The sequence below is a fragment of the Rhodococcus sp. BH4 genome, from assembly GCF_002079265.1.
In the GTDB taxonomy this organism is placed as follows: Bacteria; Actinomycetota; Actinomycetes; order Mycobacteriales; family Mycobacteriaceae; genus Rhodococcus_F; species Rhodococcus_F qingshengii.
Genome location: NZ_CP014941.1, coordinates 4080001 through 4137671 on the forward strand (window position 1 = coordinate 4080001; position 57671 = coordinate 4137671).

General features: G+C 62.8%; 52 protein-coding genes and 2 tRNA genes (1 of these 54 running past the window's edge). 16 read left to right on the forward strand and 38 right to left on the reverse strand.

Features of this window, described 5'->3' with window-relative positions:
* Window positions 1–428 precede the first annotated feature (428 nt).
* A complete protein-coding gene (murA, locus tag A0W34_RS18735; RefSeq protein ID WP_007726224.1) occupies window positions 429–1688 on the reverse strand; it encodes a UDP-N-acetylglucosamine 1-carboxyvinyltransferase in 1260 nt (419 codons plus the stop codon).
* A gap of 54 nt (window positions 1689–1742) precedes the next feature.
* On the opposite strand from murA, the gene A0W34_RS18740 reads away from it, so the two are divergent.
* Window positions 1743–2315, forward strand: a complete 573-nt coding sequence (locus A0W34_RS18740) for a cob(I)yrinic acid a,c-diamide adenosyltransferase (protein ID WP_081558075.1) — start codon at window positions 1743–1745, stop codon at window positions 2313–2315.
* A gap of 10 nt (window positions 2316–2325) precedes the next feature.
* On the opposite strand, the gene A0W34_RS18745 is transcribed toward A0W34_RS18740, so the two are convergent.
* From A0W34_RS18745 to argS, 22 genes are all read right to left on the reverse strand, one after another.
* Window positions 2326–2748: a DUF2550 domain-containing protein gene (locus A0W34_RS18745; protein ID WP_029255703.1), complete on the reverse strand. Its 423-nt coding sequence runs from the start codon at window positions 2746–2748 to the stop codon at window positions 2326–2328.
* Window positions 2749–2797: 49 nt separating this feature from the next.
* Entirely contained in the window at window positions 2798–3166 is a 369-nt protein-coding gene (locus tag A0W34_RS18750) for a F0F1 ATP synthase subunit epsilon (RefSeq protein ID WP_081558076.1), read from the reverse strand.
* A gap of 6 nt (window positions 3167–3172) precedes the next feature.
* Window positions 3173–4624 carry a F0F1 ATP synthase subunit beta gene (gene atpD, locus A0W34_RS18755; protein WP_003941349.1) on the reverse strand — a complete coding sequence of 484 codons (1452 nt, stop codon included), beginning with the start codon at window positions 4622–4624 and terminating at the stop codon, window positions 3173–3175.
* Between the two features lie 3 nt (window positions 4625–4627).
* Entirely contained in the window at window positions 4628–5611 is a 984-nt protein-coding gene (locus tag A0W34_RS18760) for a F0F1 ATP synthase subunit gamma (protein ID WP_003941320.1), read from the reverse strand.
* 48 nt (window positions 5612–5659) lie between these two features.
* The gene (gene atpA, locus A0W34_RS18765; RefSeq protein WP_007726218.1) at window positions 5660–7303 is read right to left on the reverse strand and encodes a F0F1 ATP synthase subunit alpha; all 1644 of its coding nucleotides are present in this window, start codon (window positions 7301–7303) and stop codon (window positions 5660–5662) included.
* Window positions 7304–7365: 62 nt separating this feature from the next.
* A complete protein-coding gene (locus A0W34_RS18770; protein WP_003941304.1) occupies window positions 7366–8190 on the reverse strand; it encodes a F0F1 ATP synthase subunit delta in 825 nt (274 codons plus the stop codon).
* A 5-nt stretch (window positions 8191–8195) separates the two neighbouring features.
* Window positions 8196–8753: a F0F1 ATP synthase subunit B gene (locus A0W34_RS18775; RefSeq protein ID WP_019749173.1), complete on the reverse strand. Its 558-nt coding sequence runs from the start codon at window positions 8751–8753 to the stop codon at window positions 8196–8198.
* 7 nt (window positions 8754–8760) lie between these two features.
* The gene (locus A0W34_RS18780; protein WP_003941327.1) at window positions 8761–9003 is read right to left on the reverse strand and encodes an ATP synthase F0 subunit C; all 243 of its coding nucleotides are present in this window, start codon (window positions 9001–9003) and stop codon (window positions 8761–8763) included.
* 82 nt (window positions 9004–9085) lie between these two features.
* On the reverse strand, window positions 9086–9913 hold the full coding sequence (gene atpB, locus A0W34_RS18785; RefSeq protein ID WP_030537337.1) for a F0F1 ATP synthase subunit A: 828 nt from the start codon (window positions 9911–9913) through the stop codon (window positions 9086–9088).
* 280 nt (window positions 9914–10193) lie between these two features.
* Window positions 10194–10664 carry a glycine zipper family protein gene (locus tag A0W34_RS18790; protein WP_019749175.1) on the reverse strand — a complete coding sequence of 157 codons (471 nt, stop codon included), beginning with the start codon at window positions 10662–10664 and terminating at the stop codon, window positions 10194–10196.
* Window positions 10665–10696: 32 nt separating this feature from the next.
* Window positions 10697–11884 (reverse strand): glycosyltransferase family 4 protein, encoded by a 1188-nt coding sequence (locus A0W34_RS18795; RefSeq protein ID WP_003941359.1) that lies wholly within the window; start codon window positions 11882–11884, stop codon window positions 10697–10699.
* Window positions 11881–13206 carry a serine hydroxymethyltransferase gene (gene glyA, locus A0W34_RS18800; RefSeq protein WP_030537334.1) on the reverse strand — a complete coding sequence of 442 codons (1326 nt, stop codon included), beginning with the start codon at window positions 13204–13206 and terminating at the stop codon, window positions 11881–11883. The genes A0W34_RS18795 and glyA overlap by 4 nt, the downstream gene beginning before the upstream one ends.
* A 2-nt stretch (window positions 13207–13208) precedes the next feature.
* Window positions 13209–13871: an L-threonylcarbamoyladenylate synthase gene (locus A0W34_RS18805; RefSeq protein WP_003941345.1), complete on the reverse strand. Its 663-nt coding sequence runs from the start codon at window positions 13869–13871 to the stop codon at window positions 13209–13211.
* Complete coding sequence (gene prmC / locus A0W34_RS18810) at window positions 13868–14800, reverse strand: peptide chain release factor N(5)-glutamine methyltransferase (protein ID WP_030537333.1); 933 nt, start codon at window positions 14798–14800, stop codon at window positions 13868–13870. The genes A0W34_RS18805 and prmC overlap by 4 nt, the downstream gene beginning before the upstream one ends.
* 77 nt (window positions 14801–14877) lie before the next feature.
* The gene (prfA, locus tag A0W34_RS18815) at window positions 14878–15957 is read right to left on the reverse strand and encodes a peptide chain release factor 1 (protein ID WP_003941341.1); all 1080 of its coding nucleotides are present in this window, start codon (window positions 15955–15957) and stop codon (window positions 14878–14880) included.
* A gap of 146 nt (window positions 15958–16103) precedes the next feature.
* Window positions 16104–16340, reverse strand: coding sequence for a 50S ribosomal protein L31 (gene rpmE, locus A0W34_RS18820; RefSeq protein WP_003941310.1), 237 nt, complete (start codon window positions 16338–16340; stop codon window positions 16104–16106).
* A gap of 226 nt (window positions 16341–16566) precedes the next feature.
* Window positions 16567–18696: a transcription termination factor Rho gene (rho, locus tag A0W34_RS18825; RefSeq protein ID WP_081558077.1), complete on the reverse strand. Its 2130-nt coding sequence runs from the start codon at window positions 18694–18696 to the stop codon at window positions 16567–16569.
* 503 nt (window positions 18697–19199) lie between these two features.
* A complete protein-coding gene (thrB, locus tag A0W34_RS18830; protein WP_007726194.1) occupies window positions 19200–20144 on the reverse strand; it encodes a homoserine kinase in 945 nt (314 codons plus the stop codon).
* 44 nt (window positions 20145–20188) lie between these two features.
* On the reverse strand, window positions 20189–21271 hold the full coding sequence (thrC, locus tag A0W34_RS18835) for a threonine synthase (protein WP_003941280.1): 1083 nt from the start codon (window positions 21269–21271) through the stop codon (window positions 20189–20191).
* Window positions 21268–22581, reverse strand: coding sequence for a homoserine dehydrogenase (locus A0W34_RS18840; protein WP_007726192.1), 1314 nt, complete (start codon window positions 22579–22581; stop codon window positions 21268–21270). The genes thrC and A0W34_RS18840 overlap by 4 nt, the downstream gene beginning before the upstream one ends.
* Window positions 22578–23999: a diaminopimelate decarboxylase gene (gene lysA / locus A0W34_RS18845; RefSeq protein ID WP_003941384.1), complete on the reverse strand. Its 1422-nt coding sequence runs from the start codon at window positions 23997–23999 to the stop codon at window positions 22578–22580. The genes A0W34_RS18840 and lysA overlap by 4 nt, the downstream gene beginning before the upstream one ends.
* Window positions 23996–25648, reverse strand: coding sequence for an arginine--tRNA ligase (gene argS / locus A0W34_RS18850; RefSeq protein WP_081558078.1), 1653 nt, complete (start codon window positions 25646–25648; stop codon window positions 23996–23998). Before argS ends, lysA begins: the two co-directional genes overlap by 4 nt.
* A gap of 216 nt (window positions 25649–25864) precedes the next feature.
* Between argS and A0W34_RS18855 the strand changes: the two genes are divergently transcribed.
* Window positions 25865–26692 carry a DUF3105 domain-containing protein gene (locus tag A0W34_RS18855; RefSeq protein ID WP_003941378.1) on the forward strand — a complete coding sequence of 276 codons (828 nt, stop codon included), beginning with the start codon at window positions 25865–25867 and terminating at the stop codon, window positions 26690–26692.
* Entirely contained in the window at window positions 26685–27404 is a 720-nt protein-coding gene (locus tag A0W34_RS18860) for a DUF305 domain-containing protein (RefSeq protein ID WP_047270160.1), read from the forward strand. The genes A0W34_RS18855 and A0W34_RS18860 overlap by 8 nt, the downstream gene beginning before the upstream one ends.
* Window positions 27405–27459: 55 nt before the next feature.
* Here the strand turns inward: A0W34_RS18860 and A0W34_RS18865 are convergent, their stop codons facing one another.
* Window positions 27460–29829, reverse strand: a complete 2370-nt coding sequence (locus A0W34_RS18865; protein ID WP_081558079.1) for a phosphoketolase family protein — start codon at window positions 29827–29829, stop codon at window positions 27460–27462.
* Window positions 29830–30072: 243 nt separating this feature from the next.
* Between A0W34_RS18865 and A0W34_RS18870 the strand changes: the two genes are divergently transcribed.
* From A0W34_RS18870 to A0W34_RS18885, 4 genes are all read left to right on the forward strand, one after another.
* Window positions 30073–30148, forward strand: a tRNA-Arg gene (locus A0W34_RS18870).
* An 89-nt stretch (window positions 30149–30237) separates the two neighbouring features.
* The gene (locus tag A0W34_RS18875) at window positions 30238–31164 is read left to right on the forward strand and encodes a LysR substrate-binding domain-containing protein (protein ID WP_042445544.1); all 927 of its coding nucleotides are present in this window, start codon (window positions 30238–30240) and stop codon (window positions 31162–31164) included.
* A gap of 128 nt (window positions 31165–31292) precedes the next feature.
* Window positions 31293–32621, forward strand: coding sequence for an MFS transporter (locus tag A0W34_RS18880; protein WP_007726181.1), 1329 nt, complete (start codon window positions 31293–31295; stop codon window positions 32619–32621).
* Window positions 32622–32623: 2 nt separating this feature from the next.
* Window positions 32624–34501 (forward strand): FAD-dependent monooxygenase, encoded by a 1878-nt coding sequence (locus A0W34_RS18885; RefSeq protein WP_081558831.1) that lies wholly within the window; start codon window positions 32624–32626, stop codon window positions 34499–34501.
* A 73-nt stretch (window positions 34502–34574) separates the two neighbouring features.
* On the opposite strand, the gene A0W34_RS18890 is transcribed toward A0W34_RS18885, so the two are convergent.
* Window positions 34575–36104, reverse strand: coding sequence for an MFS transporter (locus tag A0W34_RS18890; protein WP_081558080.1), 1530 nt, complete (start codon window positions 36102–36104; stop codon window positions 34575–34577).
* 85 nt (window positions 36105–36189) lie between these two features.
* Between A0W34_RS18890 and A0W34_RS18895 the strand changes: the two genes are divergently transcribed.
* Together A0W34_RS18895 and A0W34_RS18900 are read left to right on the forward strand one after the other, a co-directional pair.
* Window positions 36190–36567, forward strand: a complete 378-nt coding sequence (locus A0W34_RS18895; RefSeq protein WP_003941367.1) for a MarR family winged helix-turn-helix transcriptional regulator — start codon at window positions 36190–36192, stop codon at window positions 36565–36567.
* 233 nt (window positions 36568–36800) lie between these two features.
* On the forward strand, window positions 36801–37952 hold the full coding sequence (locus tag A0W34_RS18900; RefSeq protein ID WP_007726175.1) for a N(5)-(carboxyethyl)ornithine synthase: 1152 nt from the start codon (window positions 36801–36803) through the stop codon (window positions 37950–37952).
* A 9-nt stretch (window positions 37953–37961) separates the two neighbouring features.
* Here the strand turns inward: A0W34_RS18900 and A0W34_RS18905 are convergent, their stop codons facing one another.
* The 5 genes from A0W34_RS18905 to A0W34_RS18925 form a co-directional block, all read right to left on the reverse strand.
* On the reverse strand, window positions 37962–38333 hold the full coding sequence (locus A0W34_RS18905) for a nuclear transport factor 2 family protein (protein WP_081558081.1): 372 nt from the start codon (window positions 38331–38333) through the stop codon (window positions 37962–37964).
* On the reverse strand, window positions 38330–39484 hold the full coding sequence (locus tag A0W34_RS18910) for a 3'(2'),5'-bisphosphate nucleotidase CysQ (protein WP_081558082.1): 1155 nt from the start codon (window positions 39482–39484) through the stop codon (window positions 38330–38332). The genes A0W34_RS18905 and A0W34_RS18910 overlap by 4 nt, the downstream gene beginning before the upstream one ends.
* Complete coding sequence (gene cysC, locus A0W34_RS18915; RefSeq protein WP_081558083.1) at window positions 39481–41325, reverse strand: adenylyl-sulfate kinase; 1845 nt, start codon at window positions 41323–41325, stop codon at window positions 39481–39483. The genes A0W34_RS18910 and cysC overlap by 4 nt, the downstream gene beginning before the upstream one ends.
* Window positions 41325–42251 (reverse strand): sulfate adenylyltransferase subunit CysD, encoded by a 927-nt coding sequence (gene cysD / locus A0W34_RS18920; RefSeq protein ID WP_081558084.1) that lies wholly within the window; start codon window positions 42249–42251, stop codon window positions 41325–41327. Before cysD ends, cysC begins: the two co-directional genes overlap by 1 nt.
* Before the next feature lie 143 nt (window positions 42252–42394).
* Entirely contained in the window at window positions 42395–43330 is a 936-nt protein-coding gene (locus A0W34_RS18925; protein ID WP_047270168.1) for a helix-turn-helix domain-containing protein, read from the reverse strand.
* Window positions 43331–43446: 116 nt separating this feature from the next.
* On the opposite strand from A0W34_RS18925, the gene A0W34_RS18930 reads away from it, so the two are divergent.
* The 3 genes from A0W34_RS18930 to A0W34_RS18940 are packed head-to-tail and all read left to right on the forward strand — an operon-like array spanning window position 43447 to window position 46545.
* Window positions 43447–44613, forward strand: a complete 1167-nt coding sequence (locus A0W34_RS18930; RefSeq protein WP_064075259.1) for a hypothetical protein — start codon at window positions 43447–43449, stop codon at window positions 44611–44613.
* Window positions 44614–44615: 2 nt separating this feature from the next.
* A complete protein-coding gene (locus tag A0W34_RS18935) occupies window positions 44616–45398 on the forward strand; it encodes an SDR family oxidoreductase (RefSeq protein WP_007726165.1) in 783 nt (260 codons plus the stop codon).
* 7 nt (window positions 45399–45405) lie between these two features.
* Window positions 45406–46545, forward strand: coding sequence for a sulfotransferase family protein (locus tag A0W34_RS18940; RefSeq protein ID WP_081558085.1), 1140 nt, complete (start codon window positions 45406–45408; stop codon window positions 46543–46545).
* A 72-nt stretch (window positions 46546–46617) separates the two neighbouring features.
* Here the strand turns inward: A0W34_RS18940 and A0W34_RS18945 are convergent, their stop codons facing one another.
* Entirely contained in the window at window positions 46618–47463 is an 846-nt protein-coding gene (locus tag A0W34_RS18945; protein WP_081558086.1) for an alpha/beta fold hydrolase, read from the reverse strand.
* Window positions 47460–49250 (reverse strand): N-acyl-D-amino-acid deacylase family protein, encoded by a 1791-nt coding sequence (locus A0W34_RS18950; RefSeq protein WP_081558087.1) that lies wholly within the window; start codon window positions 49248–49250, stop codon window positions 47460–47462. The genes A0W34_RS18945 and A0W34_RS18950 overlap by 4 nt, the downstream gene beginning before the upstream one ends.
* A 97-nt stretch (window positions 49251–49347) precedes the next feature.
* Between A0W34_RS18950 and A0W34_RS18955 the strand changes: the two genes are divergently transcribed.
* Together A0W34_RS18955 and A0W34_RS33665 are read left to right on the forward strand one after the other, a co-directional pair.
* Window positions 49348–49995, forward strand: a complete 648-nt coding sequence (locus A0W34_RS18955) for a TetR/AcrR family transcriptional regulator (RefSeq protein WP_081558088.1) — start codon at window positions 49348–49350, stop codon at window positions 49993–49995.
* 394 nt (window positions 49996–50389) lie between these two features.
* Window positions 50390–50515 (forward strand): hypothetical protein, encoded by a 126-nt coding sequence (locus A0W34_RS33665; protein WP_003941303.1) that lies wholly within the window; start codon window positions 50390–50392, stop codon window positions 50513–50515.
* A gap of 82 nt (window positions 50516–50597) precedes the next feature.
* Here A0W34_RS33665 and dcm read toward each other — a convergent pair whose 3' ends face one another.
* Together dcm and A0W34_RS18965 are read right to left on the reverse strand one after the other, a co-directional pair.
* Window positions 50598–51893: a DNA cytosine methyltransferase gene (dcm, locus tag A0W34_RS18960; RefSeq protein ID WP_081558089.1), complete on the reverse strand. Its 1296-nt coding sequence runs from the start codon at window positions 51891–51893 to the stop codon at window positions 50598–50600.
* Between the two features lie 159 nt (window positions 51894–52052).
* Window positions 52053–52123 (reverse strand) — tRNA-Cys (locus A0W34_RS18965).
* 233 nt (window positions 52124–52356) lie between these two features.
* On the opposite strand from A0W34_RS18965, the gene A0W34_RS18970 reads away from it, so the two are divergent.
* On the forward strand, window positions 52357–53625 hold the full coding sequence (locus A0W34_RS18970) for a multidrug effflux MFS transporter (RefSeq protein ID WP_100084653.1): 1269 nt from the start codon (window positions 52357–52359) through the stop codon (window positions 53623–53625).
* Here the strand turns inward: A0W34_RS18970 and mraY are convergent.
* A complete protein-coding gene (gene mraY / locus A0W34_RS18975) occupies window positions 53622–54698 on the reverse strand; it encodes a phospho-N-acetylmuramoyl-pentapeptide-transferase (RefSeq protein ID WP_003941316.1) in 1077 nt (358 codons plus the stop codon). The genes A0W34_RS18970 and mraY overlap by 4 nt on opposite strands.
* Before the next feature lie 85 nt (window positions 54699–54783).
* Here mraY and A0W34_RS18980 point away from each other — a divergent pair, with 85 nt between their 5' ends.
* Window positions 54784–55317, forward strand: a complete 534-nt coding sequence (locus tag A0W34_RS18980; protein ID WP_020970065.1) for a MarR family winged helix-turn-helix transcriptional regulator — start codon at window positions 54784–54786, stop codon at window positions 55315–55317.
* A 93-nt stretch (window positions 55318–55410) separates the two neighbouring features.
* On the opposite strand, the gene A0W34_RS18985 is transcribed toward A0W34_RS18980, so the two are convergent.
* The 3 genes in view from A0W34_RS18985 to A0W34_RS18995 are tightly spaced (at most 23 nt apart) and all read right to left on the reverse strand, a layout consistent with a single transcriptional unit that may run on beyond the window.
* A complete protein-coding gene (locus A0W34_RS18985) occupies window positions 55411–56187 on the reverse strand; it encodes an enoyl-CoA hydratase (RefSeq protein ID WP_081558090.1) in 777 nt (258 codons plus the stop codon).
* Window positions 56187–57080, reverse strand: coding sequence for a 3-hydroxyisobutyrate dehydrogenase (gene mmsB, locus A0W34_RS18990; RefSeq protein WP_003941308.1), 894 nt, complete (start codon window positions 57078–57080; stop codon window positions 56187–56189). The genes A0W34_RS18985 and mmsB overlap by 1 nt, the downstream gene beginning before the upstream one ends.
* A gap of 23 nt (window positions 57081–57103) precedes the next feature.
* Window positions 57104–57671, reverse strand: partial view of an enoyl-CoA hydratase/isomerase family protein gene (locus tag A0W34_RS18995; RefSeq protein WP_042923165.1) — the 3' portion only. The gene runs 491 nt beyond the window's last position; only the last 568 of its 1059 coding nucleotides appear in the window; its start codon lies beyond the right edge, outside the window; the stop codon is at window positions 57104–57106.

Consider the following 57671-nt stretch of genomic DNA (forward strand, 5'->3'; position numbering starts at 1 on the left):
GATGTGAAGTACCAAAAAAATTTTGGCACTGACATTCATCGACACACTGTTGAGTTCTCAAAGAACACGCACACACCATCACCACGACCCTATGGCCGCCGCTCCGGGGCAACTTTTCCAGCCTATCCCATCGTGATCATCGGCGCAAACCGCTGAACATTCGGGGAAGAACTGGAGGTGAAGCACAACCATACATGATGGAAACTACTTCAGATTTTGGTCAGGCACTTCGTACAACCTCGTGTCACTCGCCGTAAAGGCGGGAGTCGGTGTCCGTGTCGCTCTGACTTGGAATAAGTTACGCGAACCTTCAATCAATTCACAAATCGCCTGGTCACTACAGCGATTGGCCGGCTAAGGCCAGGTCAGACTGTTGCGCCTATCTGTCAATCGCGAATAGACCCGAGTGTGACGCCGAGCACCGATACCTAGTCGGAGCCCACCCGCTCGATCACTCCCCCGAGTCCACGGAGATTCTCGACGAATCGCGGGTACCCACGGTCGATGTGGAAGATGTCGTGAACTTCGGTGGTTCCGTCCGCAACCAACCCCGCAAGCACGAGCCCGGCGCCGGCCCGAATATCCGAAGACCACACCGGTGCACTCGACAACACCGGAACTCCGCGGATCACCGCATGGTGACCGTCAGTTCGGGCGTCGGCGCCGAGTCGGATCATTTCCTCGACAAATCGGAAACGCGATTCGAATACGTTCTCGGTGATCATCGACGTGCCCTCGGCAACCGCCGCCAAACCGATTGCCATCGGCTGCAGGTCGGTGGGGAATCCGGGGTAAGGCAAGGTTGCGAAATTGACCGCCTTAGGCCGTTCGCGCTGGATGACACGGAAGCCGTCGACCTCGGGAGTCACCTCCGCGCCGGCTGTCCGAAGCTTGTCGAGGACCAACCCGAGATGCTTGTGGTTCACCCCGCGAACTCGGACGTCACCCCTGGTCATGGATGCCGCGACACCCCACGTTGCAGCGACGATCCGATCGCCGATGACACGGTGCGTAGTCGGTTCCAACTTGCGGACGCCTTGAATGGTGAGCGTCGAACTTCCGCCGCCAGATACCTTGGCGCCCATCTCGTTGAGCATGTTGCACAGATCCACGATCTCGGGCTCACGTGCAGCGTTGTCGATCACTGTCTCACCACGGGCGAGGACCGCTGCCATCAAGATGTTCTCGGTTGCACCCACAGACGGGAAGACCAGGCGGATGTTCGCTCCATGCAGGTCGTCTGCCTCGGCAACTACACATCCGTGTTCGATCTCGCTGCGCGCACCCAACAGGCGGAGCCCGGATTGGTGCATGTCGAGGGGCCGAGAACCGATGGCGTCACCTCCAGGCAAGGCAACAACAGCGCGTCGACAACGCGCGACCAGCGGACCGAGAACACACACTGACGCTCGGAACTGTTTCACCGCATCGAAGTCAGCGTGATACTTCGGCTCGGCCGGCGTCGTGATCCGCACTTCGGAATCTTCGAGTTCGACTTCGCAGCCCAGACCTCGCAGAACGTCCGCCATCAGCGGTACGTCGAGAATGTCCGGGCAGTTGGTCACGACAGTGGTGCCTTCGGCCAACAGCGCCGCGGCCATCAGCTTCAGCACACTGTTCTTGGCCCCTCCCACCAGTACTTCACCTTCGAGGCGGTTACCCCCGGTCACAAGAAAGTGCTCACTCACGGTTCACAGCCTAGAGCCACAACCTCGTCGGCACCGCGCCGGTACCGTAGCCCTATGTCTGTTCACCTGACGAAGATCTACACCCGGACCGGCGACGACGGGACCACGGGCCTCAGTGATTTTTCCCGCGTGTCCAAGAACGATCCGCGTCTGATCGCCTACGCGGATTGCGACGAAACCAATGCAGCGATCGGCGTGGCCGTTGCTCTCGGCACTCCCCCGGAGCATCTCCTCGCAATGCTGCGCCAGATCCAGAACGACCTTTTCGACGCAGGGGCCGACTTGTCCACCCCCGTGGTCGAGAACCCGAAGTACCCGCCGCTACGAGTGACTCAGTCCTACATCGATCGACTCGAAGGATGGTGCGATGAACTCAATGAGCAACTGGCACCGTTGAATTCGTTCATTCTGCCGGGCGGTACCGCCTTGGGAGCCCTGCTTCACGTAGCAAGAACCGTCTCGCGGCGTGCTGAGCGTGCGGCTTGGTCCGCCATCGATACGAACCCGGAGGACACGAGCGTGCTCCCCGCGAAATACCTCAACAGATTGTCGGATCTGCTCTTCATCATGGGAAGAGTGGCAAATCCTGAAGGCGATGTGCTCTGGAAGCCCGGCGCCGGGGCTTGAGCGGGACCGGTCAGGCGGTGCGTCGCCTACGGGCGCGCCCGTCCGGCCGCGATTCCACCCAGGACAGGAACGCTGTCAATGCTCCACTGTCCAAAGCGATTTCGTAGGCCGACGAGCCGTCATTGACCTTGACCACGACGATGTCGTCGCTCATGATGTCGAATTCGGTACCCGAGGGAGAACGACGGCTCTCGACCTCGATACCTTGACGATCGATCCTGGAGTCCGGGCCCGGCCGCAGACTCGACAGTTTGAAAAAGACAAAGGTGCTTTCGCCGTAGCGAATGATTCCGTGACGCCACCCGCTGTCCCCCGGAGATGGCAGAACACGAAGCAGTGCAGCGGTACCGCCGCGACGCAGAACCAGCAGACGATACAGAAAAGCCGCGACGAGAACCGCGAGCAGCACAACCAGAATGATCAACACAGTCATTCCGAATGTCACTGTTCGTCGGCTCCCGTCGCGGCTTTACTCGAGTAACTTACGCGCGCTCGACGGCCCGGAGCTGACCCTTGGCGACCGCAATCGCTTCGAGGTCGCCCAAGTTCTCGGCCAAGACAGCCTTGGCTGCCTCGACGTCGATGTCCTGTGCCATGTCCGCGGACTCGGCAAGGATCGTCACCGTCGTCGCAGTGACGGAGAGAAATCCTCCGTGTACCGCAGCAACGATACGCTCGCCGTCGACCGAGGTGATCGACACGGTTCCGCCCTCGATCAGCTGGCCGAGGACCGGCTCATGCCCAGGCATGATTCCGATTTCACCCTCGGTGGTCTGAGCGCTGACCAGCGTCGCCGAACCAGACCACAAGCGCTGCTCGACGGCAACGAGTTCTACGGTCATCTCAGCCATCGTGGACTACTTCCCGGCCATCTTCTTGGCTGCAGCCTCGACGTCGTCGAGTCCACCGCAGCTGTTGAATGCCTGCTCGGGCAGGTGATCGAACTCGCCCTTGCAGACGCGGTCGAAGGCTTCGATCGTGTCGCGGAGCGGCACGACGGAGCCGGGCTCACCGGTGAACTTCTCGGCAACGATGAAGTTCTGGCCGAGGAACTTCTGGATACGACGGGCGCGGCCGACGAGGACCTTGTCCTCTTCCTGAAGCTCGTCCATACCGAGGATGGCGATGATGTCCTGCAGTTCCTTGTACTTCTGCAGGATGCGCTTGACCTCGTTGGCAACGCGGAAGTGCTCGGCACCGACGATGCCGGGCTCCAGGATGCGGGAGGTCGAGCTCAGCGGATCCACAGCGGGGTAGATACCCATCTGCGAAATCGGGCGCGAAAGCTCGGTGGTGGCATCGAGGTGCGCGAACGTCGTAGCCGGCGCGGGGTCGGTGTAGTCGTCGGCGGGCACGTAAATAGCCTGCAGCGAGGTGATCGAGCGACCGCGAGTCGAGGTGATGCGCTCCTGGAGCTCACCCATCTCGTCCGCCAGCGTGGGCTGGTAGCCCACTGCCGAAGGCATACGGCCGAGGAGGGTGGAAACCTCGGAGCCTGCCTGCGTGAAGCGGAAGATGTTGTCGATGAACAGCAGAACGTCCTGGCCCTGAACGTCGCGGAAGTACTCCGCCATCGTCAGTGCGGACAGGGCGACGCGCATACGCGTTCCGGGCGGCTCGTCCATCTGGCCGAAGACAAGGGCGGTGTCCTGGAGGACGCCCATCTCTTCCATTTCCAGGTGGAGGTCGGTGCCCTCACGGGTACGCTCACCGACTCCTGCGAACACCGAGGTGCCCGAGAACTCGCGAGCGATACGCGTGATCATTTCCTGGATCAGAACGGTCTTGCCGACGCCGGCGCCACCGAACAGGCCGATCTTTCCACCCTTGACGTACGGGGTGAGAAGGTCGATGACCTTGATGCCGGTCTCGAGGATCTCGGTCTTACCTTCGAGCTGATCGAAGGCTGGTGGCTTGCGGTGGATGCCCCACTGCTCGCCGTCGCGGCCGAGGCCGGGGGTGTCGAGGCAATCGCCCAGTGCGTTGAACACGTGGCCCTTGACGACGTCACCGACGGGAACCGAGATCGGCTTGCCCGAGTCGGTCACTGCAGTGCCGCGGACGAGTCCGTCGGTGGGCTGCATGGAGACGGTGCGGACCAGGTTGTCACCGAGGTGCTGTGCAACCTCGAGCGTCAGCGTCTTGGCGACCGAGGGAAGCGTGATCTCGGCGTTCAGGGCGTTGAACAGTTCAGGAACAGCGCCACGCGGGAATTCAACGTCCACGACGGGACCGATGACCCGCACGACGCGGCCGGCTACGGCCGAAGCCGAACCTGCCCCGTTGTTTTCGGTTACTGCTGCGGTCATGTGCTAGTCACTTCCTGCGCTCGAGGCGAGCGCGTTGGCGCCGCCGACGATCTCGCTGATTTCCTGGGTGATCTGGGCCTGGCGAGCCTGGTTGGCCTGACGGCTCAACGTGTTCACCAGTTCGTTTGCGTTGTCCGTCGCGGCCTTCATGGCAGTACGACGGGCTGCCGACTCCGATGCCGCAGCATCGAGAAGCGACGAGAAGATACGAGTGCTGACGTACTTCGGGAGAAGAGCGCCGAGAAGCTTCTCGGGCTCGGGCTCGAAGCTGAAGTCCGCGACGGGGCCATTGTCATGGTCGTCGTCGTGGCCGTTGGTCAGCATGTCGTCACCGAGTTCGATGCGCTCTTCCGACACGAAGACCTCGAGAGGGGCCATACGGCGAACCTCGGGAGTCTGCGTCAGCATCGACACGAAGCGGGTGTAGACGATATGGAGTTCGTCGACGCCCTCGATCGTGCCTTCACCGTTCGGAGCGGCAACCTGGTTACCCGAACCAGCCATGAACAGCTCCACCAGGTGGCGGCTGGCCTTCGCGGCATCCGAGTAACCCGGATCCTGCGAGAAGCCCGTCCACGCAGCACCGATGTCGCGGCCGCGGAACGTGTAGTAGCCGAGCCCCTTGGAACCGAGCACGTACACGACCGGCTCCTTGCCCTCGCTGCGGAGGAGAGCCATGAGCTCTTCTGCCTGCTTGAGGACGTTGGAGTTGTAGCCACCACACATGCCGCGGTCACTGGTGACAACGAGGACCGCTGCCCGCTTGGGCTCCGGACGCTCGTTGAGCAACGGGTGATCGAGCGAAGCAGACGCACTCGCCAATTCGGTGAGTACCTTCGTGATCTCCTCGGCATACGGCTTGGACGCGGCGACGCGAATCTGAGCCTTGGTGATACGCGAAGTCGCGATCAGTTCCTGTGCCTTGGTGATCTTCTTGGTCGAGTTGACCGACTTGATACGAGACCGCAATTCGAGAATGCTCGCCATCGATCAATCACTCTCCCTTCGGAATTCGCAGTGTCATGGGCGCGTACGTCACTTGCTGACGGTCTTGCGCTTGACGTTGATCTGCTCGTTCGCGACCTCGTCGGCGCCCAAAGCGTCAGCCTCGGCTTCGTTCACGACCCGGCTTCCGTCGGATGCGATGAAGCCTTCCTTGAACTTGTTCGTCGCGGCGATCAGCTCAGCAGCGTTGTCGGCATCGAGTGCCTTACCGCCGTTGATGCTGGAGTAGACGCCAGCAGCCGAGTGCTTGAGGTCTTCGAGCAGTTCCTTCTCGAAGCGACGGACATCGCCGATCGGAACGCTGTCGAAGATGCCTTCGCCGGCCAGGTAGATCGAGACGATCTGGTCCTCGACGGGGATCGGGCTGTACTGATCCTGCTTGAGCAGCTCGACCAGACGGGCGCCGCGCTCGAGCTGAGCCTTGGAGGCAGCGTCGAGGTCGGAAGCGAAGGCGGAGAACGCTTCGAGCTCACGGAACTGAGCCAGTTCCAGACGCAGCGAACCGGAAACCTTCTTCATGCCCTTGGTCTGTGCAGCGCCACCGACGCGGGAGACCGAGATACCGACGTTGATCGCGGGGCGAACGCCCTTGTTGAACAGGTCGGACTCGAGGAACACCTGACCGTCGGTGATGGAGATGACGTTGGTCGGGATGTAAGCCGAGACGTCGTTCGCCTTGGTCTCGATGATCGGCAGAGCCGTCAGCGAGCCACCGCCGAGTGCGTCGGACAGCTTCGCCGAACGCTCCAGCAGACGGGAGTGCAAGTAGAAGACGTCACCGGGGTAAGCCTCGCGTCCCGGCGGGCGACGCAGCAGCAGCGAGATGGCGCGGTACGCCTCTGCCTGCTTGGTCAGGTCGTCGAACACGACCAGAACGTGCTTGCCCTGGTACATCCAGTGCTGGCCGATGGCCGAGCCGGTGTACGGTGCGAGCCACTTGAAGCCTGCGGAATCAGATGCCGGAGCAGCAACGATGGTGGTGTATTCCATCGCGCCCTTCTCCTCGAGGGCAGCCTTGACGCCCGCGATGGTGGAACCCTTCTGACCGATGGCAACGTAGATGCAGCGCACCTGCTTGTTGACATCGCCGGAATCCCAGTTGGCCTTCTGGTTCAGGATGGCGTCGATGCAGACCGCGGTCTTGCCGGTCTTGCGGTCGCCGATGATGAGCTGGCGCTGGCCGCGGCCGATCGGGGTCATGGCGTCGATAGCCTTGATACCGGTCTGGAGCGGCTCTTCGACCGGCTGGCGCTCGAGCACCGAAGCGGCCTGGAGCTCGAGTGCACGGTTCTCGGTGCTCTCGATCTCGCCGAGGCCGTCGATGGGCGCACCCAGCGGGTCGATGACGCGGCCGAGGAAAGCATCGCCGACGGGAACCGACAGAACGTCGCCCGTGCGCTTTACTTCCTGGCCTTCTTGAATGTTCTGGTAATCGCCAAGGATGACGGCACCGATTTCGGTGGCATCCAGGTTGAGCGCGACGCCGACGATTCCACCGGGGAACTCCAACAGCTCGTTGGACATAGCCGAAGGCAGGCCAGAGACGTGCGCAATGCCGTCACTGGTGTCGGTCACTGTGCCGACCTCCTCACGGGAGGCCTCCGGGGAGTAGCTCGCGGTGTAGTTGTCGATCGCGCTACGGATCTCGTCGGAGGAGATCGTCAGCTCCGCCATGTTTTTCCTGCTCTCGGTGTCTGGTCTTCGAAAAGATCTGGAGTATGTGTTCGGCTGAAGGACTACTTGAGGTTCTTCCGCAGTGCTGCGAGTCGACCCGCTGCGCTGCCGTCGATAACCTCGTCGCCCACCCGGACGACCAAGCCGCTGAGGAGTTCTGGATCGACCTCGACGTGCACTGCTACCGGCTTCCCGTAGGTGCGGGTAAGCGTGCTCGCCAAGCGATCCGACTGCTCCGAGCTCAACGCCGAGGCGCTGCGAACGTGAGCAACGGTGGTATCGCGCTGCGCTGCGGCAAGATTCGACAGCTGATCGAAAGTGTCTGCGGGTGCAGACTTCAACCGGCCGACAGCCTGTCCGGCGAGTGCCTCGGTGACCGCGGTGACCTTGCCGTAGAGCAAGCGGGAGAGGAACTCACGCTTGCGGGCTGCGGGAACCGACAGATCCGAGAGCGTCTGCTCCAGGCTGGGATCCCCTGCCACGATGCGACCGAGACGGAAGAGCTCGTCCTCAACGGTGTCCAACTGGCTCTGATCGGCTGCGGCGCGGAGCAGAGCTTCGCGTCCGAGCAGTTCGAGCGAGTTGACCAAGTCGCGGGCCGCAGACCAGTCCTGGCCTGCAGCTGCCTTCACGGTGGCGAGCGCCTCGGCGCCGACCTTTCCGGAGAACAACTGCTCTGCCAAAGCCTGGCGACCAGCGGCCGGTGCCGAAGCGTCAGCCAGCGCGCTGCGAAGAGCGCGCTGGCCGTCGAGTACCTCGACCACCGAGAAGAGCTCGGACCCAGCCTGAGCAGAAGCAGCAGTTGCGGCTCCTGCAGAGACGGCGCCCAGGGCACTGCTCAGCGCAGAACGAGTCTGCGCCAAGGCTTCACGGCTCGCTGCGTACATGTTGCTCACTTCCTGGCTGAATCAGCGCTGACGGTGTCGAGCTCGTTGAGGAAACGATCAACCGTTCCGGCGCGCTTCACGTCGTCGGCGAGGGACTCCCCGATGACCTTCTCGGCCAGGTCTACAGCGGTCTTGCCGAGATCCGAGCGGAGCTCAGCGACAATCTGCTGACGCTGGGCGACGAGCTGGCTGTGGCCTGCGGCCACGATGCGGTCGCTCTCGTCCTGCGCCTGAACCTTCATGTCAGCGATGATCTGCTGACCCTGGGTACGCGCTTCCTCACGGATCTGCGCTGCCTCGGTACGAGCTTCGGCGAGCTGCGCGCGGTACTGCTCGAGCGCGGCCGCTGCCTCTGCCTGTGCGTCTTCGGCCTTCTTGATGCCGCCCTCGATCTGCTCGGTGCGTTCGGCCAAGACCTTCTGGAACTTCGGAAGAACGAGCTTCCAGAAGACAAAACCGACTACGACGAGCGCAACCGCGGACCACACGATGTCGTATGTCTCGGGCAAGAGAGGATTGTGTGTCTCCTCTGTTGCCGCGAGCACTGCGAAGGTGGCTCCCATGTCTGTCTTAGAAAATGAAACCGGCGACAAGGCCGATCAATGCGAGGGCCTCGGTGAATGCAATACCGAGGAACATGGTGGTACGAACCTGGCCGGCCATCTCGGGCTGGCGGACCATGCCTTCGATTGCCTTGCCCACAACGATGCCCACGCCGATGCCGGGGCCGATTGCTGCGAGGCCGTAGCCGATGGCTCCGTAGCCGCGCGACTTGGTCTCGACAACTTCCTGAGCGAGGTAAGCGATGCTCATGGTGTTCCATTCCCTTTCTGTTGACCTCTGCCGGATTCGGCAAGAGGCTCAGTTCTTGGTGTAGCTGGTGAGGAGGTAAAGGTCAGTGCTCGTCGGCGTGGAGCGCCAGTTCGATGTACACCGCGGTCAGCAACGCGAACACGTAAGCCTGCAGGAAGATGACCAGCAGCTCGAAGAACGTGAATGCGATACCGGCGATGATCGACGGAACGCCGAAGATCGCCTGGAATCCGCCGGACACGAAGAAGAAGTAGTTCGTCGCGCTGAAGAACAGCACCAGCAGGATGTGGCCGGCCAACATGTTGGCCATGAGACGAACCATCAGCGTGAACGGGCGCAGGATGAAGGTCGAGATGAACTCGATGGGCACCAACAAGAAGTGCAGGGGCAGCGGGACGCCGGGAACGACGATGCTGCTCTTGACGTACTTGAAGAAGCCGTACTTCTTGATTCCGACGTAGTTGAACACGATGTAGGCGAGCGCCGCGAGTACCAGGGGCATACCGATTCGTGCGTTCGGCGAGATGTTCAGGAAAGGAATGATGCTGGCCAGGTTGCTGGCGACCACGATGAAGAAGATCGTCGTGATGACCGGCAGGAAGCGCTTGCCCTGTTCCTTGCCCAGGATCTCCTCGGCGATGTTGATACGAACGAAGTCGAGCGCAAGCTCGGCGGCGTTCTGCATCCCACGGGGAACCAATCGAGGACTGCGCATCGCGATCACGAAGAAGGCTGCGACCAGCACCGACATCAGCAGACGAATCAGCATCAGACGGTCGAGCTCGAAGGGGCCCGCGTGGATCAACACGGAGGGCGGGAAAAAATCGTCTAGTGACGGCGCATGGAATTCATCCGCGGCCAGGGTGGTGACGCTCAGCGTTCTCTCCCGTAGTCGGTCCGCAGCCATCATTGACTGCGGTTCGATCGGACATTGACGATCTACAAGTCGACAAGTTCGACTCGCGCATTCGTCAGCAGCTGGAGAACCCTAGAGGGGCCTGGCGTCTGTCGGTGTCGGCGACTCTCGTCGACTCAGTGGTCAGAATTTCGACCACCTGCGAGCACATGGCATCGTCGGCTGAGTGTTACTCGGCCCACCATTGCTCTCGCTTGAACCGAACCTTATCAAGTCATCTACGACATTGTGTAGATGGGGTACCTTGAAGTCCGATTAGTTACCTCTTGTAGTACTACTCGTCGTCGTCGACGTTGCTGCTGGGAGTGGGATCGACGTACGGAGTTTTGGTTCCCAGGACGCCGTAAGTCTCCGCACCGAGCACCACGACCAGCGACATGATGATGACCAGGACGAGGGCGGTCTTGTTGTAGAAATCCATGTCCGAGAGGACAAAGAGAACCACCATCGCGAGAATCATCTTCAGCAGCCAGGTACCGAGCAGAACGGCACCGGCCGTGAGCGCAGGCAGCTTCGCTGTGAGCAGCACGCCCAACGCCGTGAACAAGATGAACCCGCCGCCGACGGCTGCGCCGATCAAAGCGCCGTAGACGCCTTCCTTACCGGCGAAGAGCCCGCCCAGGAGCGCGCCGACCACGGCCAGCGCGATCAGCCCCATCACACCCCACTTCACGGCCGACTTCATGGCGGCGGTCGAATCAGGGATGGGTTGCGAGGCAGGTACAGGCTGCGGCGTGTTCGTCACGATGCCCAAGGGTAATGGATCGGAAAACTTGGCTAGCGACGCTGCTGCTTGCGATCGATCAGGGAAGGCACCGCAGTGAAGAACAACGCAAGAACCAAACCGGCCGCGACGAGTACAACAACCAGCTGACGATTGAGCAGCGAGGATCCGACGGCACCGAACGCCAGGACGCTGACCCACAGGTAGATGACCAGCACAACTCGTCGGTGCGTGTGTCCGATCTGCAAGAGGCGATGATGCAGGTGCATCTTGTCCGGACTGAACGGACTGACGCCCGCTTTCGTCCGGCGGATCACGGCCAGGAGCATGTCCAGCATCGGGATGAACATCACAGCCCCGACCAGCAACAACGGCGCGAGGAGGCCGACGAGGTCGCGGGTTCCGTAGGCAGTGAGCGGAATACGACCGGATGCACTGGTGGAGATCGCGGCCAGCATGAGACCGATCAACATCGACCCGGAATCGCCCATGAAAATGCGCGCTGGATTGAAGTTGTGTGGAAGAAAACCGAGACAAGCGCCTGCCAAAGCCGCCGCGATCATCGCCGGCGGGTAGACACTCGCGTCGCCGCCCTGATCGTGGAGAAGACCGATCGAGAAGATGAGGATGGCGAGCGCCGCGATCAGACCCAACCCGGCGGCCAATCCGTCGAGACCGTCGACAAAATTCATGGCGTTGATGGTCGCGACGGCAACAGCAACGGTGAACAGTCCGGATTGAATCTGATCGAGGATGATGGTGGACCCACCGTCACCGCCGAACGGGTTGTAGATGATGAACCAGCTGACGCCCATCACCACGAGAACGCCGGCAGCAGTCACCTGACCGACAAATTTGGTGAGGGCGTCGAGGCCCCACCTGTCGTCGATCACACCCACGAGGACGATGACGGCGCCAGCTACGAGCGCAGCGTGTACGTCAGGACTGCCGAAGCCGAAACCTCTTGTGAGCGCGGGTAATTGCTGCGCGAACAGCAGACCGACAGCCATGCCGACATACATTCCGACGCCACCGAGGCGCGGAATCGGCTCGACGTGAACGTCCCGATCACGAGGAATCGCGACAGCGCCGAACCTCAGCGCCAACAACCGGACTGCGCCAGTCGCCAGGTAGGTCACCACCGCCGCCGTACACAGCACGAGCAAAAGTTCACGGATGGGAACACCCGCTCCCCCGCCACCCTGTGCCAGATACGTGGTCGCCTCGTAGGAAGTGATCACTGCTCGAGATCACCCGTCTGGCGGGCATAGGCAGGCTTTGCCCGGACCAGTTCGCGAACGCCGTCGGCAACTGCTGCCAACTCGGCCTCTCCTGACGTGGTGGCGGGGTCCGCGACAACTGCGCGCGCGATCAACTCCCCCACCACGCTCATGTCGGAGCGGTTGAAACCCTGGGTCGTGACGGCCGCGGATCCGACGCGGATTCCGGACGTGACGGCGGGCGACTGCGGATCGAACGGAATCGCGTTCTTGTTGAGCGTGATCGAAGCCAGTCCGCACCTACGCTCGGCGTCGACTCCGGTGACACCGCTTGCGCGCAGGTCGAGAAGCGCCAGATGTGTGTCGGTTCCACCGGACACGGTGCGCAGGCCGCGAGCTTCCAACGACTGCGCGAGTGCCGATGCGTTGGCAACCACTTCCTGTGCATACCAACGATATTCCGGCGTCGACGCTTCCTTGAAGGCAACCGCCTTCGCAGCGATCGCATGCATCATCGGGCCGCCTTGAATGAAGGGGAACACCGCGCGATCTACAGCCGAGGCATGCTCGCTGCGGCACAGGATCATTCCGCCGCGCGGGCCTCTGAGGACTTTGTGCGTCGTCGCGGAGACGACGTCGGCGTACGGAACGCACGAAGGTATCGCCCGGCCTGCCACCAGTCCGATGAAGTGGGCGGCGTCGACCCACAGGATCGCACCGACCTCGTCTGCGATCGAGCGGAAGGCTGCGAAGTCGATGGTGCGGGAGTACGCGGTCGCGCCGGCGACGATGATTTTCGGCTTGTGCGCCAGAGCCAGGGTGCGAACCTCGTCGTAGTCGATCAATTCGGTGGCCGAATCGACGTGATAGGGAACGGTGGTGAACCACTGCCCAGAAAAGCTGACGCGAGACCCGTGAGTCAGATGCCCACCGTGCGGCAGACTCATCGCCAATACGGTGTCGCCGGGCTTGGCGAATGCGGCGTACACCGCGAGATTCGCAGTGGCCCCCGAATGCGGTTGGACGTTGACGTGCTCGGCGCCGAACAGCGCCTTTGCCCGATCGATCGCCAGATTCTCGGCTACGTCGACGTACTCGCACCCGCCGTAGTAACGCCGACCCGGATAGCCCTCGGCGTACTTGTTGCTCAGGGTCGAACCCAAGGCAGCCAGTACGGCAGGGCTGGTGAAGTTCTCGCTCGCGATGAGTTGAAGTCCGTCGCGCTGACGCTCGAGTTCGGCCAGCGCAACAGCCGCGATCTCGGGGTCTGCCGTGGCAAGCTCACCGAAATCCGGTCCCCAATACGTGGATTCCCCCGCGCGCTCGCCGCCGGCGCCGACCATCGTTACGAAACTCCCTCTACGAGACTTTCCGGACTGGTGCCCAATACCTCGGCGATGGATTCTGCCGAGACGGCACCCACTCGCAAGATACGCGGTGAATTGCCGGTCAGGTCGACGATCGTGGAAGCAACGGCGTGTTCGGCCTTGCCCCCGTCGAGATACACGCTGGCAGATCCGCCGAGCTGATCTCGGGCTTCCTCGACGGTAGTTGCCGGCGGACGCCCCGAAATGTTGGCGCTCGAGACGGCAAGCGGTCCGACATCGCGCAACAGTTCGAGGGCAACCGGATGCAAGGGCATGCGGAGCATGACGGTTCCGCGGGTATCACCGAGGTCCCAGGCAAGTGAAGGCGCCTGCTCGACGACCAGGCTCAGTCCGCCGGGCCAGAATGCGCGGATCAGATCCCGTGCCTGCGGGCGCACGCTGTAGACGAGCCCGTCGATGGTGTTCCACGATCCGACCAGAACCGGGACGGGCATGTCTCGCCCGCGTCCCTTGGCGCGCAAAAGACTCGTGACAGCTTCGCTGTCGAACGCGTCGGCGGCGAGTCCGTAAAGGGTGTCGGTAGGGAGAACTACGAGTCGGCCGGCCTTGAGCGCGTTCTTCGCGGCGGCCAAGCCTGCGGTTCGGGAATCTGTCTGACTGCAGTCGTACACGGTGCTCACTCAGCCATCCTTTCACTCTGCGCTTCGGGCGTTCGATTCCGCTGTGCTTCGACGTCGGTGGCGACACGTCTGGCGACGACGAATCGCGGACGACCGGCAAGATCTGGATGCTGCGCGACCTCGCCGAATACCCGGCGCGCCGAGAACAGCGCAGCGACGCCGTCCCCGTTGGTGTCGTCGTGCTCGATGCCTGCCGCGCCGCCGATTCGAAGCCACCGTGCGATGTTGCTGATCATGGGTTTGATGACGGACAGACCGTCGGTACCGCCGAACAGTGCGGTGTGTGGGTCGTAATCCATGACCTCAGGCTGCAATTGCGCGCCTTCGGGGATGTACGGCGGATTGGACACGACCAGATCGACGCCGCCCTCGAGCCCTGGCAACAGGTTCCGATCGGTGACATCACCCTGATGCAGATGGATCGGTGTATCACCGGCGGCCTCGCGGTCGGCAGCATTACGACGCGCCCACGCCAACGCGGCGGGCTCCTTCTCCACGGCGTGAACGACGGCGTCCGGACGGGCCTCGGCGATGGACAGCGCGAGTACACCCGATCCCGTGCACAGGTCCAGAACTACCGGCGGCTTGCTTCCGCAACCTTCGAGGAACGAGAGTGCCCAACCCATGAGCAGTTCGGTTTCCGGCCGCGGAATGAAGACACCCGGCCCGACAGCGACGTCGATGTTGCCCATCGACGCGACTCCGATGATGTGCTGCAACGGAATCCGCTTCACCCGTTGGGCAACCAACTCGTCGAACGCCGCGATGACCTCGGGATCGACCAACGGAATCAGTCCGAGACGCGTGCGTTCGACCCCGAGCAGGTGGGATGCCAACAACTCGGCGTCGGTGCGTGGGCTGGGCACACCTGCGGCGTCGAGCTGTTTTGCAGCTTCGATCAGCGCCAAACGAAGTGGAAGTCGACTCACGGGTACAGCCTGCCACGCTCGACCGACACGCGGTTCACCGAGTTCCCGGCGGGATGGAGGTCAGTCATGGTCTGCATCTACTCGGCCGCGAGACGCGCCTCTCGGTCCGCCTTGCCCAATGCATCGAGAAGTGCGTCGAGCTCACCGTCGAGCACCGCGTCGAGGTTGTGCGACTTGAATCCGATGCGGTGATCGGTGATGCGGTTCTCGGGGAAGTTGTAGGTGCGGATGCGCTCCGAACGGTCCACCGTCCGAACCTGACTCTGGCGACCTGCCGACGCTTCAGCGTCCGCGGCTTCCTCGGCGACTACCTGCAAACGGGCTGCAAGGACCTGCATGGCGCGCGCCTTGTTCTGGAGCTGCGAACGCTCGTTCTGGCAGGTGACGACGATGCCGGTCGGAAGGTGCGTGATTCGGACAGCAGAGTCGGTCGTGTTGACGCCCTGACCGCCCTTGCCGGACGAACGGTAGACGTCGATACGCAGGTCACTTTCGTCGATCTGGACCTGCTCGACCTCTTCGGGCTCCGGGTAGACCAGAACGCCGGCAGCCGAAGTGTGAACGCGTCCCTGGGATTCGGTGACAGGCACTCGCTGGACGCGGTGAACGCCGCCCTCGAACTTCAGCCGCGCCCACACTCCGTCCGGGGTGTCCGACTTGCTCTTGATCGACAGCGTGGCTTCCTTGTATCCGCCGAGATCGGAGACCGTCGCGTCGAGAATCTCGACGCGCCAGCCATGCCGTTCCGCGTAGCGGACGTACATGCGGGCCAGGTCCGAGGCGAAGAGCGCGGATTCTTCGCCGCCCTCACCGGACTTCACTTCGAGGACGATGTCGTCGCCGTCATGCGGATCGCGCGGCGCCAACTGATCGGTAAGCGTCTGCTCGAGCTGCGCGACCTCGGCTTCGAGATCGGGGATCTCGGCGGCGAAGCTGGAATCGTCGGCGGCTAGTTCGCGCGCGGCTTCCAGATCGTCCTGCGCAGCGGTGAGCTTGTTGTACGTCGACATGATCGGCGAGAGCTCGGAGAACCGCTTACCGACGCGCCTGGCAGCGGCAGGGTCGTTGTGCAGCGCCGGATCGGACATCTGTGCTTCGAGACCGGCGTGCTCCGCCAAGATGTCGTCGATGGCCGAGGGCTGGGTTGCGCCTGCCATGGTTCGCTCCGCTCTGAGTTTCGATTCCTACGGTGCGCGCTTGAAGGTATTTCGACGCCGGGACCCGGGAAACGCGCAAACCGAGTGCAGGCACAAAAAAGCCGACGCCCGATCTGCGCATGGCAGATCGGGCGTCGGCGGAACAGCTAGGACTCGGTGGCCGGGACCTTGCTGTCTGCGCGCTTGCCGTAGCGAGCCTCGAAGCGAGCGACGCGTCCACCGGTGTCGAGAATCTTCTGCTTGCCCGTGTAGAACGGGTGGCACTGCGAGCAAACCTCGACGTTGATGCGTCCGGACTCCTTGGTGCTGTGGGTCTCGAACGTGTTACCGCAACCGCAGACGACGGTGGTCGCTACGTAGGTTGGGTGGATTCCTGCCTTCATGGTGTCCCTTTCAATGGTCGCCGGGTCGACGTCGCCAATCGACATCGTGAACCGGAACCGGACTCGGCCGTTCAGTATGCCAGATGCGGTACCTCACCGGATAATCCGCGTCTCGCACGCCTCGGGGTGGCTGTACGAAGTTGTCAACGCACTGTCGCTCGGTTTTGTTCCGCCCACGCAAAAGGCCCACAACCAGCTGGTTGTGGGCCTTTTGACGTCGAATCGATCAGTCGTCGATCGCACCCGGTGCGGTCTTGGAGACCTGCATCAGGAACTCGAGGTTGTTCTTGCTCTTCTTCAGTCGATCGATCAGCAGATCGATGGCCTGATGCGAGTCCAGACCGGACAGGACGCGACGGAGCTTGTGCAGCACCGCAGCTTCGTCCGGGCTCAGGAGCAACTCGTCCTTACGCGTGCTGGACGGGTTGACGTCCACGGCCGGGAACACGCGGCGTTCGGCGATCTTGCGATCGAGCTTGAGCTCGGCGTTGCCGGTGCCCTTGAACTCTTCGAAGATCACGGTGTCGCCGGTGGATCCGGTCTCGACCATTGCGGTAGCGATGATGGTGAGCGATCCACCGTTCTCGATGTTGCGGGCAGCACCGAGGAAACGCTTCGGCGGGTAGAGCGCCGTCGAGTCGACACCACCGGAGAGGATGCGTCCCGACGCCGGCGAGGAGTTGTTGTACGCACGACCCAGACGCGTGATGGAGTCGAGCAGTACGACGACGTCCTTACCCATCTCGACCAGGCGCTTCGCACGCTCGATTGCCAGCTCGGCAACTGCGGTGTGATCTCCCGGCGGGCGGTCGAAGGTGGAGGAAATGACCTCACCCTTCACGCTGCGCTGCATGTCGGTCACTTCCTCGGGACGCTCGTCCACGAGGATGACCATCAGGTAGCACTCAGGATTGTTGGTGGCGACGGCATTCGCGATCGCCTGCAACACGCTGGTCTTACCGGCCTTGGGCGGGCTCACGATGAGGGCGCGCTGGCCCTTACCGATGGGCATCACCAGGTCGATGACACGCGTGGTGAGAATGTGCTGCTCGGTCTCGAGGCGCAGACGCTGGTTCGGGTACAGCGGCGTGAGCTTGTTGAACTCGGGGCGCTTCTTCGCGGCCTCGACGTCGCCGCCGTTGACCGTGTCGATACGGACCAGCGGGTTGAACTTCTGACGCTGGCTACCCTGCTCACCGTCACGCGAGACGCGGACGGCACCGGTGATGGCGTCGCCACGGCGAAGGCCGTTCTTGCGGATCAGGTTCATGGAGACGTAGACGTCGTTGGGGCCGGCGAGGTACCCGGACGTACGCACGAAGGCGTAATTGTCGAGGACGTCGAGGATGCCGGCGACCGGCTGCAGGACGTCGTCCTCACGAATCTCGGTCTCGCGTGAATCGTTGGGTGCGCCACCCTCACCGCGATCGCGACCACGGCCACGGCGCTCGCGGAAACGGCGTCCGCGGCGTCCGCGTCCACCCTCTTCGTCGTCGTCCGGCCCGTTGTTGCGGTTGTCCGTGCGAGGACCGGCGTTGTTCTGGCCGGCGTTGTTCTGATTGCCGCGATCCTGACGGTCCTGGCGATCCTGGTTACCCCGGTTGCCCTGGTTCTCGCGCTGGCCCTGGTTGTCCCGCTGGCCCTGGTTGTCCCGGTTTCGCTCGCGGCGGGGACGCTCGTTGCCCTGCTCGGCAGGAGCCTGATCAGCGTCGGACTTGCCCTCGGTGCGCGCAGGACGCTCGGCCGGAGCCTCGGCCTTGGCGGTCTCGGCGACCTTCGAAGAATCGGCGGCCTTCGCGGTGTCCGCGTCGGACTTCGCCGAAGGAGCTTCCTGCTCGATGCTCAGTTCGCCCTGGTCGGGTGAACCTGCACGACGAGCGGCGCCACGACGCTGACGTCCGCGACGGGGTGCGCTCTGATCGGAATCCTCGGCGGATTCCGTACGCGCAGGCGCGGCCTCGGCAGGAGCCGACTCGGCTGCCGGAGCTGTTTCGGCTGCGGGGGTTTCGGTGCGTGTGGCGCGAGTGCTCTTGGCACGAGTGCGCGCAACGGGTGCGTCGTCGAGAGTGAGTTCACTCTGTGCGGGTGCAGCCTTCGCGCTGCCGCCCTGGCGCTCCTTGATGGCTGCGATCAGGTCACCCTTGCGCATGCCGGAAGTGCCTTTGATGCCCAGTTCACCCGCAAGAGTGCGGAGTTCGGTGAGCACCATGCCGGAGAGTCCGGCACCACGGCGCGTTTCGGCACGCTTCGTGGAGGTCGCCACCGCACCGTTCGATGCTGAAGATGACGCCTGAGAATTGTCGCCTGATTCCGACCCGGCGGGTGCAGAAGTGGCGATGAGGTCCGTATCGGTCACGGAGGTCCTTTCCTTCCCTCACTCGCACTGCGCAAAGTCGAGGGTTCGTCCCGCAGTTCGACTGAATACCGAACTCGGTGGTGCCGTACGTGGTTGCTGTCCAGAACTGCCGGCTTGTCCGCCGTCACATGATTGTCGGAAACTCTCGCCTCAAACTTTTCATGCGCTCGCAAACCTGCCCAACGCGCCTTCGTCGACGATTCACTCCCCCGTGTGTTGAACCCCAGAGTGATGGAACCTCTGAGTGTTCGATCCGCGGAGGATTCAAACCTTCGGAGAAGGTACAAGCGTGAGGATCATGCCTGCGAGAATCATGCCAAGGACTGTGGACCCCGATTGGGAAGGAGTTTTGCCCCCTGGTGATGTACCGGCGACTGACGCGCACGATGTACGGACATAGCCCAGGATAGCGCCCAAACCTGAGTCCGGCAAGAATTTGGACGACTGGGTGTGTCAGTTCACTACCGATCGGTAGTGGGCGATCACCAGGACCAAGGCAGGGATCAGACCGTCGTCGTGGATACTTCGACGCCGTCGGCGATGTCCAATTCGAGCACACGTAGTCCGTCTGCCCGCGCCGCTTCCGCGAGTTCGACGGGGAAAGGTTCTGTGCTGAGCGCCAACACGGTGGGGCCGGCTCCGGAAACGGTCGCAGCAATACCCGCCTCGCGCAGGATCCCGATCCATCGCGTCGTGAGCGGAAGCGCGGGTGCGCGCTGTGCCTGATGCAGGCGATCCTCGGTGGCCGCCATCAACAGATCGGGCCGAGCAGTGAGCGCAACGACGGCGAGCGCGCTGCGGCTCGCGTTGAACGAGGCATCCTGGTGCGGAACCAATTCGGGCAGGAGCCCGCGAGTGTGTGCGGTGGACGACCGCTCCTCGGGAACCAGTGCCACAGCACGGATGTCGGGATGGACGTCGAGTTTGGCCGCGGAGTAGATCGGCTCGTCGCCTTCGACGGCCGGTGGGCAACTCCACGAGACGACTGCGCCACCGAGAACACTGGCAGACGCGTTGTCCGGGTGACCTTCGAACTCGGACGAGAGTTGAACCAACTGCTCTTCCGTCAAGCCGATCTCGGCATCGAGAGCGCGCGCCAGACCGTTGGCTGCTGCCAATCCACCGACAGCCGCGGAAGCCGAGGATCCCAACCCGCGCGAATGTGGAATCGCGTTGCGGCACAACACGTCCAGGCCACTGGCCCACACTCCGGCCGCCTCGAGACCACGCTCGATGGCGCGGACCACGAGATGCGAAGGACCCCAGGGCACGTCGGCAGCGCCTTCACCTTCGACGCGAATCTGAAGGCCTGAATCCGTTGTGGTGACTACGATTTCGTCGTACAACCCCAACGCCAGACCGAGGGTGTCGAACCCCGGCCCCAAGTTTGCACTCGAGGCCGGGACGCGAGCAGTCACCGAAAGGCCGATAGGCAGGGTTATAGTCATGTCAGACACCGGATTCCGCGGAGTGGTCGATGAATCCACGGACACTATGCAAGCTCGAGGGCAGCCGCGACGGCAACGGGATCGACACCGATCGGCTCGACGTTCGGCATACCCTTCAAAGCCGTGTCAGGATCCTTGAGACCGTTACCGGTCACCGTGCACACGACGGTCAGGCCCGGCTCGAGCCAGCCCTCTGCACGTGCGGCGAGTAGGCCGGCGACGCTGGCTGCCGACGCCGGTTCGACGAAGACGCCCTCGGTGGCGGCGATCAGACGGTAAGCCTCGAGGATCTTCTCGTCGGTGGCGGCACGGAATGCACCGTTCGACTCTTCCTTCGCGGCGACAGCGCCGTTCCAGGAAGCGGGAGAACCGATTCGGATTGCGGTGGCGATGGTTTCGGGATCCTTGACGGGTGCACCGTTGACCAGCGGAGCCGCTCCGGCTGCCTGGACACCGAGCATGCGGGGCTTGACCGTGGTCAGACCGTCCGCGTAGTACTCGGAGTATCCGCGCCAGTACGCGGTGATGTTCCCGGCGTTTCCGACCGGGAGTGCGTGCACGTCGGGAGCCTTGCCGAGGACGTCCATGATCTCGAATGCCGCGGTCTTCTGGCCTTCGATGCGCACCGGGTTGACCGAGTTGACGAGACCGATGGTGGGGAATTCGGCCGTGGTCTTGCGTGCCAGCTCGAGGCAGTCGTCGAAGTTGCCCTGGACCTGAATGATCTTGGCACCGTGCATGACTGCCTGCGCAAGCTTGCCCATGGCGATCTTGCCCTGCGGGATGAGCACGGCGCAGGTCATGCCGGCCTTGGCTGCATACGCAGCGGCCGAGGCGGAGGTGTTGCCGGTGGACGCGCACAGAACTGCACGCTGGCCACGGGCCAAGGCGTCGGTGACGGCCATCGTCATGCCGCGGTCCTTGAAGGAACCGGTGGGGTTGAGACCCTCGACCTTGAGGTAGACGTCGCAGCCGGTGATCTCGGAGAGGTGGCCGGCCGGCAGGAGCGGGGTGCCGCCTTCGCGCAGGGTGACGGTCTTCCAGTTGTCACCGATCGCGAGACGGTCCCGGTATGCCTCGATGAGACCCGGCCATGCCTTGTGGACGGGGTTGACGATGCCGGTCATTGTTCAGTGCCTTCCAGTCGCAGCACGCTGGTCACAGCGGTGACGAATTCGAGTTCGTTGAGAGCCGCCACGGTCTCGGAGAGAGCCGCGTCGGTTGCTACATGAGTGACGACCACCAGACGCGCGCCGGCGCCGGCGCCCTCCTGGCGGACGACGGAGATGCTCACGCCGTGCTTGGCGAACTCGGCGGCGACTGCGGACAGCACACCTTCCTTGTCCGCGACCTCCATGTTCACGTAGTAGCGGGTGAGGATGTCGCCCATCGGGGCGACCTTGAGCTTGGCGTACTTGGACTCGCGGGGGCCGCGGCCGCCGTGAACCTTGTTGCGCGCAGCCATCACCAGGTCACCCATCACCGCGGAAGCGGTGGGGGCGCCGCCTGCGCCCTGGCCGTAGAACATGAGCCGGCCGGCGTTCTCTGCTTCCACGACAACGGCGTTGAACGCGCCGTTGACCGAGGCCAGCGGATGGCTGAGCGGAACCAGCGCCGGGTACACGCGAGCGGAAATCCGCTCCTTGCCCTTGGGCGTGACGATGCGCTCGCAGATCGAGAGCAACTTGATCGTGCAGTCGAGTGCCTTCGCCGAAGCCAGGTCGGCGGAGGTGATCGTGGAGATTCCTTCGCGGTACACGTCCGCGGCAGTGACGCGGGTGTGGAACGCGATCGACGCGAGGATCGCTGCCTTCGCCGCGGCGTCGTAGCCTTCGACGTCCGCGGTCGGGTCGGCTTCCGCGTATCCGAGGCGTCCGGCTTCGGCCAAGGTCTCTTCGTAGTCGGCGCCGGTCTCGTCCATCGCCGAAAGGATGAAATTGGTGGTGCCGTTCACGATTCCGGCGACCTTGTTGACACGGTCTCCGGCCAACGACTGTGTGAGCGGGCGGATCACGGGGATCGCGCCGGCAACAGCGGCCTCGAAGTACAGGTCGACAGAGTTGGCCTCTGCAGCCTCCGCCAATTCACCGGTGTGGTCCGCGAGCAGCGCCTTGTTGGCGGTCACGACCGACTTGCCGGAGTTGAGCGAAGAGAGAATCAGCTTGCGAGGGAGCTCGATTCCGCCGATCACCTCGACCACGATGTCGACGTCGTCACGACCGACCAGGGACTCGGCGTCCGTCGTCTGCAGTTCCTCGGGAATTCCGCGGTCCGAGCCGATACGGCGGACGGCAACCCCCCGCAGTTCCAACGGGGCGCCGACGCGAGCTTCGAGTTCCTCGGCCTGCTCACGAATGATCCGGACGACCTCGCTCCCGACGTTGCCGAGGCCGAGAACGGCCACACCGATAGCGCGATGCGCCGATTCGCTCGTCACTGCGATACCTCCAAGCTGAGCAGATCTTCCACTGTTTCCCTCCGCAGAATCACGCGTGAGACTCCGTCACGCACCGCCACCACGGCTGGGCGGGTGAGCAGGTTGTACCTGCTCGACATCGAATAGCAGTATGCACCGGTCGCTGCTACCGCTAGTAAATCACCGGGCCCGACGTCCTCGGGCATCCAGGTGTCCCGAATGACCACGTCACCGGACTCGCAGTGCTTACCGACGATACGTGCAACGACGGGATCAGCCTCGGAAGTTCGCGAAACCAACTTGGCTTCGTACTCCGCACCGTAGAGGGACGTGCGGATGTTGTCGCTCATCCCGCCGTCGACGCTGATGTAGCGGCGTGTCAGCGAGCTACCCACCGTGACGTCCTTGATGGTGCCGACCTCGTAGAGCGTCACCGTGCCAGGTCCGGCGATGGCGCGGCCGGGTTCGACGGCAAGCGTCGGCTCCGGCAATCCGGCCAGTGCGGACTCGTTGCGCACGATGTGGCCGAGCTTTGCTGCCAGTTCGTCGACGGGCGGCGGGTCGTCGGAGGGGATATACGAGATCCCCATGCCGCCGCCGAGGTCGATGATCGAAATCTGCTTGGTCTTCTCGACTCCGAACTCGGTGACGACGTCGCGGAGCAAACCGATCACGCGGTGCGCTGCCACCTCGAAACCGTCGACGTCGAAGATCTGCGAACCGATGTGGCTGTGCAGGCCGACCAGGCGCAAGTTGTCGGCAGCGAAGACGCGACGGACCGCGTCGATCGCCGCTCCCCCGGCCAGCGAGAAACCGAACTTCTGGTCCTCGTGTGCGGTGGAGATGAATTCGTGGGTATGCGCTTCGACGCCGACGGTCAGTCGGATCAACACGTCCTGAACGACACCGGCCTCACCGGCGACACGATCGAGTCGGTCGATCTCGATCGACGAGTCGAGCACGACGTGTCCGACGCCCGCGGCGACACCAGCGGCCAGTTCGGCGACTGACTTGTTGTTGCCGTGCATGGCAATTCGCTCGGCCGGGAAGTCCGCGTGCAACGCGATCGCCAGTTCGCCGCCGGAGCAGACGTCGAGCGAGAGGCCTTCGTCGGCGACCCAGCGTGCGATCTCGCCACAGAGGAATGCCTTGGATGCGTAGTGCACCTTGGCATCCGGGCCGAAGGCGCGGGCCATGTCACGGCAGCGTGAACGGAAGTCGTCCTCGTCGATGACGAACAACGGAGTGCCGTACTTCTCGGCAAGTTCACCGACCTTGACACCCGCGAGGGTCACTTCACCGTCGTCGCCGCGAGAAGCGTTGCGCGGCCACACCTGCGGTGAGAGTTCGCCGAAGGCTTCGGGGCTGGTCGGACGGTCGGGCAAGCCGGGGGCCTGCAACTGCTCGGCATGCTTGGGGCCGGCGGGGTGCGCGTTCACATTTGCTCCGGTGCGGTGACGCCGAGCAGTTCGAGACCGTTGGCCAGGACCTGTCGGGTGGCGGCGCAGAGAGCCAGACGCGCGCGGTGCACGTCGGTGGCGTCTTCGTCGCCTTGCGGAAGGATGCGGCACGCGCCGTAGAAGCGGTGGTACGCACCCGCGAGTTCTTCGAGGTAGCGGGCAATACGGTGCGGCTCACGCAGATTCGCAGCGCTCGACACGACGCGTGGGTACTCGCCGATCGTGCGGATGAGGTCACCCTCCTGCTCGACGGTGAGCAGGGCGAGGTTGCTCGCGTCGGCGGACAGACCGAGGTCTGCGGCGCTGCGAGCGATCGCCGAGAGGCGTGCGTGCGCGTACTGCACGTAGTAGACGGGGTTCTCGCTGCTGGTCTTGGTCCACAGGTCGAGGTCGATGTCGATGCTCGAGTCGACCGACGAGCGGATCATGACGTAACGCGAGGCGTCGACGCCGATTGCCTCGACCAGGTCGTCGAGGGTGATGACGGTGCCTGCACGCTTGCTCATCTTGACGGCAGTGCCGTCCTTGACGAGGTTGACCATCTGGCCGATCAGCACCTCGACGGTGTCCGGATCGTCGCCGAATGCGGCAGCGGCAGCCTTGAGACGGCCGATATAACCGTGATGGTCGGCGCCGAGCATGTAGATACAGAGGTCGAACCCACGTGCGCGCTTGTTCTGGAAGTAGGCGATGTCACCGGCGATGTAGGCGGCGTTGCCATCGCTCTTGATGACGACGCGGTCCTTGTCGTCGCCGTAGTCGGTGCTCTTGAGCCACCACGCACCGTCTTCGTGGAAGAGGTTGCCCGAACCCTTGAGGGATTCGACGGCCTTCTCGACCGCACCGGATTCGAAGAGCGAGTTCTCGTGGAAGTAGACGTCGAAGTCGACGCCGAAGTCGTGCAGGGTCTGCTTGATGTGCGTGAACATCAATTCGACGCCGATGGCGCGGAAGGTTTCCTGCTGCTCGTCGGCAGGCAGATCCATGACGTCGGGACGCTGCTTCAGAACCGAGGCGGCGATGTCGGCGATGTATGCACCGGCGTAACCGTCTTCGGGAGCAGGTTCACCCTTCGCTGCAGCGATCAGCGAACGCGAGAAGCGGTCGATCTGGGCACCGTGATCGTTGAAGTAGTACTCACGTGTTACCAAACCACCCTGCGCGGACAGAATGCGTCCGAGCGCGTCTCCGACTGCGGCCCAACGGGTTCCACCGAGGTGAATCGGTCCGGTGGGGTTGGCGGAGACGAATTCGAGGTTGATCTTCTTGCCGGCGAGGGAGTCACCCGAGCCGTACGACGCACCGGCTTCGAGAACCGACACGACGATCGCGCCCTGGGCGTCCTTGTCCAACCGAATGTTGAGGAAGCCGGGCCCGGCGATCTCGGCGGATTCGATTCCGTCGGCAGCGGTGAGGGCTTCGGCGATCCAGCCCGCCAGCTCGCGGGGATTCGTGCCGACCTTCTTGGCTACCTGCATGGCAATGTTGGTGGCGTAATCGCCGTGCTCGGGGTTGCGTGGTCGCTCGACGGTGAGTGTTTCGGGTAGCACGGATACGTCGAGGCCACGATCGGCAAGGACGCTCGCTGCGGTTCCGCGGAGCAGTTCGGCAAGGTCAGCTGGAGTCACAGGTATTCATCCTATTGCCTGCACACCGGAAGTGGAGACTCGCCTCACGCCTCGCTCTCCGTGAACGTGCGCGGGGCCGCTGTGGCGTGTCGCACGCCACTCTCAAAGTTTGCCCTCAGACTCGGAAAGTACAGTGGTAATGCCCGAGCTACCACCGCGTACCTTCATGCGCGGGCGCGCCACACCTCAAGCCCACACACCGAAAGAGCCCAATCGATGCCAAGCGGTTCCGATAGTCGCGGTCCCAACAAGAACTCCGGGGCCAAATCAGCCAAGGCCATCAAGGCCGCCAACAAGAACAGTCGGCCGGCCAAGAAGGGCAAGGGCGGCGTCCCCGCTCCCCGCCAGATCCCCTGGCTGTCGATCGGCGCCGGTGTGGCTGTGCTCGCACTCATCGCCGTGCTCGGTATCAATCTGTGGCCCAAGGTCGAGGAGCGGCAGGCCCTCGAGCCGTACAAGTACAGCTCCGAGAACAAGGATCCGTCCGACAAGATCGACGGCGTCCTCAAGATCGAGTACCCGGCCGGCCAGCACGTCGATTCCACTCAGCGCGTGGCGTACGACCAGACCCCGCCGTTCGGTGGCCCGCACGACGCCACCTGGGCTAACTGCACCGGAACCGTGTACGCCGACCCGATTCGCACCGAGAACGCCGTCCACTCGCTCGAGCACGGCGCCATCTGGATCACGTACAACCCCGATCTCGTCGACCAGGACCAGATCGACAGTCTCGCCGGACGCGTGAACGGCAAGTCCTACATGCTGATGTCGCCGTACCCCGGTCAGAGCAGCCCCATTTCTCTGCAGTCGTGGGGCCATCGCCTCGAGATCGACAAGGCCGACGACGATCGCATCGATCAGTTCATCACTGCGCTGAACCAGAACCCGAACGTCTACCCCGAGGTCGGCGCGAGCTGCACCAACCCGCTGTTCACTCCGTCGACGTCGCCGTTCGATCCGACACCTCCGGGCGCCGACGCCATCCAGATGGACGGCACGGGCGCTACCCCGGCCACCGACGAACAGATTCCCGCCGGTGGATAGTTCGACGAACACCGATCAGTCTTCGAAGCCGAGTCAGCGCACCGCACTGCTGATCATCGGTCTGATCGGCGCGATCGCCGTCGGTTTTGCGCTCGGCGCACTGACCAACCTCCTCGGACCCGATGCGAAGTCGTCACTGACCGTTCCGGCTTCGGATTCGGTGGACGTGGGCTTCGCGCAGGACATGAGCGTGCATCACAGCCAGGCCGTCGACATGGCGTCCATCGCCCTGACGAAGTCCACGGACAACGACGTACGCACGCTGGCGTTCGACATCTTGACCACGCAGCAGAACCAGCTCGGTCAGATGCAGGCGTGGCTGACCATGTGGGATCAGCCGCTGTCCAAGGTGGGCCCGTACATGGAGTGGATGTCGTCGGATTCGGGCTCCGGCCATGGATCGCACGGGACTTCGGCCACGATGGACATGAGTCATTCCGGGCCGGTCGACACCATGCCCGGCATGGCGTCCCCCGAGGACCTTGCGGCTCTCCGCGCAGCGGAAGGTCTGCAACTCGACACCTTGTTCCTGCAGCTGATGCTTCGTCACCACGAAGGTGGGCTTCCGATGATGGAGTACGCAGCAGCCGACGCCACCGAGGGGCCGGTGCGCAGCCTGGCGCAGACGATGGTCAACACGCAGCAGAGCGAGTCCAAGCTGATGACCGACATGTTGGCAGCTCGCGGCGCAATGCCACTGCCCATGAACTGAGCAGAACTGAACTGAGCCGAGAATGTTCAGACCCAACTGGGCCTGGTCCTGAATTTCAGGACCAGGTCCAGTTTTCTACTTCCGGCATGTCTTCGAGGTGCTCGACGATGTAACGCGAGTGCTTTTCGAGTTGTGTGCGGCAGAACTCCGCCAACTCGGACGCCCCGGCCGGCCGACGCTTGGAGCGTCGTAGCGCCTCGATCACCAGGTGGTAGCGGCTCATCTTGTTGAGGACGACCATGTCGAACGGTGTTGTGGTTGTTCCCTGTTCACTGAATCCGCGAACGTGGAAGCGCTCGGGACTCGGACGCCCGTGAATCAGTTCGTGCACGGCACGCGAGTATCCGTGGAATGCGAACACGACGTCGGTCTGCGCGGAGAACAGATCGAGAAAGACCCGCTCCCCGAATCCGTGGGGATGCTCGATGGGCGTCAGCAAGGCCATCAGATCGACGACGTTGACGACGCGGGTGATCAGTTCGGGTGTGTGATCGCGCAGCAACTGTGCAGCAGCCAGGATCTCCTGCGTCGGCACATCTCCCGCGGCGGCCAGGACCACGTCCGGTTCCTGTCCGCGAGCCTCAGTTCCGGCCCATTCCCAGACCGAAGCGCCCGTCGCGCAGTGCTCGTGCGCTTGCTCGAGCGTGAGGTACTGCAGGTGCGGTTGCTTGTCCACGACTATCAGGTTGACGTGGTCGGTACTACGCAGGCAGTGGTCCGAGATCGAGAGCAAGGTGTTGGAATCCGGTGGCAGCCACACGCGGATCACACTGGGTGCCAAGGGAATAACGGCGTCGATCATGCCGGGGCCCTGATGACTGAATCCGTTGTGGTCGTTGCGCCAGCACGTACTGGTCAACAGCACGTTGAGCGAAGCGACGGACGCCCGCCACGGCAGGTCGACGGCATGTTGGAGCCACTTGGCGTGCTGGATGAGCATCGACACGCTCACCATCGCAAATGCTTCGTAGCTCGCGAACATCCCGTGTCGGCCCGACAGCAGATAGCCCTCGAGCCATCCCTCGCAGAGGTGCTCGCTGAGGACCTCCATGACACGACCGTCCGCGGACAGCCCGTCGTCGTAGTCGGTGATCGGCAGTTGCCAGCAGCGATCGGTTGTCTCGAATACGGCGCCGAGGCGATTGCTCGACGTCTCGTCCGGACAGAAGAGTCGGAAGTTCCCGCCGCTGTCCTCGGTTTCCGTGGCGGCGTAGATGTCGCGCAGAAGCTCGCCGAGAACTCGCGTCGTCTCGTGGAAGGTCGAACCCGGGGATTGGATGGGAAGCGCGTACTTTTCGAGCGGCGGCATCGGGAGATCGACGCGAAGTCGTCCACCGTTCGCGTAGGGAGTGCTCCCCATGCGCTTGTCCCCCGTCGGCGAGAGCGCCGCCAGTTCCGCGGCCAGTGATCCGTTGGCGTCAAACAACTCGTCCGGACGGTACGACCGCATCCACTCTTCGAGTTGCCGCAGATGTGATTCGTTGCTTCGCACGCCGGACAACGGCACCTGGTGCGCACGATGTGTGCCCTCGACCAAGATTCCGTCGACGGTGTGTGGACCGGTCCATCCTTTCGGCGTCCGCAACACGATTGCCGGCCACGAACCCGTCCACTCCTCTCCGCGGCGTGCGGCACCCTGCATCTCGCGGATCTTCTCGTACGCCTGCGAGATCGCTTGATACAGCTGAGGAAACACCGCGTCGGGGTCGTCACCGGAGACGACGATCGGCGCCCACCCCTGTCCACCAAGATAGGCCTGGATGTCTTCGTCGCTGCTGCGTCCGTAGACCGTCGGCCCGGCGATCTTGGCACCGTTCACGTGCAGGATCGGCAGCACCGCGCCGTCGCGTCGTGGATTCAGGAACGCCGGGAGCTTCCACGAACCGGACAACGGCCCGGTCTCCGCTTCGCCGTCGCCGATCACACAGGCCACCACGAGGTTCGGATGATCGAAGGCAGCGCCGGCCGCATGGGCAAGGGCGTAGCCGAGCTCGCCGCCTTCGTGGATGCTTCCGGGTGTCTGCACACTCACATGGCTGGGCACTCCGCCGGGAGCGGAGAATCGCCGACACATCCGGTGGATGCCCTCGGCGTCGTCCGAGACTTCAGGATAGATCTCCGAGTACGTTCCCTCGAGATACGTCGACGCGACCAGCGCCGGACCGCCGTGCCCGGGACCGGTCACGTACAGCCAGTCTGCGCCGGTGGCGACGATGTGCCGATTGAGGAGCGTGTAGATCATCGACAAGCCGGGGCTGGTCCCCCAGTGCCCGAGCAGTCGGGGCTTGATGTGCTCGGCACGCAACGGTTCCCGCAGAAGCGTGTTGTCCTTCAGATAGATCTGCGCGACGGTCAGATAGTTGGCCGCTGCCCACCACTTCAGGTCGAGCGCGAGCTGGTCTTCGGAATAGTGGTGATCGGTCATCAACGACTCCCGTACCTCACGAGGGTGCCCGAGCAGTCCGCCCGAGCCTGTGCTCAGAGCCGAGCCTAGGCGTAAAAAGCATCCGAGTCAGTCGGTACAGATGATTCGACGACCATGGTCCCCGGCCGCATCCTCGACTACCTCCCGCGACGACGCCATGCCGAGGCGGGTGCCGGTTTGGTCTTGTCCCCCCGTGATGCGCTACGCTAACGCAGCCCAATCGGCACACCGAGTATTCGGTGCGCCCCCGTAGCTCAGGGGATAGAGCGTTCGCCTCCGGAGCGAAAGGTCGCAGGTTCGAATCCTGCCGGGGGCACCACGAAGACGCAGGTCAGCGATTGATCGTCGACCTCTTCACGGTGCCACACCAAAATATTCAGGGCAATCTACCCGACTACTGTCGATCTCATGCCTCGCATCGATCCTGCTCCCACGTACACGATGCGTCAGCTGGCCGCGTTTGTCGCGGTAGCCGAGACCGGAACGATCAGTGCCGCGGCCGAGCGCCTGCACCTCTCTCCTTCCGCCCTGTCCGCGGCGCTCACCGAACTCGAACGCGCGCTCAAAGTTCAACTGTGCGTTCGCCGTCGCTCATTCGGCATTCAACTCACCCGCACCGGTGAAGCGGTTCTGGTGCGCGCCCGGGCGCTACTTCAGCAAGCCGGGGAACTCGAATCCGATGCGCTCGGAACCGGCGGAAGCGTGTCGGGGCCCATAGCGATCGGCTGTTATCCCGCTCTGGGGCCGACGGTGTTGCCGTCGATGATCGCCGGGTTCACCCGTGAGAATCCTGACGCGCAGGTGGAGTTCCGCGAGGACACTCAGAATCGGCTCCAGACACATCTCGAGAACGGCGAGTTGGACCTCGCGATCGCTTACGACCTGGACCTGTCTCCACAATTGCGCACAGTTCCGTTGGCCATCCGCGAACCCTTGATCGTCCTGGGTGCAGAACACCCACTCGCGCGGTCCGAGCGACCGATCCATCTTCCGGACCTCGCGGAACACCCGATGGTTCTCCTCGACGCGCCGCCGAGCACCAAACACGCGCTCGACGTCTGTCGCGCAGGCGGATTCGCCCCGAAGGTTGCCTACAGAACTGCGAACTTCGAGACGGCGAGGGCATTTGTCGGCCGTGGCCTCGGCTGGACGCTGCTACTCCAGCGGCCCAAGATCGACGTCACGTACGAGGGGCTCGAGGTGGTCGTCAAGACCATCGCTTCCCCCGCAGTGCCGTCGGTGCACGTAGTTCTCGCTTGGCACCAGAACACTCGCCTCAGCCGCGTCGCACGCGCTTTCATAGAATTCGTTTCACCCTCAGAACCTGCCCAATAGTCCCGCTACCAGGCAGCGGAGCTGGTTCCACGTATTTTCCGTGCAAGAACCTCCAATTCTTTCGCTTTTCAATTGTTGTGGCGCACGTCATTGTTTCTTCAAGCCACATTCATCTCGAAAGGCACTTCATGACCTCCATCGCCTCACCGACCGCAACGCGCGCCGCCGCGACGGTCAAGGCGCGTAAGGCCGCCCTCGGCAGCTTTGTCGGCACCGCCATCGAGTGGTACGACTTCTTCATCTACGGCACCGCCGCCGCACTCGTGCTCGGCAAGCAGTTCTTCCCCGGCACGTCCGATCTGGCCGGCACCCTCGCCGCCTTCGCCACCCTCGCCGTCGGATTCGTCGCGCGTCCCATCGGCGGAATCGTGATGGGCCACTTCGGCGACCGCATCGGACGCAAATCCATGTTGGTCACCTCGTTGATGCTGATGGGCTGCGCCACCGTTGCCATCGGGCTGCTACCCAACTACGCCGCTATCGGCGTCTTTGCCCCCATACTCCTGGTGACCTTGCGATTCGTTCAGGGACTCGGTGTCGGCGGCGAGTGGGGCGGCGCAGTTCTGGTCGCCACCGAAAACGCACCCGAGGGCAGGAAGGGGCTGTACGGCAGCGCACCACAAATCGGTGTTCCCGCAGGCGTACTGGTGGCCAATCTCGTCTATCTCCCCCTCGCCGCCTTCATGGACGACGATGCATTCAACTCCTGGGGATGGCGAATCCCGTTCCTGCTCAGCGCAGTTCTGGTGGGCGTTGCGATGTGGATCCGTCTCGGCCTCGAGGAAAGTGACGAGTTCACCGCGTCGAAGTCCGAGGCACCGGCGGAGTCCATGCCGATTCTCGAGGTTCTCACCAGACACTGGAAGACTGTGCTCCTCGCCGGTGGAACCTTCATCGCCACCAACGGAATCGCGTACGCGTACATGGTTTACGTCCTCAAGTACGGCGAGACCGAACTCGGCTTCAGCAAGACCACGATGCTCTTTCTTCTCATCGCATCCTGCCCGTTCTGGATGGCGGGAATGGCTTTCAGCGCTCACAAGTCGGACACTCTCGGACGCCGGACCGTCTACATCCGCAGTTCGATCACCCTGGTAGTGGCGGCAGCGGTGTTCTTTCCGCTGATCGACACAGCGATCGTTCCGGTGATGCTCGTATCGATGATCGCCCTCGGCTTCACGCTCGGCTGCTGCGCCGGCCCACAAGCGGCACTGTTCGCCGAATTGTTTCCCGCACACATCCGCTACAGCGGAGCGTCACTCGGCTACCAGATCGGCGCAATCCTCGGCGGCGGTCTGGCCCCGATGATCGCCACCGCGCTCTACGCCGCCTTCGACACCTCGTTCGCCATCACCGCCTACTTCGTGATCATTGCCGTGATCAGCCTGGTTTCCATCCTGCTGCTCCCGGAACCTCAATTGATCCCGAAAAACACTGCCGCACAGAAAGCCTCGTGACCATGTCGACCTACTTTCATCCGAAGAAGTACGCACCCGAGGACTTCGCCTCCCTGGCGCCTTCGGCCGACGCACTTCCCGTCGTGATCGTCGGAGCCGGCCCCGTCGGCATGGGCGTAGCCATGGGCTTGGCGCAGCGCGGCATTGCCGTCACGATTCTCGAAGCGGCCGATCAGGTCTCGTTCGGCAGTCGCGCGATCTGCGTGTCACGCCACAGCCTCGAAGTTGCCGAACGCCTCGGCTTCGGTGCCGAGCTCGAAGACCTCGTTCTGCCGTGGGTGGGTGGTCGGAGTTACTACCGCGATCAGGAAGTACTGCAGTTCCGCATGGCATCCGCCGAGCACGACGCGCGTGGACCCATGGTCAACGTCTCGCAATCCGAGTTCGAGCAGATCATGACCGACAAGCTGCTCGCTCACCCACTGGTGAACTTCCACTGGTCGTCGTCGATCGCCGGCATCTCCGTCGGTGACAACGAGGTGACTCTGACCGTCGACACCGCGTTCGGAACCCGCGAACTGCGCGCGGCGTGGGTCGTTGCCGCCGATGGTGGACGCAGCAAGATGCGCGAACTCAGCGGAATCCGCTTGCAGGGCAACAGCTACGAGGGCAACTACGTCATTGCCGACATTCATTGGGAATCGGAACTCCCGGCCGAGCGTCTGGTGTGGTTCGACGCACCCAGCAACCCGGGGTCCACGATCATCATGCATCGCCAACCACGGGACATCTGGCGCATCGACTACCAGCTCGACGCCTCGGACGATCCGGAAGCGGAGACGCAAGAAGATCGCATCCGTGACCGCATCACGCGTCACCTCGAATGGCTCCAGAGCGACATCCCCTGGACCCTGGAATGGTTCGGCTTCTACCGCGCCCACGCACTCGCTCTGGAAGATTTCACTCACGGCCGTGTGCTTTTTGCCGGCGACGCCGCGCATCTCGTTCCGATCTTCGGTGTTCGCGGCCTGAACTCGGGCATGGAAGACGCCGAGACCTTGGTGTGGCAACTAGCCGCCGTCATCAACGGAGCTGCCGATTCCACCATCCTCGACGCGTATTCGAAGGAACGTCGCAGCGCGTGGCAGCAGAACGTCGACAACGCAGGCAAGTCGACGCTCATCATGTCGCCGGGAAGTCACGGCTACCGGACCACCCGCGATGCCGTACTCGAACTCGCCACCAAGCGAAGCGAATTCGCGCACCTCATCAACCCGCGCCAGTCGAGTGCGACGCACGCCCGGCTCTCCCCGCTGACGTGGCCGACAGCTGCGGGCGCCGAGGGCGTACTACCCGGCGATCCGTTGGAAGACAGGGTCGTCCAGGTCTCGGCGGACGGTTCATCTACCTCCTTGAACAGTCTGCGCGGTACTGGATTCGGCCTGCTGGCTTTCGGACTGTCAGCTGAGCTGGTATCCGAACTCGACACGCAAGCCGAAATCCTTGCTCAGGCCCTTGCACCGGAAACCGTACGCGTGATCACCGTGGGAACTACCGACTCCACGGTTCCCGATGCCGAAGGCAATCTCGCATCTGCCCTCGGCGCTCGTGTCGGCGAGATCTTCGTGATTCGGCCCGACGGATTGGTGCTGTGCCGCATCAGCGATCCCACGCAATTGAACGACTTGGCCAAACACCTCACCGCCGGCACTGCGCCGACGCACTTCGAAACGGCACAGTCGGCGACAACTGCGGTGGTCGACGACGAGGGCCACCGCGAACACGTCTGGTTGGCACTGTCGAACGCACTGGATCAGGCTGATCCGTCCGACCGCGAAGCCATGTTGGTGCGCCTTGCCTTGATTCTCGGTTCGCAAGCTACGTCGACGACCTTCGACGTAGCACTGAAAGACGCTGCCCTGAAATCTGCCACGCGATAGTTCAGACACAGCAACTCGGCCGCGCAGGATTGTCCCCTACGCGGCCGAGCGCATTCGCGGATAAAGCGAGTATTTAGTTGACCTCGGCCAATTCCTTTTCTTCCTCAGCGCGCATTTCACGCACGGATCTTTCCCGCTGCGACCTTCCACGTACCAGCGGCGAGACGGTGATCGCCAAGCCCACCAGCGCGACCCCGGTGACCAGGATCAGTCCGGGATGGAACTGCTCGAATCCGGCGGTACCGGCGCCGGACGCGGTGTGCGATCCAGCGGTCACGAGGGCAGTGGTCAGAGCGAGCACGAGCGCCGCACCGACCTGAGCGGAGGTGTTCACCAGCCCGGACGCCAAACCCTGCTCCGAGTCGTCGACACCCGAGGTGGCCTGGGCCATGATCGAGGTGTACCCCAGCGCGAATCCGAGTCCGAGCAGGATGACGCTCGGCAGAATCGCCACGACGTACGACGGTGAATCGCTGCCCGCGAAGAGGAACCAGAGGTACCCGACGCTGAGCGAGGTCAGTGCCGCGATGATGAGCTTGGCACTGCCGTACAGGTCGACCAGCCGTCCGACGAACGGTGATCCGAAGGCGACGATGATGCCCGCGGGGAGCAGTGCCATCGCCATCTTCAGGGGCGACCAGCCGAGGGCCGACTGCAGGAAGATCGTCATCATGAACTGGAAGCTCAGGTAGGAACCGAAGAGCGCGATGATGGCCAGATTCGCACGAACGATAGTGCCGACGCGCAGAAGCCCAAGTCGCACAAGCGGATGCGCCACCTTCTTCTCCACGAAGAGGAACGTCGCCAGAAGCACGGCTGCGACGGCGAACGAACCCAGCGTCATCGGGTGTGCCCATCCACGGGTCGGAGCCGAAACCATCGTGTACACCGTGAGAAGCATTCCCGTCACCAGGGTGACGGCGCCGACGAGATCGTGTCCCCCGGTATCTGCGGGACGGTCCCGCGGAATGAGGAAGTACCCACCGATCAGCGCGATGACGGCAAACGGAACCGGCATCAGGAACGTGAATCGCCAACCGGCACTGGTCAACAGCCCACCGAGGATCAGACCGGACGAGTAACCACTGGCGCCGAACACGGAGAACACCGACAGCGCACGGTTACGGGCCGGACCTTCCTTGAACGTCGTGGTGAGAATGGACATTGCGGTCGGAGCGGTGAAGGCCGCAGCCAATCCCTTCACGAATCGTGATGCGATCAGCAGTGTTCCGTTGTCGACAAGGCCACCGACCAGCGAGGCGATTGCGAACACGGTCAGTGCGATCAGGAAGACCTTCCTGCGCCCGAGAAGATCGGCGGTACGTCCACCGAGTAGCAACAGGCCGCCGAATCCGAGGACGTAGCCGTTGATGATCCACTGCAGCGAGGTAGTGGACAGGCCCAGTTCATTGCCGATGGACGGAAGCGCGACGCCCACCATCGACACATCGAGACCGTCGAGGAACAACACGAGGCAGAGAACCGCGAGGATGCCCCACAGCTTGAGGGACCAGCCCTCCCCTGTGGCCGGATCCGAGGATTCCGTAGAAACCGGGGCGTCCGGCGAATCGAATGGTTTGAGTGTCGAGTCTGTGCAAGTCACGTCAGCGAGAATAGATGCACATGCACATAATGCACAAGCATTTAATGCAATTGCACGTAATCGAGTCTTCAACTAGAATGCGGTCGTGACGTCGGAATCCGAATTGCGCAACACCTGGCGCTCGCTGTCGACCAGCTACAACGACATCGCGTGCGAACTCGATCGCCAGATGCAGTCGGCGCATGGGCTGAGCATGAGCGACTTCGAGGCTCTCGACCGACTCATGGACGCCACGTGCGAACGTCCACGCATGCAGGAGCTTGCCTCGGAGATGTACCTGAGTCCCAGCGCGCTCTCCCGTAGCGTGGCCCGTCTCGAGAAGGCCGGACTGGTTCAGCGAGCACTGTGCGAGGCCGACCGGCGCGGAGTCTTCGTCGACGTCACCGACAAAGGACGTCAGGTACACGCGGACGCCAGCAAAATCCAACTGGCCGTACTGGATTCACGCCTGCGCGAGCAGTAGCCACACGTCAGCGGAGCACAACACAGCGCCCGGCCACCGGGCGAGGGCCGTTCCGGACTAGACTGAGCACATACCGACGCGCCTTTCTGTTGCCGTCGGCGATCGACAGCAGCGCAGCCAGCACGCTTTCACGCGGTCCTGGCCGAGGCAATCTGCCAGCGTTCCTGCGGCTTCTGCTAGTCCCTCAGGCTCCTGCCTGACATCTCTACCTGCTCCTATCGAGAGATACACAATTGAACAACGCACGCACCCTTGGAGTCATCGGACAGTCGAGCAAACCGGCAGAACGCCGGTTGCCGATCCATCCTGCGCATTTCGATCGCATCGATGCCGAACTACGTTCTCGGATCTACCTCGAAGAAGGCTACGGCCACCCCTTCGGCTACTCCGACGACTACCTCTCGCGCCTCGTTGCCGGAATCCGCACGCGCAAGCAGATTTTGGCGGAAACCGATGTGGTTCTGCTACCGAAGCCGTTGGTGCGTGACCTCGCCGAACTACGATCAGGTCAGGTTCTCTGGGGCTGGCCGCACTGTGTCCAGGACACCGAACTGACACAGATCGCGATCGACAAGAAACTGACTCTCATCGCCTTCGAGGCCATGAACTTCTGGCACAGCGACGGATCGTTCAATCTGCATGTGTTCCACAAGAACAACGAGCTCGCCGGTTATTGCTCGGTACTGCACGCCCTGCAGTTGATCGGTTCCACCGGTGATTACGGCCGGCGTCTCACCGCTGCCGTGATCGGTTTCGGAGCCACTGCACGCGGCGCGGTCACAGCACTCAAGGCGCACGGTATCCACGAAGTGGACGTCCTCACCCAGCGTGGAGTCACCGCGGTCAGCTCCCCCATCCACTCGGCGCGCATGGTCTCGTTCGACAACAACAACGGTGACGTCCGTGGCAGCCACGTCATGCTCGACAACCACAGCGTGCCGGTGCCCGGCTTCTTGGCCGAGCACGACATCGTCGTCAACTGCGTACTGCAGAACACGGACGCCCCACTGACGTTCCTGACCGAGGAAGATCTCATGGACTTCCAACCGGGAAGCCTCATCGTCGACGTCTCGTGCGACGAAGGCATGGGGTTCAGCTGGGCTCGTCCCACCTCGTTCGCGGATCCGACCTTCATCGTCGGTGACAACATCACTTACTACGGCGTCGATCACAGCCCGTCGTACCTGTGGAACTCCGCGTCGTGGGAGATCAGCGAATCACTTCTTCCCTACCTGCCCACTGTGATGGCAGGAGAGACGGCCTGGAAGGCAGACGAGACCGTCGATCGGGCCATCGAAATCCGGGACGGCGTCATCGTGAATCCCGCCATCACACGTTTCCAGCACCGCTCGTCGGACTACCCGCACGCTGTCATCGCGGAGTAGGCGCCCCGATCAGGCCTGGCCGGCTGCCGCATTGATCGGTGCCATGTCGAAATAGTCGCGCCAGGCTTTGATCTTTCCGTCCTCGACTTCGAACACCCCCATGACCGGGAGCGCTACCTCGGCGCCGTTGACGGTGAAGACGTCGACGCGCTCGTTCATGACGGTGTTGCCGTCCGCGACCTGACGCTTGATCTGAAAGTCGATGTTGCCGAAGGCACCGACAAACTGCTCGATGAACGCCCGGACGGCCTCGCGACCGACCACGGGCTCCATCGGGATGTTGTGATAAACGACGTCATCGGTGAAGTACTCGACAATTTTCGCGACATCGGCATTTGCCCACAGTGCGCAGAATTCGGTGACCAGCTTGTCCGGTGTCATTGTGTGCCAGCCTCTTTCGAATCGTCTCCGTGGGGTTCGATGATTGCCATGATGCTTTCGATCTCACCTGCCGGTATCCCGAAGTACTCGGTCACGAAAACCGTGACGGCCGGTGCCTGGCCAGGTGTTCCGAGGTCGAGCAGATACCGGGCTACGACGCTCTCGCCCCACTCACGCAGCGCGAGTTCACGTATCGCCACGATTCCGCGATATTGCTGGCCTTGTTCGAGCTCGTTGCTGATGAATGCGCCGCTGTCACCGGTTCGCTGACCGTTCTCGACCCGCCAGGCGTCGGCGGCGAAGCGGACCTTCGTTGCGTCATGAGTGAGCAATGCGTTCACGTATTCACGCGCCATGGCGACGCGTCCGCTTACCGCAGACTCCGTGGAGTGCTTGGCAATTGCGCCCAGGATCGACTCCGACAACTCCGGTCGGCAGATCACGAGATCCGGCAGGTACGGATGCGATTCGTTGTAGAGCAGCGGCGAACCGTCGATGCGGCTGCAATACAGTCCCGCCGCCTGTGCGACGCCGACGGGTGCAGCCGAATCCCATTCCCACTGCCCACCGGCGTGCAGGTACGCGTCGACCTCGCCGCGCACCACCGCCATCGCCTTGGCGCCGGCCGATCCCATGTGCACCACGTCGGCGCCGAGTTCGGCTGCCACCGCTTCGGTGAATGCGGGTGGTCGCGATCCGCTGACTACTACGCGGAGCGGCGAGTTGGCGGCAACCGACGCTGCCTCGTCGCCACTGGAGTACACCGCTCCGAGCGCCGGCTGAGCAACCGCGGCTGCGGTAATTCCGCGACCGCGCTCCCAAAGCGCCACGTGCACTGCCCAATCCGCATGATTCGGCAAGCCGTATTCCTTGGAGCCGTCCAGCGGATCGATGATCCAGACCCGAGCTGCATCCAGACGACTGCGATCGTCGGCAGATTCCTCAGAGAGCACGGCATCGCCCGGCCGCTCGGCAGCCAACCGGTCGAGGATGTAGGAATCGGCGGCCTTGTCGCCCCGGCGGCCCAGTTCACGACCGTCGTCAACACCCAGCCCCTCGGCTCGGATCCCCAGGAGGATCGCACCGGCGGCCTGCGCCAATTCCGCCGCGAGTGCCTCGTCGGCGATTCTGCTGTGTGTGGATTCGCTCACCGGTCCAACACTTCCATAATTCGCAGCGCAAGTTCGGTAGGCGTTCCGTCTTCGGGTCTGATCACCAGCTCGGGACTTGTCGGAGCTTCGTAGGGATCGTCGACTCCGGTGAATCCCGTGATTTCCCCGGCCCTGGCCTTGGCGTACATGCCCTTGGGGTCTCGGGCTTCACATTGCTCGATCGGGGTGTCGACGTAGACCTCGACGAACTTCAGCCCGGCGGCCTCGTGCGCCGCCCGCACTCGATCACGATCTTCGCGGTACGGGCTGATCAGGCAGGCCACTGCCACTGCACCTGAATCAGCGAACAACTGCGCCACCGAGCCGACTCGGCGGACGTTCTCGGCGCGGTCATCGGCACTGAATCCCAGATCCGCGTTCAATCCGTGCCGGAGGTTGTCGCCGTCGAGGCGGTACGCCGGGATACCCGCGGCCACCAACCGCCGCTCGAGTTCCACCGCGATCGTCGACTTACCCGAGGCCGAGAGACCGGTGAGCCAGACGGTGGCGCCGGCAGTCGCACGTTCCTCGCGAGAAACCTCCGAACTGTGCCAGACGACGCGCGATTCCTTGAGTGTCGGACCATTGATCATTCCGGCGGCGACGGTATTGCCCGTGGTCTCGTCCACGAGAATGAAGCTGCCCGTCACGCGGTTGCGGCGGTAGGGATCGAACATCAACGGCTGCTGCGTCTTGATCGAGATGCGGCCGATCTCGTTGAGGGACAGAGATTCTGCCTTCTCGTCGCGGTGCAGAGAATTGACGTCCAGCCGGTAGTCGAGCTTGACGATCTGCGCTTTCGTGGAGCGCGTGGTGTGCAGCAACGAGTAGCGATTGTTCTCCGACAGAGTTGTCTGTTCGGTCAACCAACAGACCATCGCATCGATTTCCTGCCCGACCTGCGGCCGGTTGTTGAGCCGACACAATTGGTCCCCGCGGCTGACGTCGAGGTCGTCGGTCAGCTCGATGCATACGGCCGAGGGCGCAAACGCTTCGTCGATCACGTCACCGCCCGGCCCGTGGACTGCCTTCACCGTCGAGGTGAATCCTGAAGGCAAAGCCACGATTTCGTCGCCGGGCTTGAAGACGCCACTGGCCACCGTTCCGGCGTATCCACGGAAATCGTGGAGGTCGGCGTCGGTCTGCTTCTGCGGACGGATCACGTACTGCACCGGGAAACGCGCGTCGATCAAATTGCGATCCGACGCGATGTGCACCTGCTCGAGATGGTGCAGCAGAGAAGGCCCGTCGTACCAGGACATGTTCTCGGTCCGGGCAACGATGTTGTCCCCCAACAGCGCCGAGACCGGAATGAACGTCAGGTCGTGGACGTCCAGTTTGATCGCGAACTGTCGGAATTCTTCCTTGATCTCCTCGAACCGTTCCTGAGACCAGCCCACCAGGTCCATTTTGTTCACACACAGCACGAGGTGGGGTATCCCCAGGAGAGTGGACAAGAAGGCGTGCCGCCGCGTCTGTTCGAGCACCCCTTTGCGAGCATCCACCAGGATCAGGGCAAGATCGGCCGTCGACGCGCCGGTCACCATGTTGCGGGTGTACTGCTCGTGCCCGGGAGTGTCCGCGATGATGAACTTCCGTTGAGGGGTCGCGAAATACCGGTGGGCCACGTCGATCGTGATGCCCTGTTCACGCTCGGCGCGCAATCCGTCGGTCAGTAGCGCGAGGTTGGCGTACTCGTCGCCGCGTTCTCGGCTGCTCCGTTCCACGGCCTCGAGTTGGTCCTCGAAGATCGACTTGGAGTCGTAGAGCAAGCGGCCGATGAGTGTCGATTTTCCGTCGTCGACACTGCCCGCTGTAGCGACTCTCAGCAGTTGCGGCATCAGAAGTACCCCTCTTTCTTACGATCTTCCATGCCAGCTTCGGAAATCCGGTCATCAGCTCTGGTTGCGCCACGCTCCGTGATACGGCTCGCCGCAACTTCTTCCACGACAGCGCCCGGTGTTTCGGCCGACGATTCGACACATCCGGTACACGTTGCGTCGCCGACCGTACGGAAGCGCACCAACGCCTCGTAGGACTCTTCGCCGGCGCGAAGCTCGAGGAAACGGGTGCGTGCCAACAACATTCCGTCGCGTGGAACCACCTCGCGACGATGGGCGTAGTAGATGCCGGGGAGGTCGATCTGCTCGCTCTCGATGTACTGCCAGATGTCGAGCTCTGTCCAGTTCGAGAGCGGGAAGATCCGAATATGTTCGCCCTTACGGTGTTTGCCGTTGTACAGGTTCCACAGTTCAGGTCGCTGCACCTTCGGATCCCACTGCCCGAATTCGTCCCGGAAGCTGAACACCCTCTCTTTGGCGCGCGCCTTCTCCTCGTCTCGGCGAGCACCACCGAATACGGCGTCGAACTTGTTGTCGCGAATTCCGCGCAGCAACGCGTGCGTCTGCAGGCGATTGCGACTGGAACCGACTCCGGTGTCCTCGATGACGCGTCCGGCGTCGATGTCGTCCTGCACGCTGGAGACGACAAGACGCAGGTTGAAGCGATCGACCGTCTGGTCGCGGAATTCGATCACCTCGTCGAAATTGTGACCGGTGTCGACGTGCATCACAGCGAACGGCAGTGGGGCAGGCCAGAATGCCTTGGCCGCTACGTGCAGCATCACGACGGAATCCTTACCTCCGGAGAACAGGAGGACCGGCTTTTCGAAAGTCGCTGCGACTTCGCGGAAAATATGGACCGCCTCCGCTTCGAGTGCTCGCAGATGCGACAACTCGTAGGCGAGCGGGGTCTGGAGTGTTGCCATGTCTTTCGCTCCTGAGCATCACGTACTCCGTGCGGAACACCATTTCCGCATCGGTACATTTATGTACCGGACTGGTTCTAAATTGAACGCAATCACAGAATAGAACTCGTTCTACCCAAAGGTCAATGACCGGCAATAAGACGTCACAGACCGCGAACCGGACTCCTGCCACCAACTTCCGCCGTCACCGCATCCGCCGCCGCAACCAGCACCGCGGCGCGGCGCTCGATCTCGGCGCCCGTGATCGCCCCACCCACATAAAGTGTCAGCACAAGGGCCTGATGCCCCTCGGCGTCGTAGGTCGGGGCCGCGATGAGACTGACGGGATGCTCGTCGTCAGAGCTGATGTCGCGCCCGAGATACACCCTCTCGCCCAGGCTCGACACCATCTCACCGAGCAGTTCACGCACCTCCGGCGGAAGATCGTGCGTCGCAACGCCCGCCATCAGCGTGTGCAGTCGCTGCCCGACGGGATCCAGACTCTCGACCAGATACCCCGCAGCCCGACACTCGCGGACCACGTTCCACAGACGCTCGCGATCCAAGCGCACCGGCAGGCTCGGCTCTTTGCTCAGCCAACTGTCCATGTCGTGATCCGAACCCCAGAGGACGTACATCAGCCCGACCGGCGGAGCGAACGGGTACACCTGACCGACCTTGGCAGCGCGACGCGCGCCGATCGGTCCGGTCACTTCGAGAACGCTGATCTGATCACCGATCACACCGGACGCCGTGCACGTCGTCCCGAACTCCGTGCTCACTTTCTCCAGATGGGTGCGGGCAATGGGTCCGACGGCAAATCCTCGCTGAGCTGCACGTCCGGCCGCGATCAAGGCCGGACCGAGCCCATAGGTCTTCGACACCTCGTCCCGAGTCAGGTATCCACGATCAGCCAGCGCCGTGAGGATTCCCAAGCAGGTGGGCTTGCTGATCTCGAGCGCGCGGGCCAGTTCCGACAGCCCGAACCGCTGATCAGGGCGGCCGACGAGGTAGTCGAGCACCTGAACCACCCGTTCGGTGGGAGGCGATTGTCTCCCCCTCGGGCGTCCCTCTTCAGGCGTCTTCTCCGGTCCACCCATTGACCACTCCCTAGAACGCGTTCTATTGTCGAAATACCCAACATCTACCAAATAGGTACATATTTGTACCACGACGCTCTGGACCGGCGACATAGTCGGAACTGTGAGGAGCCAGCGTGCTGACGGACCCGTTTGCCGAGGCGATCGCCGAAGCCGAGAAATTGATCGAGACTGCGCCGCACATCAGATCCGAACAGGATCTACTGGAGGGATACCAATATCTGGCCGGCGGAATCATCGCGACGACGCATGCCGCCTGGGCCGGCGAAAAGACCCATCCGAGTTTCATCCAGGGCACCGGACCATTCACCAAGATGGGCCTCGACAACCCCGACACTCTGTACTTCGGCGCCCGAATCAACGACGACAAGGAATACAAGGTCACCGGAAAGCGCGGCACCACAGCCGATCTCAGCTTCCAAGTGTTGAGTGGGAACTACACCAACTCGAACGTTCCCGGCAGCGAAATCGCCTTCGACGACCGCGAGCTGGAGATAGACGACGACGGTAACTTCGTCGCTTGGTTCGGCCCCGGCCCTGCCGACGGCCGAGCCAACTACTACACCCTGGCGCCCGGATCCTCGCAGCTGGTCGTTCGCGAGGTCTACAGCGACTGGAGTCAGCAGCGCGGTGTGATCCGCATCGAGCGCACCGATTCGATCGGGATCGCGCCGCCACCTCTCACCGCCGAAGAGACCGAGAAGCGTTACGCCCGGGCTGGGAAGGCACTGGTCACGCGGGTCAAGACGTGGCTCCAGTTCCCGGAGTGGTTCTACCTCAAGCTCACGGTCAACACCATGACCGAACCACGCCTGACACCGGGCGGGCTGGCAACGCAGTACTCGTCGGTGGGACATTACGAACTCACCGACGAGCAGGCGATGATCATCACCGTTCCCGCCTCCGACGCACCGTATCTCGGCTTCCAACTGGGGAGCCTCTGGTACATCTCACTGGACTACGTCAATCATCAGACCTCCCTCAACAACGGCCAGGCACAGGTCGATCCGGACGGGATGGTTCGAATGGTGGTCAGCGAGAAGAACCCCGGTGTCACCAACTGGATCGAAACCGTCGGACATCCGCGCGGCATTCTGCAGTTCCGTTGGCAGCGCGTGTCCCGCGAGCTGACGCCGCAGGACGGTCCCACCGTCGAAATCGTCGCCGTCGCAGATATTGCGAAGCACCTGCCGCATTTCGACACCAACGCCATCACCGCCGAGGACTGGGCAGCACGAATTGCCCAGCGCCAGGCCGCCATCGACAACCGAATGCTGGGGTAATCATGACCGCCTTGCTCGAAGACCGTGTAGTAGTCATCTCCGGAGTCGGCCCGGCACTCGGCCGCGCTCTGGCCCTTCGATGTGCGTCGGCCGGCGCGAGTCTTGTTCTCGCAGCACGTACGCAATCGCGACTCGACGACGTTGCGAAGGAAATAGTCGATGCCGGTGGGCGCGCCGTCACCGTTGCCACCGACATCACCGACCAGGCTTCCGCCGAGAATCTGGTGGCCGAGTCCATTGCCGCCTACGGCAAAGTGGACACTCTGATCAACAATGCATTCTCGATTCCGTCGATGAAACCGTTGGCTCGCACCGATTACCAGCACATCCGCGACAGCATCGAACTGACCGTACTGGGTGCGTTGCGCCTGACTCAGCTGTTCACGCCGGCACTTGCCGAGTCGGACGGCTCCGTGGTGAACATCAATTCGATGGTGTTGCGGCATTCGCAAGAGCGTTACGGCAGCTACAAGATGGCGAAGTCGGCCCTGCTCGCCATGTCGCAGTCCCTGGCCACCGAACTCGGCCCGCAGGGAATTCGTGTCAATTCGATTGCACCCGGCTATATCTGGGGTGACACCCTCAAGGGATACTTCGCGCACCAGGCGGAGAAGTTCGGCATGACTGTCGAGCAGATCTACGAGCACACTGCGTCGAACACCGACCTCAAGCGCCTGCCGACGACGGATGAAGTATCCGATGCGGCGATCTTCCTGGCGTCCCCGATGGCCAGCGCGATCACCGGCCAATGCATCGACGTCAACTGCGGCGAATTCCATCACTAGGAGCACCATGACTGAACGCACTCACGTCGGCACCGTCGAGGATCTCCACGCCTCGGCGACGCGGATGACCGGCCTGACGGACTTCGGCGTCGACGATTACACCGAAGCTCTGTCGGTCCTGCTCGAGTCCTACGACCGTGACGAGGATCTGACGCCCTTCGGCAGCAAGATCTCTCGGGTATTCCTTCGCGGCGCCCTGGTGGCACGTCTGCTCAGTGAATCCGCATGGAAGGAGCATCCGGAGCACGCCGACGTCAAGATCGAGCGGCCGATCTTCGTCACCGGATTGCCGCGCACCGGCACCACTGCCCTGCACCGCCTCCTCACGGTCGACCCGGCTCACCAGGGCCTGGAGATGTGGCTGACCGAGTTCCCCCAGCCTCGCCCGCCTCGCGATACTTGGGAGTCGAACCCGGTCTTCGCCAAGATCGAGCAGACGTTCGGCCAACACCACGTCGAGCATCCCGAATTCATGGGCGTGCACTACATGTCCGCCAGTGAAGTCGAAGAATGTTGGCAACTCTTGCGCCAGACGTTCAAGTCCGTGTCGTACGAGTGCCTGGCGAATCTACCCACGTACTCCGCATGGCTGAAGGACCAGGAGTGGTCGAACGCCTATGCACGACACAAGAAGAACCTGCAGTTGATCGGTCTGCCCGATCAGGATCGACGGTGGGTCCTAAAGAACCCGAGCCACCTGTTCGCGCTCGACGAATTGATGGAGGCGTACCCCGACGCTCTCGTCATCCAGACTCACCGCTCCCCTACGACGATCATTCCGTCGGTATGCAGCCTGGCCGCCCAGGCGACAGAGGGTTGGTCGAACACGTTCACCGACAAGGTGATCGGCGAAAGTCAGCTCGAATTGTGGGCCAGGGGGCTCGAGCAGTTCGACAGTGCACGCGTACACCACAATCCCGCACAGTTCATCGACGTCGACTATCAGGACTTCGTCACCGATCCGCTGGGAACCGTCGAGAATATCTACACGCACTTCGACATTCCGTTGACATCTACTGCGCAGCAGTCGATGGAGGCAATGCACGAGGAAAGCCGCTCCGGTGCTCGCAAACCTTCGCACAAGTACACGCTCGAGGAGTTCGGCCTGACGAAGGAGCAGGTGGAAGAGCGATTCGGAGCTCGCTGACCACGGTTGGTCGACGACCTTGCTGACAACTGAAGCCCCGCCGAACGGCGGGGGCTTCAGTACGAAACTCGGTCAGCTGCTGAAATGCTCACCGAGCAACCGATCCAACTCCGTCGGCGCCTCGTCGGGGATCCAGTGGCTCACACCCCGGAGAACTTCGAACCGGTACGGACCGTCGACAAACGCGGGGGTGAGCGCAGACCCCTCGGGTCCGATGGCGGCGTCGCCGTCACTCCAGACGTGCAGGGTCGGCACGGTGACCCTGGCAGTTGCGGGGTTCGGCTTGGTCATCCACATCGCGCGGTACCAGTTCAGACCGCCGCGTAGCCGACCGGGAGCCAGCATGGCGTTCAGATCGCGCCGCGCGTTCTCCGGCGTCTGCCCGCTCGAAATCAGGAACTTTTCACCCGCCGACGTGGAGGACAGAATCTTCTCGGGGACGAAGGGCAATTGGAACGCCCCCATGTACCACGACTTCAGTCCCTGTGTGCTGGTCACCATCGCCTTGATGAACGCCAGTGGGTGCGGAACCGACACCGCGGTCACGGTATCGAGCAAGTCCGGCCGTTCGGCGGCCACCTGCCATGCGACTGCGGCACCCCAGTCGTGGCCGACCAGGTGCACTTTGCCCACCCCGAGTGCGTCGATCAGTGCGACAGTGTCAGCGGCGAGTTCGGACCCGCGGTACGCCCAGCGCGCTTTCGGCCGCGCGCCGGGTGAGTACCCTCGCTGATCCGGTGCGACGGTCCGGAAGCCGCGGTCGTGCAGTAGCGGTGCGAGCTGATCCCACGAGCTCGAATCCTGCGGAAATCCGTGCAGGAGAACCACCACCGGACCGTCTGCCGGACCTTCGTCGCGTACGTCGAAGGTCAGCCCGGTCCGGGAGTACGAGGTGAGGCGATCCGCCGGTGTAGTCATAGCGCCACGCTAGTCTTCGCGGCCCTGGTAACCGGAGCCTTTTCACCGGCACGCAGGAACTGACCTGTCTTTTCGATTCCGAATCCGGGGGCGAATTCACCGTCGCGGTAGACGAGTCGGCCGTTGATCACCGTAGCGACCGCTGCGTCGTCGCTGCGGTTGACCATCCGGCTGATCCCGCCGTACTCGGGCACGTTTGCCTCGAACAACCCGTCGACCGACTCGTCGAGGCCGGCCGGGTCGATGACAACGAAGTCCGCGCGGTCACCCTGGCGCAGATGTCCGGCGTCGATGCCGTACCAGTCCGCCAGTTCGCCGGTCAGTCGATGGATTGCGCGCTCGATGGTGAGGAACGGCTTGCGGTCACTCTGAGCGTCCTTGACGCGCTTGAGGAGCCGCACGGGGTAGTTGTAGAACGCCATGTTGCGCAGATGTGCGCCGGCATCGCCGAAGCCCATCTGCACACCGGAACTCGCGGCGAGTTTCTTCGCGAACTTGGGCCGGTGATTGGCAATGGTGGTGCGCCAGCGAAGATCTCGCCCGTACTTCACCACCAGGTCGAGGTACGCGTCCACCGGGTGCACTCCGCGGATGTCACCGACCTGACCGAAGTTCTTGCCGATCAACGTCTCGTCCGGGCATCCCACGATGACCGCATCGTAGAAATTGCGATGCCAGATGCGGGGTGAGAACTTGTTGTCGTAGTCCTTACGAAATGCGCGACGGTACGACTCGTCCTGGAGCAGTTCGTTGCGCTCCACCTGGTCCTTGAGGTGCAAAGCGGCGGCGCCGGCACCGAACTCCTCGAACACGACGAGGTCGATTCCATCCGCGTAGACGGTGAAGGGAACCGGAAGGTGCTGCCACTTGAAATCGGTCTTGGCGAAGCGATTGAGCAGTGGGGCCGCAGCGAGCATGAAGTACACGATCACCGGGTAGGCCTTCGAATCCGCGCCGGAGAGCAGCGACGTCTTGAGCGGCTTCTTGCGTCCGATCGCGGAGCTTTCGGCGAAGAACGCCGCGACGTTCGGATGCAGGTTGATGGTCGGAGCGCTCTGCAAGATCTTTCCGCGATCGCGAAGGATGCGGTTGAGGAATCGGAACTCTTTCCACCGTGCATACGTCGACGGCAAAGAGCGAGAACGATATTCGTCGCCGTCGATCTTGTCGAGGGCATTGGTCATCGACGACAGGCCCAGCATCCCAGCGTCGATGGCATCCTCGAGCATCGAGCCCATCCGGCCGAGTTCCGAGCGAGTCGGCTTGACCTTCTTGTCGGTACCGCGCCCCAGTCCGAGTACGTGCGTGCGGATGTCGGAATGACCGATGAAGGCCGCGACATTGGGTCCGAGGGGAAGGGCTTCGAGGGCGGCGGTGTAAGCCGCGGGACCGGTCCAGGTCTTGTTCGCTTCGAGGATGCGCAGCACCGCGTCGTGGGGAACTGCTTCGACCCGGCTGAACAGATCCGCAATCTCGCGCGGGGTCGAATACACCGTCGACAGCGAGCAATTGCCGAGCACGACCGTCGTGACGCCGTGGCGAACCGATTCCGGAAGCCCTGGACTGACCAAGGCTTCGGCGTCGTAGTGCGTGTGGACGTCGACAAAACCGGGGAGAACCCACTTGCCGGCCGCGTCGATCACTTCTGTGTCCGGCCCGATCTCGAGGCGCGTCGTGGACACCTCCGCGACCACGCCGTCTCGAATTCCGAGATTACGACGCAGACCTGGAGCCTCCGTCCCGTCGAACCACAACCCGTCGTTGACCACGATGTCGAAAGCAGACACTGTCGGACTCCTCGCCTCACGTATGTGTTACCTCACGTTATAGACAGCGTTGAGTAAAAGTCAATGAACCTTCCGAACCAATACATAAGATGACGGAATGGCTGCAGTCCCCCGCTCCCCCGAAGACCGTCAGAGGCAAATCCTCGAGGTGGCAGTACAGATGCTGCGGACCGAGCCTTTCGACCAACTGTCGATGGATCGCGTCGCAGCCGAGGCCGGTGTCTCGCCGCCACTGCTGTTCCACTACTTCAAGAACAAGAAGGGTTTCCAGAACGCCATCCTCGAGGCCGCCTCGGCCGATCTCGAAGATCGAATGCGACCGGATCCCGAGCTACCCATCACGTCCCAGCTGCACTCAGGTATCGAGACATTCGTCGACGCCGTTATCGAGCACCCCACCATTTACCTCGCCGTGATGCGTATGGCCGGCAGTGGTGACGTCCGAATGCGCACGATCTACCGAGGCATGCGCCGCACTTTCACCACGTGGATTGTCGCTGCGCTGACGAATCTAGGCATCGAATCGAATGCGACCGTGGAGGCGACAATCGCCGGGTGGCAGGCATTCATGGAGGAAATCGTCGTCAACTGGATCGACGAGCCGACGCTCGAGCGAGGCGAAATGGTCGACCTCTGCGAACGAATTTTCTACCACTGCCTACCGGCAGCGGGCATCAGCGTGGAGCAAATAGTGGCAGCCACCGTTGTCGCGACGGCCAGTGAGTCCGGCGCAACACAACTGTGATCTTCGTGCCGGGGTTTCACAGGTGGTCACGATTGGGTATCTTGCTTGCAGTGGCACTGGACCACGACCCCAACACATGAAGGATCCAACATGGAGTCTGTCGAAAACGTATTGCCCGAGGGTGTCAAGCTCGAAGACGTCTTGAGTGTCCTCAAGGTCGCAGTTGCGGGCATCGGCCTCATCAGCGCACTTTCGGCATTCAGCTGATCGCAAAGCGTCATCGACAGGCCGGACTTCGGGGAGTCCGGCCTGTTTTTTGTTTACATTCCTGAACAATCCGTGAACTTTTCAGCAACTTCAGCGCAAAGCGGTCATTTCGACCCAAACAAGCGTCCAGTTTGCTAATTTGTGTCTGCGACACAAGGTCGTACAGAAACACCACGCAGACACAACCTTGTACATACACACCTGTACATACGACACGGAGGACCGAAACATGGGTTCCATCAACACCCTCAGCGCCGTCATCGACATCATCAAGGTCGTCCAGCCGTTGATCGCCAAGCTCAACCTCAGCTGATTCGCTTGCACCACACCCCTGCCAGGGCGTAACTCGAAATGGGGCCGACATCGTCGGCCCCATTTTCCGTCGGTGCTCCATCTCAGCCGAGTGCCTTCTTGATCTCTCCTGCCAGTACCGACGCCAGCTGCGGTGGCACCGCATTGCCGATCATCGTGCGCACCGCTCCCCACTTACCCTCGAAGACGTAGTCGTCGGGAAAGGTCTGGAGGCGAGCAGCTTCTCGAACGGTCAACGATCGCGTGTGTTTCGGATGCACGTTGCGTGAAGCCGAGATCATCCCGAAAGTGGTTCCGACCGTGGACGCCGGCTCGTCCCACCGGAGGCGCTTGTACGTCGTGTTGTACCCGGACGACGGTCGCATGGCCGGATCTTCGTTGTCGTGAGCCGACATTCCTTCCGGCACATCACGCAGCCACCGCAAGACGTGCTCGGGATGTTCGACGGCCCAGTGCAGCGGGTCCGTCTCGCAGGCCTGCCCGGATTCCAGCGGGGCCAGGTCGACGGTGGCGTCGCGGAAAGTCCTCAGCGGTGCAACATCATTCACGCCGTGAGTCTTCGGCGGGAAACGCAGCGGCCCGATACCACTGTCGCGGCGGGTCGCCACGATGAACACTCGTTCCCGGAACTGCGGCACTCCGTAATCCTGCGCATTCACCGTGTTGACCGAGGCGTCATAACCGCATGCAGCCATCTCGCCGAGAATCCGGTCGACGACCATCCCACCGTCCGGGTCCTTCATGCTGAGCAGCAGTCGCACGTTTTCCATCACCACGACCTTCGGCTTCACCAGTTCGGCGAGCTGCAGCAGGTTCCGGAAGAGATGGTTGCGCGGATCGTCGCGGTCTCGCCGGCCGGCAAGGCTGAACCCCTGACACGGCGGTCCCCCAGCCAACACATCGATGTCCACTTGTGCCAGAAGATCTTTCACCCGGGCTTCGTCGATCGCCCGAATGTCCTCGCCGAGGCACTTCGCGCCGGGGAAGTTCCGATCGAAGGTCGCACGCGCCTCCGGCACGACTTCGATGTATCCCTCCACCGAAAACCCCGCCATCCGAAAGCCTTCGGCCATACCGCCACAACCCGAGAACGCTGCCAATACGGTGGGGCCGCCGCTTCCTGCCCCCGCGACGGCACGCCGGGCCACCGAGGCGGGGTCGTTGACCGGTGTCGCTCGACGCGCACGGGTACTACCGCTCGATCGCTTCCGGGGGGCCGCGTACGTGCCCTCACGCTTGGCCGCTTCCAACGCGGAGAGGGCCGTGAGGACTGCTCGCTCAACCAGCGGCTTCGGATATGCCTTGTCGAGTTCCCACGCGGAGACGACTGCTGACGAGACTCCCGCTTGGCGGGCGAACTGGAACTGACTGATCCCCACGTGCAAGCGCCGCGATCGCAGGTCCTGTCCCGAAATCAATTCAGTGCCTCACTCATGTGGTCCGCTCGCTCCGGCAGCCCAGACTATCGCAGCCGACCCCGCGAACCAGGACCACACAAGAGAGACCGGCAGGCGATATGCCTGCCGGTCTCCGACACGAGCGGATGACGGGACTCGAACCCGTGTGAACGGCTTTGCAGGCCGGTGCCTAGCCACTCAGCCACACCCGCGTCAGTGAGTAACTCTGCCCTGAGTGACGATCTCGAACCACAGTTCCGCTCAGCATGATTCGAGTGCATTCTCACCAAGCGTTCCAGTCTCTGGGAAAAGTGCGGGCCTTTCGGGAACAAATCGGTCAGTCTCGATGCTGACTCCCTCGGTGGGCGCAGGTCATTCGATTGCGGCCCGACTTTCGACCGAACGACCGAGCAATTCGCCAGACCCAGACACCCCAGAAGGTTTCATGAGTGCCGAGAACACCGCCATCGCCCCGCCTGTGAAGGCAGCTCCGCTCTTGGAGACGGCCCCGCTGGATACGAGCAGTGTCGACCGCAAGCCGAGCGTCGGGAAGATTCTTGCCCTCGGTTCCATGACCGCGCTCGGGCCCTTCACCATCGACATGTACCTGCCCGCGCTGCCGGATATCGGCGCCGATCTCGGAGTCTCGTCGTCAACGGTTCAGCTGACGATCACCGGAACTCTCATCGGCCTCGCACTCGGACAGCTGTTGGTCGGGCCGCTCTCGGACACTCTCGGCCGCAAGAAGCCGCTGCTCGCCGGGATCGGTGTGCACATCCTGGCTTCGCTGCTGGCGGTCTTCGCACCGAGCATCGCTGTCCTCGGCATCCTGCGGGTTTTCCAGGGCATGGGCGCGGCGGCCGCGGCAGTGGTCACCATGGCGATCGTGCGCGACCTCTACAGCGGTAACACCGTTGCCGTCGTGATGAGCCGGCTGATGCTCGTGCTCGGCGTTGCGCCGATCCTGGCGCCCAGCATCGGTGGCGCCCTCCTCGTCGCCCTCGACTGGCGCGGGATCTTCGTCGTCCTGGCACTGATCGGCGTCGGCACGGCGATGATCGGTGCGTTCGGACTGTCCGAAACATTGCCGAAGGAAAAGCGTCGCCCGAGCGGATTGACGTCGGTTCTCCGTACCTACGGTTCGCTGCTCGGCGACCGCACGTTCATGGTCCTCACGCTCGTCTCCAGCGTCGGCATGGCGTCGTTGTTCGCGTATGTCTCGGGCGCGTCGTTTGTCTATCAGGATCAGTACGGCCTCAACCAGCAGGAGTTCGCGCTGCTCTTCAGCGCAGGCGCTATCGCGTTGATCGGCGCTTCCCAGGTCAACGTCCGACTGCTCGACCGGTGGACTCCTCAGCAGATCACCAAGTGGGCCCTCGTGGCTGCCGTTGTCTCCGGGGCCGTCGTCATTGCTGTCGCGGTCCTGGAACTGGGCGGGCTCGCTGGATTCGTGATCGCACTGTGGGTCATGGCCGGCGCCATCGGGTTCGTTCTGCCCAACGCCCCGGCACTGGCGCTCGCTCGTCACGGCGAAGCGGCCGGTACTGCCGCCGCAATGCTCGGTGCATTCCAGTTCGGCGTCGGTGCGGCCATCGCGCCGGCCGTCGGCCTACTGGGAAACACGAGCACAGCCCTGGCCGTCACGATGACGGCGTGTGTGTCGCTCGGTCTGATCGCTCTTCTGGCTACGACCCGAAAGAGTGAATCGGTCTAACCGGCAGCGGAGAACCACTCGCTGTAGAAGGTGGCAAGTCCCAGGACGCACGAGATCGCGACGAAGATCCAGAATCTTGCGATCACGACGGTTTCCGGCCAACCGAGTAACTCGAAGTGATGATGGATCGGGGCCATCTTGAATACGCGTCGACCGGACGATCGGAAGACCAGAACCTGGATGATCACCGACAGGATCTCAGCGACGAACAGGGCGCCGATGATGACCATCAGCAGCTCGGTGTGCGTCGTGACGGACAGGCCGACAACCAGGCCGCCGAGTGCCAAGGAGCCGGTGTCGCCCATGAAGATCTGAGCCGGGGCGGCATTCCACCAGAGGAAGCCGAGGCACGCCCCGCCTGCGGCGGCAGCGACGATCGCTAGATCGAGAGGGTCACGAACGTCGTAGCAACCGGCGGCAGGCTCGAGGACACACGAGTTCCGGTACTGCCAACCGGCGATGACGACGTAGGTCCCCAGGATCATGCCCATCGAACCGGCCGCGAGACCGTCGAGGCCGTCGGTGAAATTGACGGCGTTGGACCAGGCGAACACCAGAATGCAGAAGAAGACCACAAAGCCGATGGCACCCATGGAGAACACCGAGATGTCACGAACATGGGACAGGTACTGGCTTCCGGGAGTGACTCCGTTGTTGTTGGAGAACTGCAGGAACAAAATGCCGAAGATGATGGCACTCGCCAGCTGACCGACGGTCTTCGCTGTCTTGTTGAGCCCGAGATTGCGCTTCTTACGGATCTTGATGAAGTCGTCGAGAAAGCCGACGATTCCCAGTGACGTGGCGAGCGCGAGAACCAGCCAACCGGATGCAGACAGCCGCGGTAGCCGCGAGCCGAATCCGATGATGTGTGCCGCCAGGTAGCCCGCCCACATACCGGCGATGATCGCGATCCCGCCCATCGACGGGGTGCCACGCTTGCCCTGATGACTCTGCGGACCCTCGATCCGAATCTCGTGCCCGAGCCCCTGCCGCGAAAGCACACGAATGAGAAACGGAGTCAGGAAGAGCGCGACGAACAACGAGACGCCACCCGCTACGAGGATTGAAATCACCCGTGGGACTCTACAGACGTAAGCGGCTGCGACACACAATCAGACAAGGCACCCGACCGCTTGCCAGCATGGGATGATCGAACTTATGTCTCCCCCCGCGCCGCTCCCCCTCGACCCCATCGAAGAGGCGCATCGTCAGTGGACGAAGCACGGTTGGAGCGATGTCGCCGACGGTATGGCTGCGGTCACGTCGGTGATGCGTGCGCAGCAGATCATGATGGCGCGGGTCGAAGAGGTACTCAAGCCTCTCGGGCTGACCTTCGCCCGCTACGAACTGCTGACGCTTCTCACCTTCACCAGGTCGGGCGCACTCCCGATGGCCAAGGCAAGTGCCCGACTCCAGGTTCACCCCACCAGCGTCACCAATGCCGTCGACCGTTTGGAGAAAGCGGAGTTGGTCAGGCGGGTCCCGCATCCCAGCGATCGCCGTGCAACGCTCATCGAGATCTCGGACGCCGGTCGCGCACTGGCCCTCGAAGCCACCGAAATGCTCAACAGCAAGGTGTTCGCTCACCCCGGACTCCAGCAGGACAAGCTCGAGCAATTGGTGACGATCCTCACTGAACTTCGCAAGACTGCGGGTGACTTCGACACCGGCGGCGCACCGACCAAGTGGTGAACCGACCACCCGTACACACAAAGAAACTGCCCTCACACTCTCGACGAGTGTGAGGGCAGTTTCAGCGCTGTTGAAATTCGGCGCTGTTGAAATTCAGCGATGCTTGAATTCTGCCGACCGCTTCTCCACGAACGCGGTCATGCCTTCCTTCTGATCCTCCGTCGCGAAGGTCGAGTGGAACACCCGACGCTCGAAGCGGACGCCCTCGGCGAGGGTGGTCTCGAAGGAGCGGTTGACTGCTTCCTTGGCCATCATCGCAATCGGCAGCGACATCTCGGCGATGGTGGTTGCGGTCTTCAGGGCATCGTCGAGCAGATCGGCGGCCGGAACGATCCGGGCAACCAGGCCTGCACGTTCGGCTTCTTCTGCGTCCATGTTGCGGCCGGTGAGGCACAGCTCCATGGCCTTGGCCTTGCCCACGGCGCGCGTAAGGCGCTGCGAGCCACCGATACCCGGAATGACACCGAGCTTGATCTCGGGCTGGCCGAACTTCGCGGTATCCGAAGCGATGATGAAATCGCAGAGCATCGCAAGCTCGCAGCCACCACCGAGCGCGTATCCGGAGACGGCGGCGATCAGCGGCTTACGAGCTGCTGCGACGCGATCCCACGGGGTGAAGAAATCCTCGACGTATGCGTCCATGTACGTCTTGGACTGCATTTCCTTGATGTCGGCACCGGCGGCGAAGGCGCGCTCGGAACCGGTGATCAGGATGGCTCCGATGCCGTTGTCCGCCTCGAGGTCGGCAACCGCGGCGACGACCTCGTTCATCAGCTCGGAGTTCAGCGCGTTGAGAGCCTTCGGGCGGTTGAGCGTGATGACGCCGACGCGACCCTTACGCTCGAGGATGATGGTGTTGAAGTCGGCCACTACTGTCCTTCGGTCGAACGGTCACGGATGTCGTTGATGATGGCAGAGAAGTCCTGACCGCCACCGCCCGCGGCATGGAAGCGACTGTAGAGTTCCGCGGCCTTGAGTCCGATCTCCGCATCGACGCCGTTGTTGCGCAGCGCATTTGCTGCCAGACCCAGGTCCTTGTCCATCAGTGCAACAGCAAAGCCAGGCTGGTAGTCGTTGTTGGCCGGGCTGGTGGGCACAGGTCCCGGAACCGGGCAGTTGGTAGTCAGTGCCCAGCACTGCCCCGAGGCGTTGGACGCCACGTCGAAGAGCGCCTGGTTGCTCAGGCCGAGCTTTTCGCCCAACACGAACGCCTCGCTGATCGCGATCATCGAAATGCCGAGGATCATGTTGTTGCAGATCTTGGCTGCCTGGCCGACACCGGCGTCGCCGCAGTGAACGACCTTGCGGCCCATCACGTCCAGCAACGGTGACGCGGCTTGGAAGTCAGCCTCGGAACCGCCGACCATGAATGCCAGCGTGCCTGCGGTAGCCCCGACGACTCCACCGGAGACCGGTGCGTCGACGCTGCGGTGACCGGCCGCTTCGGCCTTGTCGTGTGCCTCGCGGGCGTCGGCGACGTCGATGGTGGAACAGTCGATGAACAGCGTGCCCGGTGTTGCCACCGGCAGCAGCTCTTCGTACAGACCCAGAACGTGCTTACCGCTCGGCAGCATCGTGATCACGACGTCGGCACCGCGAACGGCGTCGACCGCCGAATCCGCCACCGATGCACCGTCTTTGACTGCCTGCTCCAGCGCCGCAGGTGCCAGGTCGAAACCGACGACCTTGTGTCCGGCCTTGACGAGATTGGCCGCCATCGGGCCACCCATGTGACCGAGTCCGATAAATCCAATGGTGCTCATTAGTGATGCTCCTTCGGCGGTGATCAGTTGCCTTGCGGTTGAGGGGCGAGTCCGAGCTCGTTGTCGCCCAGCGGGGCGAAGTAGGCGTCGACGGATTCTGCCGTGACGTCGTCGAGAGTTGCCGGCAACCACTTCGGGTTTCGGTCCTTCTCCACGACCTGGGCGCGAATGCCCTCGACCAGATCGTGTGAGGCGAGCGCAGCGGTCGAGACCCGGAACTCCTCGTTGAGGACTTCTTCCAAGCTTGCTGCTTCCTTGGCATGCCGCAGGGATCGCAGGGTCACCGACAATGCAATCGGGGACTTGCCGAGAATCTGCTCCGCTGCCTTCTCCGCTTCGGGGATTCCACTTGCGCGAAGACGCTCGACGATGGTGGATACGTCGTCGGCGGAGTACGCGGCGTCGATCCAGCTCTGCTGGGCCAACAGTTCCGACACCGGAGCCGGCTCCGCGTACTGCGCCACGGCGTCGGCAACCGAAGACGACGCGAGTGCGGCGATGAACGTCTCGATGTTCTCCGACGGGATGAAGTGGTCAGCGAAACCTGCTGCGATGGCATCGCCGGCGCTCAGTCGCGCCGTGGTGAGCGCG

Excerpts from the sequence above, each read along its gene's own strand:
- A0W34_RS18855 (WP_003941378.1), top strand. The coding sequence starts at position 25,865 with ATGCCAAGCGGTTCCGATAGTCGCGGTCCCAACAAGAACTCCGGGGCC.
- cysD (WP_081558084.1), bottom strand. The coding sequence starts at position 42,251 with ATGGCAACACTCCAGACCCCGCTCGCCTACGAGTTGTCGCATCTGCGA.
- prfA (WP_003941341.1), bottom strand. The coding sequence starts at position 15,957 with ATGGCAGGCGCAACCCAGCCCTCGGCCATCGACGACATCTTGGCGGAG.
- A0W34_RS18955 (WP_081558088.1), top strand. The coding sequence starts at position 49,348 with ATGGCTGCAGTCCCCCGCTCCCCCGAAGACCGTCAGAGGCAAATCCTC.
- mmsB (WP_003941308.1), bottom strand. The coding sequence starts at position 57,080 with ATGAGCACCATTGGATTTATCGGACTCGGTCACATGGGTGGCCCGATG.
- A0W34_RS18940 (WP_081558085.1), top strand. The coding sequence starts at position 45,406 with ATGACTGAACGCACTCACGTCGGCACCGTCGAGGATCTCCACGCCTCG.
- thrC (WP_003941280.1), bottom strand. The coding sequence starts at position 21,271 with ATGACCGGCATCGTCAACCCCGTCCACAAGGCATGGCCGGGTCTCATC.
- A0W34_RS18760 (WP_003941320.1), bottom strand. The coding sequence starts at position 5,611 with ATGGCGAGCATTCTCGAATTGCGGTCTCGTATCAAGTCGGTCAACTCG.
- A0W34_RS18980 (WP_020970065.1), top strand. The coding sequence starts at position 54,784 with ATGTCTCCCCCCGCGCCGCTCCCCCTCGACCCCATCGAAGAGGCGCAT.
- A0W34_RS18740 (WP_081558075.1), top strand. The coding sequence starts at position 1,743 with ATGTCTGTTCACCTGACGAAGATCTACACCCGGACCGGCGACGACGGG.
- A0W34_RS18905 (WP_081558081.1), bottom strand. The coding sequence starts at position 38,333 with ATGACACCGGACAAGCTGGTCACCGAATTCTGCGCACTGTGGGCAAAT.
- A0W34_RS18750 (WP_081558076.1), bottom strand. The coding sequence starts at position 3,166 with ATGGCTGAGATGACCGTAGAACTCGTTGCCGTCGAGCAGCGCTTGTGG.
- A0W34_RS18875 (WP_042445544.1), top strand. The coding sequence starts at position 30,238 with ATGCCTCGCATCGATCCTGCTCCCACGTACACGATGCGTCAGCTGGCC.
- A0W34_RS18775 (WP_019749173.1), bottom strand. The coding sequence starts at position 8,753 with ATGGGAGCCACCTTCGCAGTGCTCGCGGCAACAGAGGAGACACACAAT.
- rpmE (WP_003941310.1), bottom strand. The coding sequence starts at position 16,340 with ATGAAGGCAGGAATCCACCCAACCTACGTAGCGACCACCGTCGTCTGC.
- atpA (WP_007726218.1), bottom strand. The coding sequence starts at position 7,303 with ATGGCGGAGCTGACGATCTCCTCCGACGAGATCCGTAGCGCGATCGAC.
- atpD (WP_003941349.1), bottom strand. The coding sequence starts at position 4,624 with ATGACCGCAGCAGTAACCGAAAACAACGGGGCAGGTTCGGCTTCGGCC.
- A0W34_RS18780 (WP_003941327.1), bottom strand. The coding sequence starts at position 9,003 with ATGAGCATCGCTTACCTCGCTCAGGAAGTTGTCGAGACCAAGTCGCGC.
- A0W34_RS18865 (WP_081558079.1), bottom strand. The coding sequence starts at position 29,829 with ATGACCGATCACCACTATTCCGAAGACCAGCTCGCGCTCGACCTGAAG.
- A0W34_RS18935 (WP_007726165.1), top strand. The coding sequence starts at position 44,616 with ATGACCGCCTTGCTCGAAGACCGTGTAGTAGTCATCTCCGGAGTCGGC.
- atpB (WP_030537337.1), bottom strand. The coding sequence starts at position 9,913 with ATGATGGCTGCGGACCGACTACGGGAGAGAACGCTGAGCGTCACCACC.
- A0W34_RS18885 (WP_081558831.1), top strand. The coding sequence starts at position 32,624 with ATGTCGACCTACTTTCATCCGAAGAAGTACGCACCCGAGGACTTCGCC.
- glyA (WP_030537334.1), bottom strand. The coding sequence starts at position 13,206 with ATGGTCGGCGCCGGCGGCGAGCGCGCGGGGGAATCCACGTATTGGGGA.
- A0W34_RS18925 (WP_047270168.1), bottom strand. The coding sequence starts at position 43,330 with ATGGGTGGACCGGAGAAGACGCCTGAAGAGGGACGCCCGAGGGGGAGA.
- thrB (WP_007726194.1), bottom strand. The coding sequence starts at position 20,144 with ATGACTATAACCCTGCCTATCGGCCTTTCGGTGACTGCTCGCGTCCCG.
- A0W34_RS18945 (WP_081558086.1), bottom strand. The coding sequence starts at position 47,463 with ATGACTACACCGGCGGATCGCCTCACCTCGTACTCCCGGACCGGGCTG.
- A0W34_RS18880 (WP_007726181.1), top strand. The coding sequence starts at position 31,293 with ATGACCTCCATCGCCTCACCGACCGCAACGCGCGCCGCCGCGACGGTC.
- A0W34_RS18770 (WP_003941304.1), bottom strand. The coding sequence starts at position 8,190 with ATGTACGCAGCGAGCCGTGAAGCCTTGGCGCAGACTCGTTCTGCGCTG.
- A0W34_RS18970 (WP_100084653.1), top strand. The coding sequence starts at position 52,357 with ATGAGTGCCGAGAACACCGCCATCGCCCCGCCTGTGAAGGCAGCTCCG.
- cysC (WP_081558083.1), bottom strand. The coding sequence starts at position 41,325 with ATGCCGCAACTGCTGAGAGTCGCTACAGCGGGCAGTGTCGACGACGGA.
- A0W34_RS18745 (WP_029255703.1), bottom strand. The coding sequence starts at position 2,748 with ATGACTGTGTTGATCATTCTGGTTGTGCTGCTCGCGGTTCTCGTCGCG.